Genomic DNA, 57,390 nt, shown 5'->3' with positions numbered 1-57,390 from the left:
CAACATGCGCGACATGCTCCATCGCATGGCCATGACGGAGCAGGATGTCAGGACGTTTCGCGGGGCGTTGCGCGCCTTGACAAGGATCAAGGCGAAAGAGTGATTATTGTTAGCGGCGTAGCCGGTTCTTAACGCCTGCGCGACGATTGCATGAGAGTGTCATGCACCATGTGGAAGCATCGTCTCAGTGCCATTGGCGGCGAATTCGTCTCGGTCGAGCGGGAAGCGGCGTTCCAGGCGGAGCGCTTCACCGAGACCCTGCGCCATGCCCGACTGGTCTTCCTCTGCGGCATTCTCCTCAACACGCTTTTTCTGCTGAGTGACTGGCGCTTCGCGGGACAAATCCATTTCTGGGTCGCCGTACCGGCCCGTAGCGGCGTCATCCTGATCTCCCTCGTCTGTTTGCTGGCAACCCGGAACGTCGCCCGCTTCGGCAGGCTCCAGGCCGTCATGGTGACGTGGGAGATCATGGTTGCCGGTTGCGTCGCGGTCCTATGCTCGTCACGGTCCGACATCGCTCTCTTCGTCATGCTCCTGCTGCCTGCGATCTACATGATCGTCGTGCCGACGCGCTTCTTCTGGAGCGTGACGAGCAGCGCGATCGCGTCGGTCGCGCTGACGACAGGCTATCTCCTGCCCGCGCCCCTGCCATCCACGGCATTGGGAATCTGCCTCGCGGTGCTGATGTCCAACATCGCGATGCTGCTGTTCGTGGTGCGCTCGAACCGCCTCAGGCGTCTGGAATGGACGGCGACCCAGGCCGAGCGTCGTGCCAACACGGAACTGGCGGAAAGCCGCCGCCTGTTCGAGACGATGTTCAAGGCGGTGCCGATCCCGATCGTAGTGTCCCGCCGGGACGACGGCCGGATCGTCGATGCCAACGATGCCGCGAACCGCTTCTACGGGCTGGGCGACGGTGAAACCCTGACGCAATACAGGACGCGCGATCTCCTGGACGGGCATGCCCGCCGCCTGATCCAAGCGGAGCTCGACAGGGCAGGGACCGCCAGCGAAATCGAGATCAGCACGGGTGCCCAGGGGCGGGTGCGACGGGACGCCCTGCTGTCGGCGGTCACCGTCGAGATGGAGGGGTCGAACTGCATCATCTCGAGCCTCGTCGATATGACGAGCCGCAAGGCGGTGGAGGAGCGTATCCGCCTCGCCGCCCAGCGGGACGTCCTCACCGGCCTGCCGAACCGCGCCCTGTTCCAGACGACCTTGGACGCCGCGCTGTGTCGGGCGGAGTTGTCCGGAGAGCGCGTCGGCCTCATCCTCATCGATCTCGACGCGTTCAAGGAAGTGAACGACACGCTCGGTCACGAGGCGGGCGATGCGGTGCTCAAGGAAGTCGCCCGGCGCCTCGGCACGGCCATCGGCGCACACGATCTCGTCGCCCGCCTCGGGGGCGACGAGTTCGTCGTCATCGCGTCTTGCGAGAAAGACCATCACCAGCCGAGCCGGCGCATCCACGCCCTGTCACGGGCGATCCTCGATGTCCTGAAACCGGCGATGGCGGTATCAGGGCGTGTGGTCTTGCCCCGCGCCAGTCTCGGCCTCGCCCTGTTCCCGGAACACGCCGCCAATCCGACGGACCTCTTCACCAACGCCGATCTCGCCCTCTACGCGGCCAAGGCGGCCGGGCGGAACCGCGCGACGGTCTTCGTTCCGGCGCTCCGGGCGGATATCGAACATCGCGTCGCCGTCGCCCGCGAGATGAGGTCGACGCTCGAAGTCGGCGGTCTGATCCCCTATTACCAACCCAAGATCAGCCTCTCCACTGGTCGGATCGTCGGCTTCGAAGCGCTGGCGCGGTGGCAGCATCCGAGTCGCGGCCTCCTGTCACCGGCGAGCTTCTCGACGGTCTTCGACGATGCGGAGATCGGGATCGCTGTCGGCCAAGTCCTCGCGCGCCAGATCTTCGCCGACATCGCGGGATGGATCGCGCGAGGGTTCGATCCCGGCCGGGTGTTCCTGAACCTGTCGTCGGCTCAGTTCGCTCAGGAAAACCTCGCCGAATGCCTGATCGCCGATCTCACCGCCGCTGGGCTCGCCCATGACCGCATCGGCGTCGAGGTGACGGAGACGGTGCTCCTCGGCGGCCATGGAGACCGCGTTTCGGCCATCCTCTCGGACTTGCACCGCGCCGGCGTCCGCGTCGCGCTGGACGATTTCGGAACCGGTTACGCCTCCCTCACCCACCTGAAGCAATTTCCGGTCGACGAGATCAAGGTCGACCGTAGCTTCGTGCGCGACCTAGAACGGGACCCCAACGACGCCGCAATCGTCACTGCGGTGGTGCAGCTCGGCCAGAACCTCGGCCTCGACGTCACCGCGGAGGGCGTCGAGACCGAAGCGCAGGCGGAGTTTCTGCACGAGCAGGGCTGCGCCTATGCCCAGGGCTACCTGTACAGCAAGCCCATGCCGCAGAGCCGGGTCCCGTGGTTCCTCAACAAGCATGGCGGCAAGGCCGCATCCGAGGGGGCGGCGACCTCGACCGAGCTGAAGTTCGCCTGATCAGGCGGCGGCCTGATCGAGGGCCTGCGCGATATCGGCGATCAGGTCCTCGGCATTCTCCAGGCCGATGGAGAGCCGGACGGTCTCGGGGCCCACCAGGGCCGCTGCCTTGTCGGCATCGCTCAGTTGTCGATGCGTCGTGGTGGCGGGGTGGATCGCCAGGGATTTGATCTCGCCGATATTCACCAGGTGCGAGACGAGCTCCAAGGCCATGATGAACCTCACCGCCGCCGCTTCTCCGCCCTTCAGGGCAAAGGTGAAGATCGAGCCGGGCCCCTCCGGCACGTAGCGGGCGGCCAGCTCCTCGCCCGTCTGGCCGGGCAGGGCGGGATAGCTCACCCATTCCACCGCCGGATGGTCCTTGAGGAAGGCAGCCACCGCCTTGGCGTTCGAGCAATGCCGCTTCATGCGCAGGGGCAGCGTCTCAATGCCGGTGAGCGTCAGGAACGCGTTCATCGGCGACAGGCCGGGGCCGAGATCGCGCAGGCCGAAGAGTCGACACGCCACCGCGAAGCTGAAATCGGGGAAGCGGTCCGAGACGACGAGGCCGTCGTAATCGGCCCAGGGCTCGGTGATGAGGTTGTAGCGCCCCGCCGCCGCCGGCCAGTCGAACGTGCCCGCGTCGCAGATGATGCCGCCGATGGTCTGGCCGGAGCCGCCGAGGAACTTCGAGGTGGAGTGGAAGACGATGTCGGCGCCGTGCTCGATCGGCCGGATTAGGGCCGGGGAGGCGAGGGTGTTGTCCACCACCAGCGGCAGGTTGTGGCGCTTGGCGACCTCGGCGATGCCGGCGATGTCCATCACCGTGGCGCAGGGGTTGACGATAGACTCGCAGACGATGGCCTTCGTCTCAGGGGTGATCGCCGCCTCGAAATCGGCCGGCGTCAGGCCCTTGGCGAAGAGCGGCTTGAGATCGTAGCGCGCATCGAGGCGGTTCATCAGCCCCAGCGAGCCGCCGAACAGGCGCGGCGAGGCGACATAGGCGTCGCCGCTCTTCATCAGCGTCATCAGCACGAGGAGGAGGGCGGACTGGCCGGACGAGACGGCCACGGCGGCCTTCGCGCCTTCCAGGGCGGCGACCCGGCGCTCCAGTGCGGCCACGGTGGGGTTGGAACCGCGCGAGTAGGAGAAGCCGGTCCGCCGCATGGCGAAGATGTCGGCCGCCTGCTCGGTGGATTCGAACACGAAGCCGTTGGTGAAGTAGATCGGCTGGACCCGCGCGCCCGTGGCGGGGTCGGGTGCCGCGCCGGCATGGACGGCCTGGGTGGCGAAGCGGAGCGGGCGGGTCTCGGTGGCCATGATGGGCGTTACGATCTTCAAGAAGAGAGGTCGAGGTCAGGCAGCGCGCCTGGCGAAGGCCCGCAAGGTCCGGACCAGGGTGGTGGGCGCGTAGGGTTTGGGGATGAACCGCGCCCCGTCGGGCATGTCGTGCGGCCCGGGCGTGCCCATGCCGGAGACGACGAGGACGGGGATCGTCGGCCAGCGATGGGCGACGAGGCGGGCGAGCGCGAACCCGTCCATGGAGCCCTGCGGCATGTCCACGTCGGTCATCAGCAGGTCGATCTCCTCGTTCCGCTCCAGGATCGTCAGGGCCTTGTCGGCCTGCGGCGCCTCGAGGACACGGAAGCCCGCATCGACCAGGGTATCGGCGGCTTCCATCAGGAGAAGGCCGTCGTCTTCCACCAGAAGGATGACCGGGGACTCGGCGGAGGGATCGAAAGGTTCATGCGTCATGCGAAGCGAACGATCTCGATGGGGGATTGGTTCGCGGGGTAGTCCCGACGCCGCCGAGGGTCAAGCCGAGGGCGCCGGGCCCGATGCGCGCGCGGGCCTGCCAGCAAAATCAAGCGCTTAACGCCGCGTCGAGATCCTCGATCAGGTCCGCCGGGTCCTCGATGCCGATGGAGAGGCGCACCACTTCCGGCCCGGCGCCGGCGGCGGATTTCTGCGCGTCGGTGAGCTGGCGATGGGTGGTGGAGGCCGGGTGGATCACCAGCGAGCGGGTGTCGCCGATATTCGCCACATGCGAGAACAACTGCAGGTTGGCCACGAGCTTCACCCCGGCCTCGTAGCCGCCCTTGAGGCCGATGGTGAAGACGGCGCCGGAGCCCAGCGGCGTGTAGCGCCGGGCGAGCTGGTGATACTTGTCGGTCTCCAGGCCCGGATAGCTCACCCAGTCCACCGCCGGATGGGCGTTGAGATGGGTGGCGACCTCGAGGGCGTTGTCGCAATGGCGCTGCATCCGCAGGGGCAGGGTCTCGATGCCGTTGAGGATGAGGAAGGCGTTGAACGGCGACAGCGCCGGGCCGAGATCGCGCAGTCCCAGCACCCGGATGGCGATGGCGAAGCCGAAATTGCCGAAGGTCTCGGACAGCACCATGCCCGAATATTCCGGCCGCGGCTGCGACAGCATCGGGTAGCGGTCGTCGCCGGCCCAGGGGAAGGTGCCGCCGTCGACCACGAGGCCGCCGATGGAATTGCCGTGGCCGCCCAGAAACTTCGTCGCCGAATGCACGACGATGTCGGCGCCGTGCTCGAACGGCCGGATCAGGTACGGCGTCGCCATGGTGTTGTCGACGATGAGCGGGATGTTGTGGCGCTTTGCGATTACCGACAAGGCGGCGATGTCCGTGATGACCCCGCCCGGATTGGCGATGGACTCACAAAAAATCGCCTTGGTGCGCGGCGTGATCGCGCGCTCGAACGAATCCGGGTCGTCCGTATCGGCCCAGACCACGTTCCAGCCGAAGCTCTTGTAGGAATGGTTGAACTGGTTGATCGAGCCGCCATAGAGCTTGTTGGCCGCCACGAACTCGTCGCCTGGCTGCATCAGCGCGTGCATGGTGAGGAATTCGGCGGCGTGGCCCGAGGCCACCGCCACGGCGGCGGTACCGCCTTCGAGCGCCGCGATGCGCTCTTCCAGCACCGCGTTGGTGGGGTTGGTGATGCGCGAATAGATGTTGCCGAAGGCCTGCAGCCCGAACAGCGAGGCGGCATGGTCCACGTCGTCGAAGACGAAGGACGTGGTCTGGTAGATCGGGGTCGCGCGGGCACCCGTGGTGGCGTCGGGAGCGGCGCCGGCATGGATCGCCAGCGTGTTGAAGCCTGGGATACGGTCGGTCATCACTTCCTCCGGGGGCCGGCGGGCACGCACTGGACGTCGTTCTAGCGCCTGTGCCGGGCCAGACGGAAGAGGAGGCACGCCCTCGTTCCGCTTAAACGAACAGAAGTTCTTTATGGCGGACGACGCGCGCGGGTCAAGGGTGGGCGGTGTCGCGAGGGTGGATGACGCCTCTCCCCGCCGGGCGGGGAGAGGGGGACGATCCCTCCGGCACGATCCTGCACGAATTCGCATGGCACTGGTCCGCGCCTGCGGCTATAGCGCCGCACATGCTCCAGCCCGCTCCGCCCCCGCCCGTCTCCGCCGCCAAGATCCTCATCGCCAGCTTCGTCGGCACGGCGATCGAGTTCTACGATTTCTACGTCTACGCCACGGCCGCCGCCCTGGTGATCGGGCCGATCTTCTTCTCGGCCGACGATCCCTCGGTGCAGACCCTGGCGGCCTTCGCCACCTTCTCCATCGCCTTCATCGCGCGGCCCCTCGGGGCGGCGTTCTTCGGGCATTTCGGCGACAGGGTCGGGCGCAAGGCGACGCTGGTGGCCTCCCTGATGATCATGGGTGTCTCCACCGTGCTCATCGGCTGCCTGCCGACCTATGCCACCGCCGGATGGTGGGCGCCTTTCGCCCTCTGCGTCCTGCGCTTTGGCCAGGGCATCGGGTTCGGCGGCGAATGGGGCGGCGCGGCGCTGCTGGCGGTGGAGAACGCCCCGCCGGGGCGGCGCGCCCTCTACGGCATCTTCCCGCAGCTCGGCGCGCCGGTGGGCTTCATCACCGCCAATCTCGGCTTCCTCGGCCTCGCGCTCGCCCTGACCCCGGCCGATTTCCAGGCCTGGGGCTGGCGCATCCCGTTCCTCGCCTCCGCATTGCTCGTGGGCGTCGGGCTCTATGTCCGGCTGAAACTCACCGAGACGCCGGTGTTCAAGGCGGCGATGGAGAAGGCTGCGCCGGAACGCGTGCCGCTCGCCGTCATCTTCACCAAGTACATCAAGGCGACCCTGCTCGGCACCTTCGCCATGGTGGCCTGCTACGCGGTGTTCTACCTCTCCACCGTCTTCGCCCTGAGCTACGGCGTCTCGAAACTCGGCTTCGACCGGCCGACCTTCCTGCTGTTCGAATGCGTCGCCGTGCTGTTCATGGCCCTCGGAATCCCGCTCTCGGGCTGGGCCGCCGACCGCTACGGCCGCCGCCCCGTCCTCCTCACCGGCCTCGCCTTCACCGCGTCGCTCGGCCTGCTCCTCGGCCCGATGCTGGGAAGCGGGCAGGGCGGCCTGGTGCTCGGCTTCCTCTGCCTCGGCCTTTTCGCCATGGGCTGGCTCTTCGGGCCCATGGGCGCGCTCCTGCCCGAGCTCTTCCCCACCCGCGTCCGCTACACCGGCGCCTCGGTGACCTACAACCTCGCCGGCATTCTGGGCGCCTCCGCCGCGCCGTATCTGGCGCAGCGGCTGAGTGAGTGGGGTGGGATCGGTTGGGTTGGGTTGTATCTGGCTGTGGCGGCTGGGGTTAGTTTTGGGGCTGTCGCTTTGATGAAGGAGACGAAAGACTCCACAATAGCGAATACCTAAAAATCAAACTTAAAATTCTGCGCCTTCTCTCTTTTGTTGACGCAATTTGATTTACGAGGATAATACATGAATGATTGCGGGGGCGTAAAATTAAAAATTGATACAGAAGGATCAATTGGAATCTCATACCTCTTCACGTTTCCTACCACCAAAGCAAAGGCAGTTTTTCTTCCTTTGAAATATTCCGAATAATACAAGTAATCAATTCCAGCGCTATGATGAGTTTTCTCCCACAGTGCTTCTGGCGGCCCAAAAATGACTTCGTTTATATCAAATTCGCCGACAATTCGCTTCACTGGACTTGTCGAATAAATAAGAGCAACCTTTACATCCATATCGGCATAAATAGATCTTCTAAACTCGAATCTCTTCTCTCCACTCAAAATTTTCTCTGCAAACACAGGTTTAATCGATAATAATACGCTCATTTAAAACACCAAGCTCTGCAAGATGGCGGGTTTGCTTATTGGTCAGCTCACGCAAATCCCAACGAGGCTGCTCGCTGATACCGACCTCATCTAGAAGCTTATCACGAATAACGCGCTTAGTAAAAGCAGCATTGTATGTCATACGAGCAACATACATCCGATCAAATTCCGCGTACATCTTCCGAAGTTCTTGGACTGAAAATACACTATGTGGAACAGAAAATCTCAAAAATTCATTTACACTACTAAAATCTTTTTTAGAGCGTACTTCTTCGACTACACAAACAGAAGTGATAACGGATCGAAAACGCGCCTGCCCAGCACGATCTGTTGTCCGGTACATAACCACAACATCTCCGCGCGACATACGTGTGAGCGAAAGTTTCGCGATATAAACTTTATGTATAGTATTTGTATAGCTTACATCTTGTACTATATCTGAGTCTTCGTTGTGAAGAATTGAGTCTGGAAAAAGTTTTGTATGATACTCGGGATATATCGCCAGCATGAAGTATCTTTTATTTTTTAATGAAATTAATGGATAGTCTTTTATTATATCACCGGAGAAACTTGTCATATCTCTGACAAAGACATGTTCGCTATTTTTTGTTCCGTGATGTTTAAACCCATATCGCTCGAATAATTGAATAAGAGCTGCATGCTTAGGAAGTATCGTGACATAAATTTCCGAAGCGTTCTCGGCAATAGCCGTATCAAATGCCTTCTTTAGAACGCGCTCTCCGAGCTTTGTTCCGTGCGCAATTATCTTTAATGTCCCGATCTTTAGCCTTTTTGCCTTCGGCATTTTTGGATAAACGTCACTAACAACTCCATTCTCTACTTTGAGATACAAGAACCCTCGGATTCCTTGTTTGGTGATGTTGTCAACGACATAAACAGGCTCTTTAGCCTTGCCGGAAAACCACTTTTCAAACCCGGGATAGTCTTGCTTTAGGCTGTCAAAAAATTCATCCTCAAGATCGACATTCTCAAACTTTGTAAGACGAAGATTATTCAACATTCGCAACATCCCGCCATGACGATGCGTACGTGACATCGCCTATCCTCCCCAGAGAATAAAACAAGAACAAAAATTTTCAACCGAAATCTTATAGGACTACTTAGAATTGCGGGTACCGGACGTCACCCCCGCTCAATCGTCAACCGCTGAACCCCCTTACCCCCCAAAACCGGCCGCTTCGAACTCAAGATCCGAGAGTTCACCCCGGTCCAGCCGATCTCACCGGAGATCCGCCCGTACTCGATCTTGGGGCAGCGGTTCATGATCACCTGGATGCCAGCCGCCTCGGCGCGGGCGGCGGCGGCGTCATCGCGGACGCCGAGCTGCATCCAGACGATCTTCGGCAGCACCGGCAAGGCGAGGGCCTCGTCCACGAGGCCGCCGGCGGCGGCGGAATTGCGAAAGATCTCGACCATGTCGACGGGGCCGGGGAGGTCGGCGAGGCGGGCGGCGACGGGCTTGCCCAGCAGCATCTGCCCGGCGAGGCCGGGATTGACCGGGATCACGTCGTAGCCGCGCGAGAGCAGGTATTTCAGCACGATCCAGCTCGGCCGGGCCGGGTTCGCGGACGCGCCCACGAGGGCGATGGTCTTCGTCTCCGTGAGGAGCCGGCGGATCAGCGCATCGGGATAGCGGTCGTGACGGGCGGCGACGGGGTCGGTCATCGGGACTCTTGCGTGACGGGCAGGTTCTTGCGGGACAGGATCGCAGACTTGTCCGCCATCGCGCCCCGTGCTGCAAGGCGAGCCATGACGACGACCATGAGCCTCACTGAAACCATCGCCTTCCTGGAGCGGGACTTTCCGCAGATGAACCATGACGGGCGCTTCTTCCATCTGGAGGCGGTGGGGCCGCTCTCCGCGCGGATGCGCCTCGACCATCACGAGCGCTTCCTCCGCCCCGGCGGCACGGTCTCCGGCCCGGCCATGATGGCGCTGGCCGATTACGCCCTCTACGCGGCGATCCTCGCCAGCATCGGCCCGGTGGGCCTCGCCGTGACGACGAACCTCTCCTTCAACTTCCTGAGAAAGCCCGGCCCCACCGGGCTCGTCGCCGAGGCCCGCCTCCTGAAGCTCGGCAAGCGCCTCGCGGTGGGGGAGGCCCTCCTCACCGCGCCGGGCTCCGACGATCTCGTCTGCCACGCCACGGGGACGTACTCGATCCCGCCGGTGCGGTGAGCTTCGCTGCGTGACCTCGCGATGGGCGCAGGTCGCCACTCCTCATGCACCAATCTTGTCGTGCAGGCAGACCGCGTCCCTCTCCCCCTTGTGGGGAGAGGTTAGGAGTGGGGGTGGTTGGGCGACCCTCGGGCGACTGAGGCTGGCGGGGCCACCCCCACCTCCAAATCCTCCCCACAAGGGGGAGGAGAGCCGCGCATACGGCGAACTCTGTGAATGCCTTGGCCGCGCGCGGGGAGGGAGGAGACGAGGTGTGCCCGGATTCCGGCCTTCGCTGCGCGGCCCCGGCTTGACGGCCTGCTCCACATCCAGGCTCATCAGATGCGGTATCCTGATACCTCAGCACCGAAATGCTTCGTTTCCTTGAGGTTTTTGCCAATTCCCCTCACCGGAAATGCCTTGACGACTCAGCCGTCGCCCCGTATTGCAGCCTCCAACGCCGCTGCGTGTCTCACGTGGCGGCGCATCGTTTTGCAAGACATCATACGGAACGCCACGGGATGAAGACCTTTTCTCTGAAGCCCGCCGACGTCGACAAGAAGTGGATCATCGTCGATGCGGAGGGTCTGGTCGTCGGCCGGCTCGCCACCATCATCGCGATGCGCCTGCGTGGAAAGCACAAGCCTTCCTACACGCCCCACGTCGATTGCGGCGACAACGTCATCGTCATCAACGCCGAGAAGGTGAAGTTCACCGGCCGCAAGCGCGAGCAGAAGGTGTACTACCACCACACCGGCTACCCGGGCGGCATCAAGGAGCGGACCGCGAAGTTCATCCTCGACGGCCGGTTCCCCGAGCGCGTGGTCGAGAAGGCCGTGGAGCGCATGCTCCCCCGTGGACCGCTGTTCCGCCAGATCATGGGCAACCTCCGGGTCTACAAGGGCACCGAGCATCCCCACACCGCCCAGCAGCCGCAGGCGCTCGACGTCGGCAGCCTCAACCGCAAGAACGTGAGCGCTTGATCATGGCGACCCTCCAGTCCCTCTCCGACCTGAACCGCGCCAACGTCGAAGATCCCGAGAACGCGGCCCCCGTCCACGTTCAGAAGCTCGACGCCCAGGGCCGCGCCTATGCCACCGGCAAGCGCAAGGACGCGGTCGCCCGCGTCTGGATCAAGCCCGGCAACGGCACCGTCGTGGTCAACGGCCGCGCGGTCGAGACCTACTTCGCCCGTCCCGTGCTGCGCATGATCCTGCGTCAGCCCCTCACCATCGCCAACCGCGTCGACCAGTACGACATCACGGTCACGGTGCATGGCGGCGGTCTCTCCGGTCAGGCCGGCGCCGTCCGCCACGGCCTGTCGAAGGCGCTCACCTACTACGAGCCGGAGCTGCGCGCGCCCCTGAAGCGCGAAGGCTTCCTGACCCGCGACAGCCGCGTGGTCGAGCGCAAGAAGTACGGCCGCAAGAAGGCTCGCCGCAGCTTCCAGTTCTCGAAGCGCTGAGCGTTTCGGTTCTCTCAGGTTTTGGAAAGGGCGGCCTCGTGCCGCCCTTTTCGTTTGTCGCGACACAGTCCGAGGTCCCTCGATGCCCAACGTCTTCCGGCGCGTTCACGCCCCCGTCGTCACCGCGGTCACGCTCTGCCTGTCGAAGGCCGGCGACGAGGTGAAGGGCGAGGTCAAGCTCGCCGACGGACGCCAGTTCAGCACCACCGGCGTGATGCCCATCGCCCAGGCCTTCGGCATCGCCGTCCACGTGGCCAACGAGGGCGGCATGGAAATCGTGGTGATCGATCCGCAAAGCGCCTGGAAGCCGAGCTGGGGAACGCTCGAGGGTTAGAGGTCCGCGCGAAAACCCGTCGCGTACCGCTCGAAAGGGGGGTCCGATTCCGCTCGGAAGTCGTCGCCATTCCGGTGGAATCATCCTAGTTTCGGGGCATGATCCAGCCGACGCCCCCCTCCTTTGATCCCCGCCCCACCCGCGCCGAGCCGGATGACGACCCCCATCTCTGGCTCGAAGAGGTGGAGGGCGCGGAGGCCATCGCCTGGGTCGAGGCGCGCAATGCCGAGACGCTGGCGCGCTTCACCGACCCTGTCATGGAGCGCGACCGCGGGGCGGTGAAGGCCATCCTCGACCGGCCTGACAAAATCCCCCTCGTGTCACGGCGCGGCCGGCTCCTCTACAACATCTGGCGCGATGCCGAGCATCCCCTGGGCCTGTGGCGCCGCACGGACGAAGTCTCCTACCGCGCCGGCACACCCACCTGGGAGATCCTCCTCGACATCGACGCCTTGGCCAAAGCGGAAGGGGTCGACTGGGTCTGGAGCGGCGCGACGCTCATCCCCGGCAGCCACGACCGTGCCCTGGTGAAGCTGAGCCGGGGAGGGGGCGACGCCACCATCCTGCGCGAGTTCGACCTGCCGACGCTGAGCTTCGTCGCCGACGGGTTCACCCTCCCCGAGGCGAAGGGCGGGGCGGATTGGCTCGACCGCGACACCCTGATCCTGTCGAGCGCGCTCGGCGAGGGCATGGCCACCCGGTCCGGCTATTCCCGCACCGTGCGGCTCTGGACGCGCGGCACCGACCCGCTCGCGGCGACCATCCTGTTCGAGACCGCGCCCGAGAATATGGGCCTCTGGGGCGGGGTCGACCACGACGCGCCAACGGAGCGCGTGGTGTTCATGGAGCGCACCGGCTTCTTCGACGGCACCGTGCATATCGGCGACCGGACGGGGCCGACCCATCGCCTCGACGCCCCCACCGACGCCGAGATTTCTCTCCACGGTGACCATCTCGTCATCCGCACGCGCTCCGTTTGGGAGGTGGGCGGCAGCCTTCACGCCGCCGATACGGTGCTCGCCATCGCCCTGCCGGCCTTCCTCCACGGCGACCGTGCCTTCACCGTGCTGTGGGAGCCTTCGGAGCGACGAGCGCTGCAGAACGTCTCCTGGGCCGGCCCGCGCCTCATCGTCGATGCCCTCGACGACCTCCGTCCCGCCTACAGCGTGTTCGAACCAGGGGAGGGCGGCTGGAACCGCCTGAGCCTACCAGGCCTGCCGGACATCGGCTCGGTCTCGGTCTGGCCCTTCGATTCCGAGCCGAGCGAGTCGGACGGTTCGCTCCTCGCGATGGTTCAGGATCCGCTGACACCGCCGACGCTGCTGTCGATCCCCGGCGACCTCTCGGCTCCCACCATCCTGCGCACGACGCCACCGGCCTTCGACACGGACGGCCTCGCGGTCACCCGCCACGAGGCCGTCTCGGTGGACGGGGAGCGCATTCCCTATGTCCAGGTCGGCCCCGCCGGGGTCACCGGCGACGCGCCCGTTCACCTCTCCGCCTATGGCGGGTTCCAGATCTCCCTGCTGCCGACCTATCAGGCCGTGCTCGGCAAGCTCTGGCTGGAGAAGGGCGGCACGGGCGTCGTCGCCAACATCCGCGGCGGCGGCGAGTTCGGCACGCGCTGGCACCAGGCCGGGCGGCGCGAGGGCAAGGCGCTGGCGCATGACGATTTCGCCGCGGTGGCGGCGGACCTCGTGGCGCGCGGCGTCACGAGGCCCCGGCGCATCGCCGCGCAGGGCGGCTCGAACGGCGGGCTCCTCATCGCCAACATGCTGACCCGCTATCCCGAGTGCTTCGGCGCCCTGTTCTGCACGATCCCCCTCATCGACATGCGGCGCTATTCGAAGCTCCTGGCGGGTGCGAGCTGGGTCGCCGAATACGGCGACCCCGATGTGGAGGCGGATTGGAGCTTCCTCGGCGCCATCTCGGCCTACCACATGGCGGAAGCGGGCAAGCCCTATCCGCCGATCCTCATCGCCACCACACGACGGGACGACCGCGTCCATCCGGGACATGCCCGCAAGATGGCGGAGAAACTGCGCCATCTCGGTTACGATCCGGCCTTCTTCGAACCGGCGGCCGGTGGCCATGGCTACGGCAAGGACAATTCGGAGACGGCCGCTTTCCTCGCCCTCGGCATGGGATTCCTGCGGCAATCCATCGGCTGGATTCCGGAGGAGGGATGACCGGTCAGGCGTCGCGCCGGCGCGTCCCGTCGCGGATGACGTAGGCGCCACCGGCCGCCGCCATGACGGCGAGCGCATACCAAGTCAGCGCATAAACAAGGTGGTTATCGCTGAAGGCGACGACAGTGAGCCCGCCCACGGGATACCCGCCGGGATTGGGCTCCGCGTCGGCGTCGATGAAGTATGGCGCGGTTGGGCCAAGGCCGTGTGCTACGGCGATGGCCGCCACATCGCGCGAGTACCAACGATCGGCAGCGGGGTCGTTGTGGCGCAGGAAGCCGCCACCGGGCTCTGACATGCGCAGCAGGCCGGTGACGCGGGTCTCGCCCACGCCTCGATGGATTTCACGGGTCGCGAGGTCGCGCTTCTGCGCCGGAACGAAGCCGCGATTGACGAGGATGGTGGCTCCGTCCGCGCCGACCAGCGGCGTCATCACCCAGTATCCGCCGCCGAGCTCGGTGACCGCCTGGACCAGGGTCTCCTGGTCATCCGCGAAGGTCCCGGTGGCGAAGACGCGCCTGTAGGCATCGGCCCCGGCATCGAGCGCGGGCCAATCCGCTCGCCCCGGCGCAGGAACCGCATCGGCATGGATCCGCGCATCGACGCGGGCGATCAGGTCATGCTTCCACGCCCGGCGCTGGACCTGCCATGTCCCGAGCGCCGCGAAGGTCACCACGGCCAGGAGTGTCAGGACACTGATCGTGGCGATTATCGCGGACGCGCGCCGCGAAAGTCTTTTTGTACTCATTGAGGAGGGACGGCACCAACGCCATAGACCCGTCCCGAATTTCGCATCCGGTGTGGGTCCATGGGCGTCCGGTGTCGCATCGTGTGTCCCGCTAACAGAGTAGCGTTCCGGGGCGATACGCTAATGGTGCTGATGGAGGCTGGTCGGCGTCATCGGCATCATGTTGGTGTTGAGGTGATACATGACCCAGACGGAACCGGTAAGCGTGATGACCACGAGCGTCAGGGTGAAGATCAGCGCCAGGATCGTCCAGCCGCCCTCGGACTTGGTGTTCATATGCAGGAAGTAGATCATGTGAACCACGATCTGCACCACGCCGAAGCCCATGATGACAAGGCCGGTGAGACGGGGGTTACCGAGCACGTCACCCATCACCAGCCAAAACGGAATGGCGGTGAGGATGACGGAGAGCACGAAGCCGGTGACATAACCCTTTAAGGAGCCGTGACCGCTTTGGTCGCCGTGGCCCTTCACGTCCTCTTCATGGTCCGCGGCATGGGCGGACTGGCTGGCGGCGCTCATTGCAGCACTCCCATGAGATAGACGAAGGTGAAGACGCCGATCCAGATGACGTCGAGGAAGTGCCAGAACATCGACAGGCATTGCAGGCGACGCTGGTTCTCGGGAATCAGCCCCTTTTTCTCGGTCTGAACCATCAGGACGATGAGCCAGACGAGACCGAGGGTGACGTGCAGGCCGTGGGTGCCCACCAGGGTGAAGAAGGACGACAGGAAGGCACTGCGCTGCGGTCCGGCGCCCTCATGGATGAGGTGTGCGAACTCGTAGAGTTCGAGCCCGATGAAGGCGAGGCCGAACAGGCCGGTCACGCCGAGCCAGAGCTGCATCCGCCGTTGCTCGCCCTTGGCCATCTCCAGCATGGCGAAGCCATAGGTAATGGACGAGAACAGCAGCATCGAGGTGTTCAGTGCCACCAGCGGCAGGTCGAACAGGTCCTTCGGGGAAGGACCTGCCGCATAGTTGCGACCGAGAACGGCGTAGGTGGCGAAGAGGGCCGCGAAGATGAGGCAATCGCTCATCAGGTAGATCCAGAAGCCGAGCATGGTGCCGCCTTCGGGATGGTGATCCTCCTCCATGTAGAAGGAGGGTGCCTCGCCGTCCTTGGCGAGGGTGGGGGAGTGCGACGCCATGGTTCTCAGACCCGACCTTCGAGCAGCCGCGTCCGTTCGGTCTCGGTACCGATGACGGCATCGGCCGAGATGTAGAAGTCGCGGTTGTAGTTGAACGTGTGACCGATGGCGACGACGGCCATGGCGATGAAGGTCAACGCCGCGAGCCACCAGATGTACCAGATCATGCCGAACGAGAAGCCGATGCTGAGGATACCCAGGATCATGCCCGTGCCGGTGTTCTTCGGCATGTGGATCGGACGGAAGCCCTTGAGCGGCCGCGCATAGCCGCGACGCTTCATGTCCGACCACGCATCGTGGTCGTGGATCACCGGCGTGAAGGCGAAGTTGTAATCCGGCGGAGGCGAGGAGGTCGACCATTCGAGGGTCCGCCCACCCCACGGATCGCCGGTGTGGTCGCGCAGAGCTTCGCGCCGCATGAAGCTCACCACGAGTTGGATGATGAACGAGAGGATTCCGAGCGCGATCAGACCAGCGCCGAAGGCGGCGATGATGAACCAGATCTGCAGCGACGGGTCGTCGAAATGCTGCACGCGGCGGGTCACACCCATCAGGCCAAGGACGTAGAGCGGCATAAAGGCGAAGTAGAAGCCCGTGAGCCAGAACCAGAATGACATCTTCCCCCAGAACGGGTCGAGCCGGAAACCGAATGCCTTCGGGAACCAGTAGGTGATGCCGGCCAGCATGCCGAACAGGACGCCGCCGATGATGACGTTGTGGAAGTGAGCGATGAGGAACAGGCTGTTGTGCAGCACGAAATCGGCCGGGGGCACGGCGAGCAGCACGCCGGTCATGCCACCGATGGTGAAGGTCACCATGAAGCCGATGGCCCAGAGCATCGGCTCCTCGAAGCGGATGCGGCCCTTGTACATGGTGAAGAGCCAGTTGAAGAGCTTCGCTCCCGTCGGGATCGAGATGATCATCGTCGTGATGCCGAAGAACGAGTTTACGGAGGCACCCGAGCCCATCGTGAAGAAGTGGTGCAGCCAGACGAGGTAGGACAGGATCGTGATGACCACGGTGGCATAAACCATGGACGCGTAGCCGAAGAGCCGCTTGCCGGAGAAGGTCGAAACGATCTCCGAGAAGACGCCGAAGGCCGGCAGGATCAGGATGTAGACCTCCGGGTGACCCCAGATCCAGATGAGGTTCACGTACATCATCGGGTTGCCGCCGAGGTCGTTCGAGAAGAAATGCGTTCCCACGTAGCGGTCGAGGGAGAGCAACGCGAGAACGGCCGTGAGGATCGGGAAGGCCGCGACGATGAGGATGTTCGTGCAGAGGGCGGTCCAGGTGAAGATCGGCATCTTCATCATGGTCATGCCGGGGGCACGCATCTTCACGATGGTCGCGATGAGGTTGATGCCCGAAAGCAGGGTGCCGATGCCGGCGATCTGGAGACCCCAGATGTAATAGTCGACACCCACACCCGGGCTGCCGGCGGGGCCGGAGAGTGGCGGATAGGCGAGCCATCCGGTGCGGGCGAACTCGCCGACGAACAGCGAAGCCATGATCGTGGCGGCACCACTGACGGTCATCCAGAAGCTGAAATTGTTGAGGAACGGGAACGACACGTCGCGCGCGCCGATCTGCAGCGGCACAACGAAGTTCATCAGGCCGGTGACCAGGGGCATCGCCACGAAGAAAATCATGATCACGCCATGGGCGGTGAAGATCTGGTCGTAATGGTGCGGCGGCAGATAGCCCTCGTTGGCACCGAAGGCCATGGCCTGTTGCGAGCGCATGAGCAGCGCGTCGGAGAAGCCGCGCAGCAACATCACTAATGCAAGCACCACATACATGATGCCGATCTTCTTGTGGTCGACGGAGGTGAACCAGTCACGCCACAACGGCCCCCACCAGCGCATGTAGGTGATGAGGCCCAGCAGCCCGACGCCACCGATGGCGACGCCGATGAAGGTCACGAGCAGGATGGGCTCGTGATACGGGATGGCTTCGAGAGTCAGCCGCCCGAAGACGAGCTTCTGAAGATCGAGATTGGCAAACATGGGATCGCTTCGTTCCCGGTTGTCGGCGAGGGGACGTACCGATCGATTCGGTACCCGTCTCTCATCGGTTCAATCTAATGGTGCCGTCGCCGTGACGCGCCTGTCCCGAAGGCCGCGCGTCATCGCGTCGACCTAGCGGTTCAGTTGCACCGGGGCAGGGTCGCTTTGCTTCGTGTCCGGCCCGGAATGGTCGTGGTGATGGTCATGCCCCTTGGCGGGGTCGACCTCCTGGGTGCGTGGCTTCTTCTCGGAGGCGGGGAACGTGGCCCCCTGTGCCTCCTCGCCGCGAACCGCATGGCGGTTGTCATATCTGAGCCGCTCCTGGTTGGCGTGGCTCTCCTTGCCGGCGCCGCCCTTGGAATCGATGCTCATCATCTCGCCCATGCACATCTTGCCCTCGATGACGCACATGTTGAGGATGGTGCTGTAGAGGCCGGGCGCCACGGAGGAGTAGTAGGTCACCGGCTCACGCTCGCTCGGCTTCTCCAGCGCGACATAGGCATCACGAGTAAGTTCCTTGCCTTCCGCCTTCGCCTTGGCAACCCACTGGTCGAAGCCCTCCTGGGTCACGCCATGGAACTTGAAGTTCATCCGCGAGAAGCCCTCGCCGCTGTAATTCGCCGAGAAGCCCTCGTAGACGCCCGCCTTATTGATCACGGCGTGCAGCTTCGTCTCCATGCCGGCCATGGCGTAGATCTGTCCCGCCAGAGCCGGGATGAAGAACGAGTTCATCATCGAGGCCGAGGTGATCTTGAAGTTGATCGGCACATCCACCGGCGCCGCCAGTTCGTTCACCGTGGCGATGCCGAGATCGGGATAAAAGAACAGCCATTTCCAATCGAGGGCGACGACCTCGACGGTCAACGGCTTCACATCCGCGGGAAGCGGCCGCGAGGCGTCGATGCGGCTGAGGGGCCGGTAGGGATCGAGCGTATGCGTGCTGATCCAGGTCAGCGCCCCGAGGGCGATGATGATCACGAGCGGGGCGGACCAGATCAGCACCTCGAGCTGCGTCGAGTGGTGCCAGTCCGGATCGTACTCGGCTTCGGTGTTCGACTGGCGATAGCGCCAAGCGAAGAGGAGCGTGAATGCGATCACGGGTAAGATGATCAGCAGCATCAGCCCCGTAGAGGCAACGATCAGGTCACGCTGCCGCGTGGCGATGTCGCCCGCGGGTTGCATGACGACCATGTTGCAGCCCGACAGAAGGGCCACGAGAGGCAGGCTAGCGAGAGCGCGCAAGGATCTGGATGACATCCGACCGGCTGCAGTGAGACGTCCGCGGACGGAACGTCGGGAGGAAACATCTGGTTTACGAGAAGCGGCGGTTCGGACCGGACCGCTTCCCGCGAGACCGGTTCGATACGGGCTTCTCCTGCGCAGTGCAAAGGCGCCCTGGCAAGTGCCTGCGGCTTCAATCAGCCGGGCGTTTAGAGCATAGCTGATTTATCTCGTGAGAGGCAGTAAGAAGGGGAGCATCATCCGCGGACAATATGCCATAGCGAACCGCGAATCGTGCCGTTGCATCGCTTTGCCGCAGTGCAACAAGCCTCCATAATCGGAACACAGGGGCGCGCCAAGTGCGGCGTGTCCTCCCACCCTTCAAGCAGCGAATGGCCGTCCATGAGCCAAGATTACGCGTTGCAGACCCCGCCGCATCTCAGTGCAGGTGCTCGGGCCGGCGCCACTGAACCCGAGGTCGCCCCCGGCGACATCGCCGTCGGCGTCCTCATCGGCCGGACGTCGGAATTCTTCGACTTCTTCGTCTTCGGCATCGCCTCTGTATTGATCTTCCCGAAGGTCTTCTTCCCGTTCGTGCCGCCGCTGGACGGGACGCTCTACGCGTTCGCCCTCTTCGCCCTCGCCTTCGTCGCGCGGCCGATCGGTTCGGTGATCTTCATGGAGATCGATCGCCGTCACGGGCGGGGCGTGAAGCTGACGATCGCCCTGTTCCTGCTCGGCGGCTCAACGGTGTCGATCGCCTTCCTGCCGACCTATCACAGCATCGGGATGGTATCGATCTGGCTGCTCGCGGCCTTCCGGATCGGGCAGGGGCTCGCCCTCGGGGGAGCCTGGGACGGTCTAGCTTCGCTCCTGTCGATCAAGGCCCCCAACGACCGCAAGGGCTGGTATGCGATGATCCCGCAGCTCGGAGCGCCCATTGGGTTCGGGCTCGCGAGTGCCCTGTTCTCGTTCTTCCTCGCCAATCTGACCATGGACGACTTCCTGGATTGGGGCTGGCGGTATCCGTTCTACGTCGCCTTCGCGGTGAACGTGGTCGCTCTCTTCGCCCGACTTCGCCTCGTCGCAACCGAGGAGTTCACGCAGCTCCTCGAGACCCGCGAACTCGCCCCGACACCAGTCTGGGAGATGATTCGCGCACAGGGACGGACCGTCCTCATCGGTGCCTTCGTGCCACTGGCGAGTTTCGCCCTGTTCCACCTCGTGAGCATCTTTCCGATCAGCTGGATCACCCTGTTCACGAAACGCTCGGCCGGCGAGTTCCTGCTGGTGCAGTTCGTCGGCTCTATCGTCTTTGCTGGCGCAATCGTGATCTCAGGAATCGTTGCGGATCAGGTGGGCCGGCGCCGTCTGGTGGGCATCGCGGCAAGCCTCATCGGCCTATTCAGTCTCGCCAGCATCCTCGCGCCACTCCTGTTCGGCGATAGCGAGACCGGCCAGACGATCTACGTCCTCGTCGGCTTCGGTCTGCTCGGCCTCTCCTACGGCCAAACCTCCGGCTCCGTGACCGAGAATCTCGGAACGCGCTACCGCTATACCGGCGCTGCGCTCACCTCGGACCTCGCCTGGCTGATCGGAGCCGGCTTCGCGCCGCTCGTGGCGCTCAGCCTGTCGAGCCGCTTCGGCCTGGCCTGGGTCGGCGTGTACCTCCTGTCCGGCGCGGTCGCCACCCTGAGCGCGCTCGCCATCAACCGGAAGGTCGCCGCTTACTGACGCTGAAGTCAGACGCTCCACGAAGAAAGGCCCGCATGCTTGCCATGCGGGCCTTTCTCGTTCCGGCTCGTCTGTTCAGCGGACGGTGGTGCAGACGATAGCGGACGGACCGAGGGCGAGATCTCCCTGTCGCGGAGCGTTGAGGGCAAATGCTTCGGCATCCTCCCGCGGGAAGAAGCTAGGACCAAGCTCACGCTCGAAGAAGCCATTACCGACCTCGTAGAAGCAACGGTCCTTCACGGCCGTTACCGCGAAGCTTCGCTGAAGGACTGGTTGTCCGAGGGGCACGCCACCACGCAGCACTCCGCCGCAATAGCCCGAGACATCCACAGGCGCCGGCCCGTCGAGCCTGATCGCCCGGGAGGTGCCGGGACGAACCGTTACGGCCGGAGCGCCTTCCTGCCCCACCACCAGGGTCAATGTGGACCGGTTGGTAACCTGTCGCAGGCAGGACGCTTCGGCGGTACTTATGCCAGCCGCCAGAACTGTGAAAGATGCGAGACCTGCGAAGACGAACGTCGGACGGACAGGCATGTCGAAGCCTTTCGAGTTTGCGGATTGGGGTGCGACGAGACGGATGTCCCGGTCGGGTCAGCGGTTGATCCCGCCGGGACCGCCCGAGGTCCCACCGGTGCCGGGCAGGGCACCGGTGCCGGGCGGACCGCCGACGCCGGTGCCGACGCCCGCTGCGGACGACGTGCCCGATGCCGCTCCCGCGCCACCGACGGGAGCCTTGCTGGCAGGAGAGTCTTTCACCGACCCCTCGACTCGAGTCGCCCCGCTCGACGGCACCTGGCTACGGACACCCTCCGATGCCGCCGCCTCACTGCGGCTCGACGGAACGGTACCGACACCAGCCGGCGCTTCGATGATCTGCGCGACGACGGCACCCGTCGGTGACAAGGCGAGGCATAAGCTGAGAACGAAGGGTCTGGCGATCATCGAAGCAAAATCCTGAACGGCGGGTGATGTCTGGGGCAGAACTCCGCTTGGATCAGTTCCGTTCAAATCGGATACGGAAGAAGAGCTTGAGCATCCGCTTAGCCATGCGGTCACGTGGCATGGAGCGCCTTTTCGAGTTCATCTTTCGACATGGTGGAGCGGCCGCGAATGTTAGCGGACTTGGCCTTCCGCATCAGCTCCGCCTTCGTAGGGCCGCCGGACGCCTTCCCCTGCTTGGCCCCGGCCTTCCTGGCGGACGCGGATTTCTCGGCCACATCCTTCGGCTGACTCGAGAACTGCTTGCCGTCCTTGGTGTCCGCACGCTTCTTCCTAGTGGAGCGTTCATACTCGTCCTTAGACAAGGATGAGCGGGCCTTCTTTGGAAGATAGCGCTCCCCCGTCTCACCGCTCGGCTTGCCAGATTTCGTATCCCATTCCTCGTTCGACCATTGCGTCAGGCTGTTCTTGTCGGACTTCTGGCCCTTGTAGCCGCCACCGGCCTCCTTGTAGGCCTTCGTCGCAGCCTGTGCCTTGCGGGCAGACCATTGACCGGGCTTGCCACCCTTGTCGGAAGCGGTCACCTCCGACTTGATCCTGTCCCACAGTTTAGGGTCGGTCTTTTCTGCGCTGGCCGCCATCGTTCGAGCCTATGCTTGTTTCCGTGCGATCAACCTGCACCGCGGTGGCCAGTTCCCGGTGGACGGCGTGTCATCAATTCGTGAGAAAGCAGCGCGATACAGGCGACACGGCCAGAAACGTCGTAAAACCGCGATGTTGACTTGAGAGGCCATAGCCTCCACCTCGCGAACGCGCAGGGCGGCTCCCATCCCAGGCGAGACGAACGGGACTTTTGGAATGAGTGAGAGCGGAGTGGCGAAGCCCACGGTATTCATCGACGGGGAGGCCGGCACCACCGGCCTCGGCATTCGCGAACGCCTGGAGCTCGAAGGCCGCGTTTCCTTGAAGAGCATCCCGTACGAGAGCCGCAAAGACATTGCGGTCAAACGCGCACTTCTCGCGGATGTGGATCTCGTCGTGCTCTGCCTGCCCGACGATGCGGCGAAGGAAACGGTGGCCTTGGCCGATGGCCTGCCCAATGGTGGACCCCGCATTCTAGACGCCAGCACTGCCCATCGCGTCAGCTCCGGCTGGGCCTACGGCTTTGCCGAATTGAATGACGGTCAGGCACAGGTGATCCGCGAGGCGCGGCGCGTCGCCAATCCCGGCTGCTATCCGACGGGTGCCATCGCCCTCCTGCGACCTTTGGTCGATGCCGGATTACTGCCGCCAGACGCACCGATCAGCGTCAACGCGGTCAGCGGCTATAGCGGCGGCGGCAAGAACATGATTGAGGCCTATGAGGCCGGAGATGCACCGGCCTTTCAGCTCTACGGTCTTGGTTTTGCTCACAAGCACCTGCCGGAACTGCAGACCTATGGCGGCCTGACCCGCCGGCCGATCTTCATCCCGTCCGTGGGAAACTTTCGCCAGGGCATGCTGGTGAGTATCCCGCTCCACCTCGATACCCTGCTGGGACATCCGCACGCGGCAGCTCTAGAAGCGGCCCTCGTCGCCCATTATGCCGGAAGCACGATGGTGACGGTGGTTCAGACCAGCCCGGACGACAAGCCGGACGCAGAGGCCTTGAACGACACCGATCACCTTGAATTGAGGGTCTATGGCACGCCGGACCATGCTCAAGCGCTGCTCGTGGCCCGGCTCGACAATCTCGGCAAGGGCGCTTCGGGCGCCGCCGTGCAAAACATTGGCCTGATGCTCGGTCTGGATTAGAAGCTCGGCGCGGATTGGGGCACAAGGCCGATTCGGCCATGTCCTCGCTATCTAACATGCCTCAATCCTCCAGTTCATTAAGTCCCCACGCCGCTCCAAGACTGCGCGTCGCGATGCCGCAGGCTCGGGTCATGAGCTCCATGAGCTGGTTCAGCGCCATGTATCAGGTTCAATCTGTGCTTTAATTTTAGAAGGGCGAGCGGTTCTGCAATAAAGCAGGTGAGGGCGATCCACCGATTGGTCAAAGCCATGCACGGGCAGCGCCACTTTTACCAAGAGGGTGACTTCAGCCGAAAGCGCGAGTGAGCCACCTCCAAGCGCCCGATTTGCATTTGCCCGAACCTGGCGAAGCAATGTCATCGCTCGTCGGTCACCTCGCGGCTCGGCGGCTTAAGGTCGCTCTTAAATTGCAGTCTGGTTTCCCAATGCCGTGAGGCCAGAATCGGGCAAAATATTCTGCAAATTTCTTAAATCGTAGGCAGCAAGTCCGACCGACTTTATTGTCCAAACTGCGATTTTTAAATGTTCGCCCTTGGAACTGTTCATCGTTGAGTAAGTTAGGGGTCGGTGCTTGAAGATTGCGTGATGACGCCCGTTCGCTCTCATTTAGCGGAAGCGGTAACGTCCATAGGCGAGTCTCTCACCTTTGCTCCTTGGCCATGGTCGGCTCCAGAGGAGGGGATGATCGTTTCGGCGAGGGCGATCTGTGGCGATAGAGATGCTCGGCAGGCATACCGGCACCATCGGATGGTTCAGATCAAAGTATGGCGGGTGTGCAGAGATACGGCTTTATGAGAGTATACTTTCTAGGAGACCACGTGCAATCTGCCGGTCCAGTCGATCAGATCGCGATTCGGTGGATAAACGGGCGTTGCATGTCGCCCTATCCCGGCATCAATCGGCGGATGTTGCAATGGGAGCATTCTGTTGAACACTTGAAGGGAAACGCCAACGGATAGGTTGCAACCGCTACTGTTTGCAACGAGGTGATTTTCGCAAGCCGGGCTTGATCGTCCGTGTGCCCTGATAGCGACCGGCCATCATGAATAACACGCTCGGCCGATCGAGTTTCCGAGGCTAGCGAACTTGCAATGGTCGGTTGAGACACCTTTTACCGACACCCCGTGCCAGTGGCAAAGTTCTTTACGACCTGCTTCGCATGACCCTACGTTGAGCGGGCTTCCGTGACGCTCTAGTGCGGCAGAACGAACGACAAACCGTGCTTGGTCCACCGCCCAAACGTTCGGGCAACGGACGATGTGGGGTCTGCAAACGGCCAACACGCGAAACATTTGAACGAATGATCGCTAAATCAGTGAATTTCTTCCAATAACATCTTGCTAGATGCGCAAACAGTGCTTAGGCTTGCGTACAGTTTCAACATAATGAACCGATGGCGTGAATATCATGAGTGAATCAGACACCGACTCAGCCCGTCTCATCACCTTAGCGGCGGACATCGTCTCGGCGTATGTCAGCAACAATCACGTGCAGAGCGCAGAACTGCCTAAGCTCCTCAGTGATGTGCACGAGGCCATTCGCTCGGTAAGCACGAGCAGCGCACCGGCCGCGGAAACCGGCCCGCCTAAGGCGACGCCGCAGGAAATCCGCCGCTCGGTGACCCCCGACTATTTGGTCAGCTTCGAGGACGGCAAGCAGTACAAGACGCTTCGTCGGCACCTCACACTGCGCGGCCTGACCCCCGAACAGTACCGAGCCAAATGGGGACTGCAGCCGGATTACCCGATGACGTCGGCCGCCTATTCCGAGCAGCGTTCGGAACTGGCGCGCGCCCTTGGTCTCGGCCAGCAACGCCGCAAGACCGTGTCCCCGGTATCCAAGGCAGTGCCCGAGGAAGTCGTCAGCGAGCCGGAGGAAGAAGCCGTCGTGGCTCCGCCGGAGAAGAAGCGTCGTGGCCCCCGCAAGAAGCAGGCGGCCTGAACCCCGCTCGACAGCGCGTGTTTGCGCGCTGTCCTGTCTATACGATCAATGCCAAGAATGCCCATTCCCGGCGCATCGCCGGGAATGGGTTCTGTTGCGACTATGTGAAGTCCCGCTAAGTGACTTCACGGCCACCGCACTGGCCTGCCCCCATGCGGTGGCCCAAGTTCGAAGTTAGTGCATCGTCGGTCGCGTGACGATGCCGGGGTGAGCGAGCGGCGCTGAGCCACTTGGTTCCGTTGGCCAGATAACGACCTCCTGTGCAGGTGGCTGGTAGCCCAGCGACGAGTGCGGTCGGATAGTTCCGTAGTCTTTCCGCCACTGCTCGATGACGACACTGGCTTCCTTGAGGGTGTAGAACACTTCGCCGTTGAGGAGTTCGTCGCGGAGCTTCGCGTTGAAGCTCTCGCAGTACCCGTTCTCCCATGGACTGCCCGGCTCAATGTAGGCGGCCACTGATCCAACCGCCGCGATCCAGTCCTGAACAGCCTTGGCGATGAATTCCGGCCCGTTGTCCGAGCGGATGTGACCGGGCACCCCGCGAAGACTGAACAGGTCTGAGAGCACGTCGATCACGTCCAGCGCCTTGAGCTTACGATCGACCCGGATTGCCAAGCACTCGCGGGTGAACTCGTCGATTACATTCAGCATTCGGTACTTGCGCCCGTTGTGCGTGCTGTGCTCGACAAAGTCGTAGGACCAGACGTGGTCGGGGTGCTCGGGCCGTAGTCGCAGGCAGGAACCGTCGTTGAGCCAGAGACGCGCTCGCTTCGGTTGCCGAGCCGGGACATTGAGCCCCTCTCGTCGCCAGATCCGTTCGACCCGCTTCACGTTTACCGTCCAGCCGTCACGCCGTCACGCAGAAGCAAAGCCGTGATCCGACGGTAGCCGTAGCGCCCATACTGCAGAGCCAGGGCGATGATGGCGGCTGTCAGAGTGGCCTCGTCCTCGACCATCACAGCACACTTGCGCTGGGTCGAACGATGCTGTCCCAGGACACGGCAGGCAAAGCGTTGCGATACGCCATGCTCAGCAACGACGTAGTCGACACAAGCCCGGCGGCGAGCCGGGCTCAGAAGTTTTGCTGGCGCTGCCCTTCGGGTCCCGATGCGGCCTCCTTGAGGAGGAGCTTCTCCAAGGTCAGGTCGGAGATCGCCCGACGAAGCCGTTGGTTCTCCGTCTCCAGGGACTTCAGCCGCTTGACCTGGTCACCCTTCAGGCCGCCGTACTCAGAGCACCAACGGCAATACGTGACCTCGGCTACCTCGATGGACCGGATTGCTTCGGCAAACTTGCGACCCTGCGAGACCAGAACATCAACTTGGCGCAGCTTGGCAACAATCTCTTCAGCCGTATGCTTCTTCCGTCCCATGATGACATCCTCCACATGGCTCAAAGCCATACCTTAGGGAGGACCACTTTTCAGGGGGCAGGCCAGCTCGCCGCTCCGTCCCAAGATGGCGCATCTGGAGACTCCAGTCATGACGAAGAACACCCCCCCAAGGTGCGCGCCCCCGTGCGCCCGCTAGCGACCCGTTCGCCCCCGATCATCCCCCGTCCGTTGATTGGATCGACCAGGGCCTGGATTTCCTGGACTGCGGCCCGCTCGTGGATGCGATCCACTGGTCGACGGGGATCCTTCTCGACCTGCCGGACCTGCCCCCCGTGCGTGCCGCGCTTGAGAAGCTGTCGTCATGCCGGGTGTCGCTCTCGTCGCTCTCGCATACGGAGAGCGGGTGTGAGGAGGTCTCGGAGGACCTCAAGCTCGGTCAGGACCAGCGCGGCACGTACGGCGATTGGGCGACCCGGTGCGTCTACTACCAGGCGTTCCTAGGTGACCATGTCTGCGCATTGCGGTGTGCCGTCCGCGTCTGGCAGATCGCGACGGCGGGCGGGCATACCGACCTCCGGCTCTCGAACTTGCTGACCACCCATGCCGAGATGATGTCCATCGCCGCGTACTGCGACGAAGGGCAGTGGGCACCCAAGCGCGAGGAACGGTCGTACCGCCGCCAGGGGGACAGTTTGACCGCCTTGCAGATCATTGCCCGGTCGGTCGTGAAGGTGGAGTGGCCCAACAACGTCAAGCGCGGCCCCGTCCGGGACGACACCGGCTTCGATCCCCGCGATCAAGACGAGGACGATCTGCCCGAGCCGGGGGAGGCGGGACACCTGGTCGTGCGGTCGACGTCGCACCTGAACTCGGCGGCACAGAAGGAATGGAAGTCCGTCACCGGCATACGTCTACCGCTCACACCCGTTCCCGATCTCGCGGAGGCCGCGACCACCCTGTTACGTAAGTTCCCGCATCTCAGGAGCGAGATCGACGGGATCCTGCGGACCCAGGTCGGGCGGCCGTATGCGCGCCTCCCCTTCACGATTCTGGTCGGTGAACCCGGAGCCGGAAAGACGCGCCCGGCCCTCCGGCTGTGCGAAATCCTCGGCCTGCCGGTCACGGTCTACAGTGCGGCAGGGTCGGCGGACGGGACGATCATTGGGACGTCGCGACAGTGGAACTCGTCCCGCGCCTGCGTCCCCCTGCAGGCCATCCAGCACGACCTCCGGGCGACCGTTGCCATCGTGGTTGACGAGCTCGACAGGGCAGGGTCGCGCTCGGACAACGGCCGCATCGTCGACGGGCTACTCACCCTGATCGAGCCGGAGAACGCATCGCGGTACCACGACCCGTCGCTCGAATGCCCCGTGGACATCTCGCCGGTCTCGTGGATCGCCACGGCGAATTCCCTGTCCGGCATCCTGCAAGCGCTGCTCGACCGCGCTCCGATTGTCCACATGCCGAGCCCGACCAAGGCCGACCTCCCGGCCCTTGCCCGGTCAATCGCGGCGGACGTCCGGGCAGAGCGGGGCGTCGATCTCGCCTGGATGCCGGACCTCGACGACGACAAGATCGAGCTCGCAGCGAGGGCATGGACGAAGCCCTCGCTGCGGCAGCTACGAAGGATCGTGGAGACGATCCTTGCCGGGCGCGATGCGCGAGCGCGTCAGGGTCGCTTGGTCGACCCGGCGGTCATGCGGCCTCATCGCCCTTGCGGTAGGCGTCCGGATCGATCGGATCATCGAGATGGAGGCGGCCGGTCGGGTCACCTCGCATGATGCGATCAGGATGGCCGCGGCGGTGGTCCTATGTCTGCCGCCCCTGCCGTTGCAGTGACGGACGTCTATCGGAATCGAACGAGGCGATGCTGGTCAATCCGTGAACGCGGCCGCGTCGTCGCGCACGCCCAAACCGTAACCCTGGCCGCCGCCGTCATGATCGTCCGGCCAGGGTCGCGGGCCCGGGTTATGCGGACCGGACACCGTGAGGTTCACGCGTGGATTAGGGGCACGCTCGTCGCGCATGCAGGGGTCCCCGCGAAGGCCGCCAGTTTCCACTACCGCCCGTTCGAGGCCGGGCATTTCATCGACGAAAGCGACCGGGCCATCGAGGCTGCCGCGCGGGTATTTCTCGATCAGGAGGGCTGGGCATGGCACAGCGGAACCGGTACCCAGGCAGTTGCTTCGATCTGACGGAGCTCGGCGAGCGGCCCATATTCCACGACTGGATCATCGAGCCGGATGACCAGTCGGCGGACGGGACGGTACTCACGGGCACGGTCGACAGGCATGACAGGTTCTCCGACGGAACGGGTCTGACGACGTCGACCGTGCAGGCCTTCGATGCGACCGCGGGATGGGCGTATTCATATTCGTCCGGTCTTGTCCGGTTGGGCCGGTGCCGAGACCCGGAGGCCTGCGAAAACGTGGACCTCGTGTGAGCGGCAGTCCGCAAATGGGCTATTCGCGATACCCATGGGAAAGGCACAATGGTTAACGTGCATCCAGGTGGCGAATTCCGGAGGGCTGCAAAACGCCTGGGCGGGCGGCAAAACGTCCATTTCGATCGTCGAAGGTGGCAGAACATCTGGGCGCCCCTGGTCCATCGGCCCGTTTGGGTCATCCTCATACAGGCCCCCCGCGCCGCCGAGTTAACGCTAGGCCTGTATCCCGTACGGGAACTTTTCAGGCCAGGAATGGCGCATTCAACTCGGGAAGTTCCCGTACGGGATACAAGTGATCTTGGATCATCCGAAGTCCTACAGACCGTCCTCCAGGCAATCGTCGAACATCTCATACCAATCGGTAATGAGGGGGACTCACGGGGTTTGTTCGGCGGGGGCGTTATGATTCGATAAGGCGGACCGGGAGGGTTTGCCATGTCGGCTTGCGTATCGCTGCGTAAGGACTTCAGCGCCGATGATTTGCGTCAGCTGGCTCGGGGGAGCCGGGATGCCGGTCAGAGCCGTCGGCTGTTGGCGCTGGCAACGATCTATGACGGCGCCAGCCGCATGGACGCCGCGCGGACCGGGGCCGTGAGCCTGCAACCGGTGCGGGATTGGGTGCTGGCGTTCAACGCCGTTGGTCCGGCCGGGCTGGTCGACGGCGAGGCACCCGGTCAAAGGCCGAAGCTGAATGCGGCCTAGCGACAGGCGCTGGCGCAGGTAACCGAGGAAGGGCCGGACCCGGACCGGCACGGCGTAGTGCGTTAGCGGCTGAAGGATCTAGCCGCCTGGATCTACGCCAGCTTCGGCGTCAGCCTCGATGAGAGCACGGTGGGGCGCACGGTCGAGGCGCTTGGCTTTGCCAAGCTGTCGGTGCGCCCGCGCCATCACGAGCAGGATCCGGCCGCCTTGACGGCCTTCAAAAAAGCCTGCCCGCTGCCGTGAACGCGATCTGCGCGGGCCTGCCGCCCGGAACAGCCACCGAGCTGTGGTGGCAGGATGAAGCCCGGGTCGGCAAGAAGAACACCCGGCTCGGCGTATCGACGGCCTGCTGCCATGAAAAGAGACACAGTTTCAGCCCCAGCAGATCGCTGGTTAACACGTTGCCTCGAAGTCAACCGCGGCCTTCAACGACGGCGAACGTTAGCTGTCGGCGAACTCCACGCCGAGTCCGACGCGCTGCGTCACGAGTTTGCCGTTCATCGTCAGTGCCTCCGGCTAGCGAGGACCTTGTCGATGCGCCGTCCGTCCATGTCGACCACCTCGAAGCGCCATCCTCCTGCATCGACGGCATCGCCAACGCCAGGGATCCGTCCGAGCTGGAAGATGACGTAGCCGGCCAAGGTGGTGAAGTCGTCGCTGTCAGGCGTCTCGGAGAATGCGAGACGCTCGAACGCCTGCCGAGCAGGCATCATGCCGTCGATGAGGAGCGATCCGTCTGCGCGTTCGACAACGTCGGGCTCTTCACCGACCTCTGGGATGTCGCCCGCAATCGCCTCCAAGAGGTCCGTCTGCGTGACGATGCCTTCCAGCGTTCCGTATTCGTCCACCACCACGGCCATGCGCATGGGCTGGCTCTGGAAGGTCTCAAGGACGGCCAGAATCGTCATGCTTTCATGCACCACGATGGGCGGCTGCGTGGCCCCGGCGAGGTCAATGTCTTTGCCGTCGAGGATCTGGTCGAGCAGGTCTTGCTTGCGCACGATCCCGACGAGTTCGTTGATTTCTCCGCGGCTGATGACGACCTGGGCGTGGTCGCATTCGCGGATCGCCTTCAGAACCACGTCTCTCGGGTCATCCAGATCGACCCAGAACACCTCGTGGCGTAGGGTCATGATATCCCGCACCTTTCGCTCCCCAATGGCGAAAATGCGCTCGACGGCCTCCTGCTGAACCTCGCGGATGAGGCCCGCCTCCTGGCTCGCCTGGATCAGCAGGTTGAGTTCGGCTGTCGAGTGAAGGGATCCCTCGCCGTGGCCCGGGTGGAGACCGCAGAGGCGCAGCACCCCATTGCCGAGGGCATTGAGAAAAAGGATCGCAGGGCGGAAGACGAGGAGGAAAAGGCTGAGGGGGCGGACAACGGCTAGCGCCGTGCGCTCGCTACGCTGCAGAGCGAGGCTCTTTGGGGCGAGTTCGCCGAGCACGATGTGCAGGGACGTGATGATGGAAAAAGCGACGACGACCGCGACGGTATGGGACGCGACCGAACTGAGCCCGATCGGCAGCCACGCCAGCGCAGGCTCGACGAGGTGAGCAAGGGCCGGTTCGCCGACCCACCCCAACGCAAGGGACGACAGCGTGATGCCGAACTGGGTCGCGGCGAGATAGGCATCGAGCCGGTCAGTCGCCCGTTGCAGGGCGTTCGCATGCGCGCGACCTTCCGTGACGAGTTCCGCAACCCGAGAGCGGCGCACGGAGACGAGAGCAAATTCGGCTGCAACGAAGAACCCGTTGGCGAATACCAGCACCAGGACTGCGGCCAGCCCAAGCACGGTCGACCATGCATCTTCGGAAATTGCCGTGCCCCTTCTCGAAAAAACGTCTTTACCTACCTCCGCTACGCTTCAAGATCCATGGCGCGTTCAAAGGCGGCGGCTTTCATTTCCTGACCTCTCGGATCGGCCACATAGATGTCTTTGAAGCCCCGACCGGCAAGCTCCCAGGTTTTCTCCAGAGCCTGATCAGCGGTGCCGCAAGCAAAAATGAGCGCGCGTCCCGCGTGATCGTTTGCCTTAACTTTGTACACGATTGATCTCCAGGCTGTCCGCGCGTGGTGTAAGCCAGTCATGAGGATTGCGCGAGGGAGCCGAGCAAAGTGCGGAGGCCCGACCTTTCCGACCAGCTTTTCAAGGCAGACACGAAATCGGGAATTGAGCAGGCGGGGTGCGTGCTTTTTCCACGTGTCAACGATCGAGGGCTAGTCGGACAGGCTGGAACTCCTCCTTGATGTAGCGAACCGGGATCGAACGGTCATCCCTGGGTTTCGCCGAGACGTCGACCTTATCACCCATCTCGAGCTGCTGAGGACGCTGACGATCTCCGGGAAGAGGAGATGAGTTGGGGTCGCCGCCTTCATCGGTTACCATTCGGCGAGCTTGCCCATCATGCTCTTCGGCAATTGAGGACCGAAGGTGATTGCCGTGGGCCTTTCCGCGGCCGGCAGGGCTGCATCGATCCATGCATCGAGCTCTCTGCGCAAGACCGTCAGGTCAGCCCCTAGCTCGGGTACGACAAAAGCCTTCAAGCGAGCCCCCTCTTCCGGCCGCATGAGCCGCACAGATGCTTCTCGAACACCCTGCCTATCTCGGAGGGACGCCGCTATGCGATCCGGGAACACGTTGACCCCGCCGACCTGTACGGCACCGTCGTTCCGGCCCGCCAAGTGGAAACGGTGCCCGTCCTGTAGTCGGATGCGATCCGGCAATGGGACGTTGCGGCCAGATCGATCGACGATGTCCGGTGCATCTTCACGGATGGGTTCGGCGAAGCGCCAATGCGACATGAGCTGGTAGGTGGTGTGCGGCCACCGGCGCACTGCCACGCCCATCGTCTCCGACGACCCGTAGACCTCCGTCATCGCCGAGAGGCCGCGCTCGCAGAGAGATGTGATCAGGGCTGGCGGGCACGGTGCCGTCGAGACCACTCCCTCGACGTCCCGGGGCCAGACCGGCAGGGATCTCTCCAACCACCGCCAGCGATCGGGAAAGGTGACGACGAGATCGCCCGGCGCGAGACTCTGGGCCAGTTCTGCGGCGCTGAAGCGCGTCGCGTCGAGGTGTTCGACACGGAGCATATCTGGAAGGAGCGCGGCAAATAGGAAACCGTAGGCGTGGTGCGCCGGCACCAAGGAGATGACCCGCCGCCTGTCACCAAAGAGCTCAGCCAGAAACGAGGCTTCCGTCAGCAGGGCTTCGGCAGAATGAGCGCATCGCTTCGGTGTCCCGGTCGTTCCCGACGTCGTGAAGGTGATCGCGGCCACTCCGGACCTCCACGCCGCCTCGATGCATTCAACCCAACTTCCGAACGTTGCGTCCGTCAGCAGTCCCTCCTCGCTGGCCGCCTCGTGCAGGTGGAACATCTCGTTGACCGCAGAGGCGAGCCACATCGCCTCGAGGGAGTCACATCCGAGCCCCACCTTCGTGTTGTCAGTGATCTGCAGGGCCAGTGGCCATTCGGACGGAAGGTCGATGGGCTGCCGTGCGCCGGGGTTGCCACGACCGCGCGCGACAAGAAGCTCTGCGCCGAGGAGGCTTTGGAGGACGGCCACGAGCGCGCGTCGCGACAGCATCGCTGGAGAGCCGGTGCTCAGGCTGCCACCTGGTCCGCTTCCGACACGGCGACCCGATTTCGGCCTGCTCGTTTGGCTTGGTATAAGGCGGTATCGGCGGCTGCGAGCAGTCCAGCGAGGGACGCAGTCGTTCCCGCATCGAGAGCACTACAGCCAAAGCTTGCCGTGATACGCAGCCCAATCACCCCAATATCGAACACATCGCCCGCGAGCGCGAGGCGCAAGCGCTCGGCCGCAACCGCCGCAGCCCTCAATGTCGCTCCTGGCAGAAGGACGACGAACTCTTCGCCGCCCAGTCGGGCGAAGACATCCTCGGGACGGAGCTCGCCCTCGCAACGGCGTGACACTTCGCAGAGCACCGTGTCACCAGCTGCGTGCCCGTGCTCGTCGTTCACCTGCTTGAAATGATCGACATCGAGAACGATCAGCGCCAGGGATCTGCCATCTCGAAGGCACCGAGCGAAGTGGCGCTCGGCCGCCTCAAAGAAATGAGCGCGATTGCTCACGCCGGTAAGGTGATCGCGCGTGAGCATCCGCCGCAGATCCGCTGCGTCCCGTCCCTGCCGTGTCACCGCTCGCAATACGAGCGTAAAGCCTGCCGTGGTTCCATCCGAGTTATCGCGTACGGCAACCAGCCGTTGACACCAGTATCGGCTCCCGTCGGCACGGGCATGCCAGCCCTCGTGCAAGTGCCAGCCGTCACTCCGGGCAACGGCAATCGCCTCACCGGGGAGCGGCATTGCCGAAGCACGATCGGGGCGGGCGAAGGATTCGAATGGCCGACCGAGCAAATCGGCTTCCGTGAAACCGGTCTGCCGAACCACCGACGATGTCACTCCATCGATGCAACCGTTGACGTCCAACGAGAGGACGGCAACGTCATCAATGCTGTCCAGTAGCGAGGCGAACCAAACCTCCGCCTGCTTCAGCCGCTTCTCGCGAGCAACCTGCTCGGTCACGTCCGACAGCGTCGCGATGTAACGGTCCTCGGTCAGCTTCACGACGCTGCATGCAAGGACAGCCGATTGCCCTCCGCGCCCGGTTACCATGCGGTGGCCATCGCAGACCGTACCGTGAGACGGTGCGAACTGCTGGATCATGTTCATCAATTCTGGCGCGCAACCGTCCATCACCTCGAAGAGATTGGTGACGAAGGGACGCCCGGCAATCGGAAGCAAGAGACCCATCGCAACCGGATTGACCAAACCGATATCGCCAGCAGCCGAGAACTCGATGAGGCCGGCAGGACACGCGTAGAGGAATTGAAGGAGGGTCGTGTTTTCGGCTTCGAGCTCGGTTGTCACGGGACCTCTCTCAACGCTGAATGAGGATGAAGCGGCGATCCATTCCGGATGCTTTCAAGAGCCGAAGACGAACCGGCGTAGGGCGCATGCGCAGGGTAAGGACGTAGTCGATAATGGCGTCGATCTCAGTTTCATCCTCAAAGCGCTGCGCAACCATGAAGTTGTTCATGCACTGCGCCGTAGTCGAGAAGTAATGTGTGCCAAGCACACTCTTGCGCGGCAGACCGGCCAGCCGCTCTTCTGTCGCGTTGTAGATTTCGACAATGCCATCCGGCGAGAAGCCAACGACCCCAAACGGCAGCGCATCCAACTCTTCAACGTCATGGCTGCCGAGATCACGCAGCGAGATTGTTTCGAATGAGAGCATGATTACGCCTTGGAGGTTTGATCTATGATGCTCAGGCTGCATGCGCATCCATCGTGTCGCCGGTAGGCAATCTGGTGGTCTTCGCTCTGACATCCCCCTGCGGAATCCAGACCGTTGGCAGAGAGGCGACGGCTGGCTTCGCGAAGAGATAGCCCTGGACCAGCTGAATTCCAGCCGCTTGGAGGGTCACGAGTTCGGCTTCCGTCTCGATCCCCTCCGCGATCACCGCCACGCCCAGCTGCCGTGCCATCGCGACCACTGCGGCGACGATGGTCTGGCGCTGCCGCGATGTATCGATCCCGCGGATGAGCTCCATGTCGAGCTTGATGAAATCGGGTTGGAAGCTTGCCAGGAGATTGAGGCCTGCATAGCCGGCCCCAAAGTCGTCAATCGCCGTTGCAAAACCCTGCTTGCGATACTCTGCGACAATACGCTGAACGTGGGCGACATCCGTCATGCGCTCGTTCTCGGTAAACTCGAACATGATCCGCTGGCGCGCAAACCCAACCCGATGGGCGGCGTCCAGCGTTGCACGAATGCAAGCGGCTGGTTCGTAGACAGCGTTGGGCATGAAGTTAATGGACAGGCGGGTTTCGGCGTCCGGGAACAGCGCGCCGGCAAGTTCGATCGCCTTCACACGGCAAGCCTGGTCGAACTTGTATCGGTTCGCATCGTCGACCATGGCGAGGATCTGCCCGGCACCTTGGCCTTCCGTGCCCCGGACCAGAGCCTCGTAGCCCCAGACGGTGGTTTGAAGGAGGTCAAGAATGGGGTGAAACGCCATCGTGAACTCGAAGGGCAGGGGCTGGCCATTCTGGCAGCCCTGGCATCCGCGTGTCATAGATAAACTTTCCAAGTCGTATTCCGCGCCATACAACCCTGCCCTCGTAAACATTGAGGCAACGTAAATGAAAGCACGGGGCTGGATTGACAACAAAAATGGAACTTCAAATGTTCCATTTTGGGGCGGGCTGCGAAACCGCTTTTAGGATGCGGCTGTTTCCAGAAAATTTGGACGAATATAAACCCAAACTAATCTGGCGCTGCTGTAATTTGCAGTAACGATTTACAATTATTAGCAACATATTAGAATGACGCGATTATTGATTGAGATTAGCGACTTTTTTCCGTCCTGTCGTGCCAATCTGGAGCGAAACCGTGGTATGCCTGGGGTATGCGCGATCGAAGATCTATCGGTCTGCAAGCTAATTGGCCAAAGCTTCCCTTGCGCCAAGGTCAAACCGGGCCGCAAACATGTCTGCTGGCATCGGTTTGCCGAACAGATAGCCCTGTCCCTCCTGACAACCCTTGGCACGCAGTCGTGCGTGTTCTGCCGCTGTCTCAATACCCTCAGCAATCACGTCCAAGCCGAATCCATGCCCAAGCTGTAGAATCGCACGTACGATCGTTTCATCCTTGCTTGACCCCATCATGCCCGTCACAAATGAGCGGTCAATCTTCAGGCGGGTCAACGGAAATCGCTTGAGAAGGCTTAGAGAAGCATAGCCAGTTCCATAATCATCAAATGCGATGCCAACGCCGCTCTCACGTACGGCGTGTAACGTTTCCGCCAAGCCAGCTTCTTGTCGAAGCACAATATTTTCAGTAATCTCTAGCTCTAAGTTGGCAGCGGGAAGGCCTGTGCTCATCAAGATTCCGCGGACCGTCTCGGCAAGATTGCCGTTCCGAAATTGAGCGCTGCACAGGTTCACCCCCATGCGGAAGTCTTTGGCCCCTAACCTGCGCCATTCTGCGGCCTGCGCACACGCAGTTCTCATGACCCAGTTGCCAACTTCGGTGGCATGAGGACTGCTGTCCAGAACGTCGACGAATGATGCAGGCGTCAGTAATCCGTGTTTTGGATGCTGCCAACGGATCAGGGCTTCGGCTCCTACGAGGGCACCATCTTTGAGCCGCACTTGCGGCTGATAATGTAATTTAAACTCATCTAATTCAACTGCGCGACCTATATCTTCTCGACAGGAGCGAGTACGCCTTATTTTATCTCGCAAAACCTGTGTAAACACTCGATAACAATTCCGCCCTTCGCTTTTAGCTTGATAGAGCGCGAGGTCGGCGCACGAGAGCAAATATTCTGCCCCTTCCTTACTGTTTGACGATAAGGCGATGCCTATGCTCCCACGTAGTTTCAGTGCCTGGCCCTCATGATCGAATGGTATCGCAACAGCGGCTATGATGGCATTGGCGACTTCGGTCGCGCGAAGTGGATCGTCACTATCCGTTAGGAGAAGGACGAATTCGTCGCCGCCCAGGCGAGACACGGTATCAGTCGGTCGTACGCAGGAGAGCAAACGGGCGGCGATTGTTCTGAGAAGCGCATCACCGGTCGCATGGCCATAGTTGTCGTTGACCTCCTTGAAACCATCGAGGTCAAGCATCAGGACCGATACAGGCCGCGTCGCTCTCGTAATCTCAATGAGACGCTCGCGAAGAACTGAACGATTCGGCAGCTCTGTCAGAGGGTCGAGATGGGCCAGACGGAAAAGACGCTCCTCGTTCGCGCGCCGTCCACGGATATCGCGTACGATCGAGCCGAAGGCAGCTCGCCCATCCTCCTGCCATTGCGACAATGACAGCTCGATAGGAAATTCATCGCCCGTCTTGTGTCGAGCCTGCAACTCGATGGTCTTGCCAATCAAGCGGGGATCACCTCCGGTGGCGACTCGCTGGAGACCGTTACTATGCCCGCCGCGCATACGCTCGGGGGCGATCACGTCGATCGACTGGCCGATTGCTTCAGCTCCGCTGTAACCGAACATGCGCTCCGCAGCGGCATTCCACACAGTGATACGGCCGTCCGCGTCGGCGCATACGATTCCATCAGGTGATGTCGAGGTAATGTGTTCGAAACGACTTTGGCTCACGCGCTGCGCTATTTCGAGCCTACCCAGCTCCATGCGATCGATCGCGATGTTAGCCAACTGCCGAAGCGAGTGTACGTCCGCATCAGAGAAGACGTCGCGTGGCTTTGTATCCGCGAGGCAAAGTGCACCAACAGCATGGCCGGAAGGTGTGCGCAGCGGGACGCCAACATAGAAGCGGATGTGCGGCGCTCCGACGACGTAGGTACTGTCCTCGAAACGTGGATCAAGAGCGGCATCCAGGATGACGAAGGCGTCTTTTTGCAACAATGCATGTGAGCAGAATGCGGCCTCGCGGCTGATTTCATACACGCTCGAACTCATATGCGCCTGGAACACTTGGCGCTCTTGATCGAGCAGGGAAACGAAAGCCGCTTCGACATCAAACATGCGAGTGGCTAAGGCTACGATGTCAGTGAAAGCGGCTGCAGGAGCTACATCTGTCAATTCGTGATCGGCTAAGCCATCGTCGCTTGCGGCTTCGCTAGATAAGATATGGGGCAGTTGCACGGCGAGGGCCATCGGTTGTGTCCGAGGGTGATCCTGTGCGTGAGCTGTTAACGGAATTGGTACGACATCGGACAAAATTCGGCACGGCACTATCGCAAAGGCAACTATAAACACTCACATATGATAATTTTTACCTTGCGAAAAGATGCCTTATCTATAATTGACCCTTCTGTCCCTGCGTTGATGTGACCCTGGCCCTGACCTCGCACCTGCGCCACCAACCGCGGGTAGGCCGAGGACCTTCCTCATGAGCCTTCTCAAGCTTTCGACGGTCTGTCGGGTCGTACGAAAAAGAGAAAGGCAGAGTGTGCTTCCCAGCAGCACTCGCGACGGACGAAAGGGGCTTGTTAATCCCGAAGCGCCTGCGGTGTCGGGGTGAGATCGCACAACACGTCGACCGAATGGCGTTACGGCGGGCAACGTTCCTTCTCCGATGGGTGTTGCCGCAGCATAATCCGTAACACGTGGAGGATGAATGTCTGTTTCGCGACGCCGTGAAGCCCGCCTGCTGGATGCACGTGAAAACGATCTCGTCGGCCGCTCCCACCGGCCAGGACTGGATGCGGTGGACGATGCCGGGTTGTCCGACCTGATACGGCTGCTGCGGGAACGACGGGACCGGGCGCGCGATGTGTCTCGCCGACAACGCCGTGAGGTGCGCGGAAAATCGGCCCCGTCCATTGCTCATCCCGCGACGGACAATTCCGGCACACGCGAGAAGGCCGCACTCCTTGCCGCGGCGGTCAAACGCGCCAGCAAGGAGAGCGAGCGCCGCCGAAACGCTCGCGCCCGCAGCAAGACGGTATCGGGCGCTCGCCGTGCCCTCGCTTTGAAGCAAGCCGCCAACGACCCGCATGAGAACAGGCCTTCGTCGCGGACGGCCAACAACGGTATGATGCCGGTCCCGAACGAGACGATAGCACCCTCGGGCGCCCTGAATCAGGAAGGCCAGGAAATCGCGATGCGTCGTGGCGGTGGCCCCCGATAGGGGGGTCCTCTCAGTCGATCCATCAGAGCGGCCGCATAACGTCCATTCATCCCCTCGAGACATCATTGCTCTGATCGACAGGCAATCCCGCTTCGTGCTCATCGAGGGCGATGCCCCGGTTCCGGCAGCGAAGGGTGTGGGGCGGTCATCGAATCGCGCAACGTTCGCGCGCAGGCGGGTCTCACCGGACCAGGAGGCGGACCGAGACGACGGCGACCGCACCGTGCACGGGGCCGAGCGGCCAGACCGTCCCATCATGAGCCGGTCAAGCTCCCACGCAAAGGCCTGACCTCCGCGACCCGCGCCACCGATAAGGAACGAGCATGGACTCCATCACGATCCTCGACTCACACCGCTGCCATCTCGGCGAGGGCCCCTGCTACGATCCGCGTACCGGCACGGCGTGGTGGGTCGACATCCTGGAGCGGCACCTGTTCGAGATGCCACTCCACGACGGCACGTCCCGCCGGCACAGCCTGCCCTTCATGGCGAGCGCCGTCGCGGCGGTGGACGAAACCTGTCACCTCCTCGCCGCCGAGGATGGGCTTTACTTGCGCAAGCTGGCGGATGGAAAGCTCGAGCTGTTCTGTCCGCTGGAGCCAGAGGATGCAGGCACCCGCTCCAACGACGGCCGTGTGCATCCCTGCGGCGCTCTCTGGATCAGCACCATGGGCCGCGAGGCCGAGCCGGGACGCGGCGCGATCTTCCATGTCGCCGGCACCCGGGTGACGCGGCTCTACGGATCGTTCACCATCCCGAACGCCATCTGCTTCTCGCCCGATGGCGCGACCGGCTACTTCGCCGACACCGATGCGGGTCTGCTCAAGCGCGTCAGCCTCGATCCCCGCACCGGCCTGCCGACGGGCGAACCGGCGACGCTCTACGATCATCGCGGTGGGGAGGGCGGTCTCGACGGCGCCGCGGTCGATGCCGAGGGCCGTATCTGGTGCACCCGCTGGGGCGCGTCCTGCATCGATGCCTACAGTCCGGAGGGCGAGCGTGTGCGCACGGTTCCCCTGCCTGTAACCCGCCCCTCGTGCCCGACCTTCGCGGGGCCCGATCTCGATCGCCTGCTGATCACAAGCGCCTATGAGGGCATGAGCCGGGACGAGCGCGACGCCGATCCCGAGCACGGGCGCACCCTCCTGGTGACCGCCGGAGCGCGTGGCCTGCTCGAGCCCGCCTTCCGGCTCGCGCCGTAAGACCGTCCTTCCGGAACTCTGGACGACGATAACCCCGCTCGCCGCCGTGAGACGGGGACGGGCATACCGGCGCCACGCATCGGCGCGCTGAAGGAGACCATCACCGTCATGACGACGCCCGACGCGCGCGACTACCAGCGGATCGAGGATTATGCCCTCCTGGGCAATTGCCATGGCTCTGCCCTGGTGGCGCGGGACGGTTCCATCGACTGGGCCTGCCTGGAGCGCTTCGATGCCGAGCCGGTTTTCTCGCGGCTTCTCGACCGGACCCGCGGCGGCTTCTTCGTCGTGCAGCCCGATGAGCCCTTCGAGACCCAGCGGATGTATCTCGCCCGCACCAACATCCTGGAGACGGCCTTCACCACGGCGTCAGGCGTCTTGACGCTTCACGACTTCATGGTCGCGCCGGAACCGGGGGAGGCTCATCCGAGCCTGATCCGCCTCGTCGCCGGAGTCTCGGGTGCCGTGCCGGTTCGGGCCGAGTACCGGCCGCTGGCGGGCTTCGCGGAAACCTTCGCCGACCTCGCCATCGCGGACGGCCTCATCACGGGGGAGGGCCTGCCCAGCCTCGTGTCGGAAACGGGATTTGCCGCCGAGGATGGGCGGGCCGTCGCGCGCTTCACCGTGAAAGGCGACGAGGCGCGCAGCTTCGCCCTCTACACGTCCGGCACCTGGCACGACGGTGTGAGAGCAGACGGTGTTCCAGCGGCGCGCGAGCTGATGGAGCGGGCCCGCCGGGCCTGGGCCGGCTGGGCGGCGGGCGCCCTCTATGACGGCCCCTTCGCCGACGAGCTCACCCGCAGCGCCCTGACCCTGAAGGCGCTCACCTACGCGCCGAGCGGCGCCATCGTGGCGGCCGCCACCACCTCCCTGCCCGAGGAAATCGGCGGAATCCGCAACTGGGATTACCGTTTCTGCTGGATCCGGGATGCCTGCCTCTCGTTCTACGTCCTGAAGAAGTTCGGCATGGTGGCGGAGGCCGAGGCGTTCTTCGGCTTTGTCAGCACCCTGTCCGAGCGTGAGGGCGGCGGTCTCCGGCCGCTCTATGCGGTTGCCGGCGAGGCCGACCTGATGGAGCGCGAGATCGGGCATTTCGAGGGCTGGCGCGGCAGCCGCCCGGTCAATCACGGCAACCTGGCGTCGGAACAGCACCAAAGCGACGCCTACGGTCAGGTCCTCGACCTGCTCTACCTCTACGAGCGTCTCGGCGGCACCATTTCGGACGCGGCGCAGGACCAGGCGATCCGCCTCGCGGACTTCTCCGCCGCCCACTGGCACGAGAAGGATGCCGGGCTCTGGGAGCCGCGCAAGCCCGAGGAGCACTACCTTCATGCCGCCATCATGAACTGGGTGGCGCTGGACCGGGCCATCCGCCTCTTCGGCGAGCGGCCGGATTGGTGCGCCGAGCGGGACCGGATCGTCGAGCGCGTCAACGGCAAGGGCATCCACGCAGAGGGCTACTATCCGCAATTCATCGGCAGCGACGACGTGGACGCCGCTCTGCTGATCGCCCCCATGGTGGGCTTCCCCGTCGACGAGGCGGCCTTCGCCCGCACCGTGGACACCATCATCGCCCGTCTGGGCCACGGTCCGCTGGTCTATCGCTACCGCAGCGACGACGGCCTGCCGGGGCACGAGGGCACGTTCCTGATCTGCGCGTTCTGGCTGGTGGACGCCCTGGCCTGGCTCGGCCGGGGGGATGAGGCACAGACGCGTTTCGCGGCCTTGCGGGCTTTGCAGAACGATGTCGGCCTCTATGCCGAAGAGGTGGCGGAGGACCAGAGCTTCCTCGGCAACTTCCCCCAGGCCTTCAGCCACCTGGCCTTCATCCACTCCGCCCTGGTGCTCGAACTCTACGCCCATGGCGGCCGGGCCGCGGTGCACGGCACCTACGCCGACCGTTCGCTCCGCGAGACCGAGGCGCGCACCGCCCCGGTGATCCGCCGTGTGAGCTGACTTCAGTTCTCCGTGCTCAACCATGACGAGCGTGTGGTTGAACGGACCCGCGAACTCGCGGAGAGAACCAAGGCGCATGCCTGCAGGGGGGAACGCAAGCGCGTCGGGACCTCTCTGCGCCAGGCTCAACGGCATGAGGCCCTCGGACTTTCGACCAACGGCGGCGCGCCCGACTTCACCCCCCTGACCGTCAATTCGGGAAGCCGGGTGCTCGTCATTCGCGAGGGGGCAATGCGGCCTGCGGCAGGTTCGCCGGCAGCGGAACGGCGCAGACGGCCACGGGTTCGCGTCCAGGGGAGCGGCTCCCCGGAGCATGGTTCCCTTGCAGGTATCGACGCCACGGTTGCGCTTCCTCGTTGCGGAGAGCGAACCACCGGACGCCCGCGAAAAGCGCCGGGACAGCGTGGGGCGCTCGTCGGGCGAGACCTACCTCGAGATCCTGGGGCGCCTTGCACCGGGGGCCGTCTGCCACCGGATCATGCCGGCGGACGCGGACTGTGCCCTTCCGCACGGAGAGACCCTGGGCGGATACGACGCGGTCTTCCTGTCGGGGTCGCCGCTATCCCTTTACGAGGAGACGCCGGAGGTGAGGCGCTCGCTGGTCTTCATGGGCGCACTGTTCGGATCGGGGACACCGTCTTTCGGATCCTGCGCCGGCCTGCAGGTAGCCACGGTCGCAGCAGGTGGCACCGTCAGGCAGAACCGGAACGGCCCCGAGGCAGGTTTCGCGCGACGGATCGTCCCGACCGAGGCCGGGCGGTCGCATCCGTTGCTTAAGGGGCGGCCCACCGCCTACGACGCGCCAAGCATCCATACGGACGAGGTCGAGACGCTTCCGGACGGAGCGACCTTGCTGGCGCTGAATCGGTCCACCATCGTGCAGGCTGCGGAGATCCGACATGACGGCGGTACGTTCTGGGGCGTGCAGTACCATCCGGAGATCGGCCTCGACGAGGTCACCGGGGCCTTGCGCCGCCAGGCGGAGGATCTCGTCGAGAGCGGGTTGGCGCGCACCCGGCGCGAGGTCGAGGACCAGGCCGACCTCGTCGAAGCGCTTCACCGTGAGCCCACCCGGCGCGACCTCGCATGGCGGCTTGGGCTGGACGATCAGGTCACGGACGAGAGCAACAGGCAGGTCGAGATTGCCAACTTCATCGAGGCGCTGGCTATCCCGATGCGGAACGGGCGCCGGTGACGCGCCTGTCACCCGCTGAAGCGACCGTTGTCCCGCCGGTGCGCTTAGGCAGCCGTTTTACGGAGCTTTGCGACCTTGTCCTCCAGTTCTTTCGCGGCCTGTCCGAACAATTCGGAACGCCTGCAAAGGACGTCCTGCTTTCCCTTCTCGCCGGCGGCCTGCGCCTTATCATCGGCCTCATGGGACTTGGCCCGAGAGGCAAGCGCTCATCGGTAGCCCGCATCCGAACAGAACGGGCTCGCGGCTGATTCATGAGTGCGACTCATCAGGGCATGCCGATTTCGACCCCTGATTAAGGTCGAATCGAGCGCTAGCTTAGATTGGATCCAGACAGCCACGTCCGCCCTGGGGCGGCGCAGGGCGTCTACCGTCGGATAGCCGTGCCGCATACGCCGTCGGCTGGGAGAACACATGACAGGTTCTGGAGACTTCGACTTGAACCGACGCGAACTGGTGGCCGGCGGGAGTGCCGCCGCCGCCCTGACCTCGCTCCCGCGCGGAGCCCACGCGGAGACTACCCCCATGGACCGACCGACACGCATGAAGGTCAGCCTGACGGTGAACGGCCAGCACCGGGACCTGGAGCTCGACACCCGCACCAGCCTGCTCGACGCGGCGCGCGAGCACCTGCACCTCACCGGCTCGAAGAAGGGCTGCGACCACGGCCAGTGCGGGGCCTGCACGATGATCGTCGATGGACGGCGCATCAATGCCTGCCTGACGCTGGCGGTGATGCACCAGGGCGCAGAGATCACCACCATCGAGGGGCTCGGCCAGCCGGACACTCTGCACCCGATGCAGGCGGCCTTCGTCAAGCACGATGGCTACCAGTGCGGGTACTGCACGCCTGGCCAGATCTGCTCCGGTGTGGCGGTCCTGGCCGAGATCAAGGCCGGCATCCCGAGCCACGTGACCGCCGACCTCAACGCCGCTTCTCAGGTGACCGAGGCCGAGATCCGCGAGCGCATGAGCGGCAACATCTGCCGCTGCGGCGCCTATTCCAACATCGTCGAGGCGATCACCGAAGTCGCCGGGAGGCCCGCATGAAGTCCTTCACCTACGAGCGTCCGAGCTCGCCTGCGGAAGCCGCTGCCGCGGTCGCCCGCACCCCGAACGCCAAGTTCATCGCCGGGGGCACCAACCTGCTCGACCTAATGAAGCTGCAGATCGAGACCCCGGCCCACCTCGTCGACGTCAACGCGCTCGGCTTGGACACCATCGAGCCGACGCCGGAGGGCGGCCTGCGGGTCGGTGCCCTGGTGCGCAACACCGATCTTGCCGCCGATGCGCGGGTGCGGAAGGATTACGGCGTGCTGAGCAGGGCGCTGCTCGCCGGCGCTTCGGGCCAGTTGCGCAACAAGGCGACCACCGCCGGCAACCTGCTCCAGCGCACCCGCTGCCCGTATTTCTACGACACCGCCCAGGCCTGCAACAAACGCCAGCCCGGCTCGGGCTGCTCGGCCCTGGACGGTATCAGCCGCCAATTGGCGGTGATCGGCGCAAGTGAAGCATGCATCGCCACGCATCCGGGCGACATGGCGGTGGCCATGCGGGTCCTGGACGCCACCGTCGAGACCGTCGATGCCAAGGGCGGTACGCGAAAGATCGCCATCGCCGACTTCCACCGCCTACCGGGGGATACCCCGCAGATCGAGACGGCCTTGAAGCCGGGTGACCTCATCACCGCGGTCACCCTGCCGAAGCCGCTCGGCGGGACGCACATCTACCGCAAGGTCCGCGACCGCGCCTCCTACGCCTACGCCCTGGTCTCGGTGGCGGCGGTGGTGCAGCCCGACGGGTCCGGCCGGGTCGCCTTCGGCGGCGTCGCCCCCAAGCCCTGGCGGGTCGAGGCGGCGGAAACCGACATGGCCCGGGGCGCCAAGGCGGTGACCGACAAGGCTTTCGCCGGCGCCAAGCCGACGCACGAGAACGCCTACAAGCTGAAGCTGGCCGAGCGCACGCTGATGGCTGCGATCACCGAAGCAAGGGCCTGAGCCATGAAGTTCGATACCCCCGCCACCCAGAACCCCATCGACCAGCTCAAGGTCGTCGGCAAGCCGACCGACCGGATCGACGGCAAGTACAAGACCACCGGCACGGCGCCCTTCGCCTACGAGCGCCACGACGTGGCGGCGAACCAGGCCTACGGCTACGTGATCGGCGCCGGCATCGCCAAGGGCCGCATCCGCGCGATGCAGGTCGACGAAGCCAAGCGCGCGCCAGGCGTCCTTGCCATCGTCACGACCCTCGACACGCCCCGCCTCGAACGCGGCACGATGAATACCGCCTACCTGTTCGGCGGCGACCAGGTGCAGCACTACCACCAGGCCATCGCGGTGGTGGTGGCCGAGACCTTCGAGGAGGCCCGTGCGGCCAGCTTCCTCGTGGGGGTCGACTACGCCCCCGAGGCGGGCAAGTTCGATCTCGCCGCCGAGGCAAGGGGAGCAAAGCCGGTTCCCGGCGACAGCGGCGAGGGCAGCGGCGGAAACGGCGAGGAGCGCGTCGGCGATTTCGAGGGGGCCTTCGCCAAGGCGCCCGTGACCGTCGACGCGACCTACACGACCGCCGACGAGAGCCACGCCATGATGGAGCCGCACGCGACCGTCGCGGCCTGGGACGGCGACAAGGTCACCCTCTGGACCTCGAACCAGATGATCGCCTGGGGCCATGGCAGCGTTGCCAAGATCCTCGGCATCCCGAAGGAGAACGTCCGGATCGATTCCCCCTTCGTCGGCGGCGGATTCGGCGGCAAGCTGTTCGTGCGCGCTGATGCGGTCCTCGCGGCGCTCGGTGCCAAAGCAGCGGGACGTCCGGTGAAGGTCGCGCTGACCCGCCCCCTCATCGCCAACAACACCACCCACCGCCCCGCCACCATCCAGCGGGTGCGCATCGGTGCCACCAAAGATGGCACGATCACGGCCATCGCCCACGAGAGCACCTCAGGCAACCTGCCCGACGGCGATCCCGAGACGGCGGTGAGCCAGACGAAGCTCCTCTACGCGGGCGCCAACCGGCTCGCGGCGATGAAGCTTGCACTTCTCGACCTGCCCGAGGGCAACGCGATGCGCGCGCCTGGCGAGGCTCCGGGTCTGATGGTCCTGGAGGCGGCCATGGACGAGATGGCTGAGAAGCTCGGCCTCGACCCCGTCGAGTTCCGCGTCCGCAACGACACCCAGGTCGACCCCCACGCCCCGGATCGCCGCTTCTCGCATCGCGACCTCGTCGGGTGCCTCAAGCTGGGAGCGGAGAAGTTCGGCTGGGCTAAGCGCAGCGCCAAGCCCGGCACGGTCCGGGACGGGCAGTGGCTCGTCGGCGTCGGGGTTGCTTCCGCCTTCCGCAACAACATGGTGATGAAGTCCGGTGCGCGCGTTCGCCTGGACGAACAGGGGACGGTCACGGTCGAGACCGACATGACCGACATCGGAACGGGCACCTACACCATCATCGCCCAAACGGCCGCCGAGATGATGGGCGTGCCGCTGGAGAAGGTCGTGGTGCGGCTGGGGGACTCCAGCTTCCCGGCCTCGGCGGGCTCGGGTGGCCAGTGGGGCGCGAACTCGTCGACGTCCGGTGTCTACGCGGCCTGCATGAAGCTGCGCGAGGCCGTGGCCCAACGCCTCGGCATCAACTCGGCCGATGCGGTCTTCGAGGACGGCCATGTCCGCTCCGGCAACCGCGCCGTACCGCTCGGCGATGCGGCCCAGGGCGGCCTGACGGTCGAGGACACCATCGAGTTCGGCGACCTTTCCAAGACCTACCAGCAATCGACGTTCGGAGCGCATTTCGTCGAGGTGGGGGTCGACGTCCATACCGCGGAGATCCGTGTCCGGCGCATGCTCGCGGTCTGCGCCGCCGGTCGCATCCTCAATCCGAAATCGGCCCGCAGCCAGGTCATTGGCGGCATGACCATGGGCACCGGTGCCGCGCTGATGGAGGAACTCGTCGTCGATACGGAGCGCGGCTTCTTCGCCAACCACGATCTGGCCGGCTACGAGGTGCCGGTGCACGCCGACATCCCGCACCAGGAGGTGATCTTCCTCGACGAGGTCGATCCGATCTCGTCGCCGATGAAGGCCAAGGGTGTCGGCGAGCTCGGCATTTGCGGCGTCGGCGCGGCGGTGGCCAACGCCGTCTACAACGCCACCGGCATCCGGGTGCGCGACTATCCCATCACCCTCGACAAGCTTCTCGACCACATGCCGGAGGCGGCATGAGCGCGCCTTGGGGATCGGCAGTACGAGGTGGTGGACGGTCGCCTCGACGGCGAGGGCCGGATCGTCGGTCGCACGACCAGGGCGGAGATCGCCGAGGGTAAGGCCCGGTCCCCAGACACGATCGACGGAACCTTCCTCAAGGCCGGACTGATCGACGAGATCAGCCTGCTGATGAGCCCCCCCATCGACGGCCTCGCCGGGGTGCCGAGCCCCTTCGACCACCATGGCGAGCCCAGCGAGAAAAGCCCGCCACCGGCCGGTGGCTCCGGCACCTCCACACAGAGAGACCCGTGAGGGCGGCACGGTCTGGCTCCGGCACCGGGTCGAGGACGCCCCGGCGGCCTGAGCAACTCCACGAACCTGACGATGAGGACCAACCATGCCCAGGCTCACCACGACCGTCGACTACGCCGAACGCGACGCCGCCATCGCGATCAACACCTATACGACGGTGCTGCGACGCCCCCGGGTGCCGCATGAGCTCTTCGCGACCTACTGGCGGGACGTGCACGGGCCCCTGTGTGCGCGCATTCCCGGGCTCGGGTGGTACGTGCAACGGCATCTTGATCGTGCGCAGGATGCGCATCTATGGCCACGGGTCGAGGGGATCGGGCCGTTTGCGGACTACGAGTTGGACGGGGGCGTCGAGATCGGGTTCCGCTCCGCCTCGGACCAGGCGGCCTTCACCGAGGCATGCCCGATCCTGTTTGCGGACGAGCAGAACATGTTCGCCGCCACGGTCGCGTATGCGCTCCCGCACGGCTCGACGACCTTGGTGGACCGCGTGGCCGAGCCGTCCCCGAACGGGGACGACGGCCTCGATAGGATCGAGATCCATTTCGGCGCCTCGCACGGTGACGCGGCGGCGTTCGGCGAGCGCATCACCGGGCTGGCCCGCTCCCTCGCCGCCGAGGCCGCGGTCCTGAAGGTGCGGTTTCACCTTCCTGAGCCCTACGACAACGCGAAGCCCGCTCCGCCGGCGCCGAACGTGGATCACGCGGTGCCGAGCGAACGCCGGCTGATCGCAGTCCTGGAACTGGCGTTCGGCTCGCCCCTGGAGCGGCGTACCGTCTACGCGTCCGATGCCTTCGCGGTCGCGACCGCGGGGCTGAACGAGCATGTCGCCCATGCCTCGGCGTTCGCGGTCAGCGGTGTCTACACCTATGTCCGCGACGGGACGCTAACGCTGGCGGGCCTGCGCGGCAGCCGCCCCGCCCAACTCATCGAGCGGATCGGCGCGGTCAACCAGGTCGGCGAGGATGTGCGGCATCTGCTTCATACCGGAGAATTGCCCCGTCGCTAGGGATCGCCGGCGTCCGCGCTTGGATGAAGCGCGCAGCCCGTCTTCGGGCCGACGGGGCCTGCTACGACGACGATGACGTCGGTGTCGTACGGTGCCAGGGCGGGGGCGGATGATGTCGTCATCAGAGCCGCCTCGCGGGTGTCGGTCCGAAAGCGGAAGTTTGCCGCGCAGCTCCATCGGCTTGAGTCGGTCCCATCGCCGACATCCAAAGTCCTCTCCTGGCCCACTGCGACGGGTTTGCGACGGGAGCGCGGACGGGTACCCGGGGAACGTAGGACCGGATTACTCCACCAGCACCCGCGCCGCCGCCACTCCGAGCGCGCGCGCGCCGAAGGCCAAGTCCGCATCGCTGGTATCCTCCGCCCAGTGATGGCTGATGCCGCCGATCGACGGGACGAACAGCATGGCGGCCGGCAGGATGCGGGCGACGTTCTGGGCGTCGTGGCCGGCGCCCGAGGGCATCACCTGCCAACGGCCGGGGCAGACCTGCTCGGCCGCCTCCGAGAGGGCCCGCATCAGGGTCGGGTCGCAAGGGGCGGGGATCGCTTTCGACAGGGCGGTGAGCGTGGCGGTGCAGCGCTCCCGCCGGTTCGACTCGCGCACCAGCGCGTCGAGGCAAGCCTCCATCCGCTCCAGCACCGGGATCGACACGTCGCGGAACTGGAAGGCCACCTCGGCGCGGCCCGGGATGATGCTGTAACCGCCGGGATCCAGGGTGATCCGTCCCGTCGTCCAGGTGCTGTGTGGGCCACACACCTTGGGGAACTCCCGGTCGATGGCCGCGAGCAGGCGCACCGCCGAGAGCCCCGCATCCCTGCGCTCGGCCATGGTTGTGCCGCCGGCATGATCCTGGTTGCCTTCGAACACGATCTGAAACTGCCAGATCGCCACGATGCCACTGACCACGCCGAGATGCAGGCCGGCGGATTCGAGCTGCGTGCCCTGCTCGATATGCAGTTCGAGAAAGCCCCGGTAGCGGGCGGGATCGAGCCGCATGCGGGGTAGATGGGCGAGACCGCTGGATTCGAGCGCCACGCGCAGGGGCGTGCCGTCGGTGCGGTTGCGGGCGGCGTCGATCTCGGCCTCGGTCAGGTCACCGATCGCCGAGCGGCTTCCCAGGAAACCGCCTGAAAAGTGACCCTCCTCGTCCGCGAAGGCGACGACGTCGACGGGAAGCCCGGCCCGGGCCAGCGCCAATCCGGCGACGACGCCGAGCGCCCCGTCGAGCCAGCCGGCCTCGTTCTGGGTCTCGATATGGCTGCCCACCAGGAGGTGGGGCCCTGGGCCGCGATGACGCCCGAGCACGTTGCCGATGCCGTCGATCGACGCCTCGAGACCGCAGGCCTCGAGCCGATCCATCAGCCAGCGCCGCGCCTGCATATCCTCAGGCGAGAAGGTTGGCCGGTGGACGCCGGTGCGGAACCGTCCGATCTCGCGCAAGGCGTACAGGTCGGCCAGGAAGGTGTCGGTCTCGATCTCGGTCATGGTGGGTCCAGGCGGTTGATCGCGTTCGGTGGTCACCTCACCACCCTCTCTCAGAGATCGAGGATCACGCTGCCCTGAGCGCGCGAGACGCACGGCGTCATCCGGTCCCGGCGTTTCCCGACCGATAGCACGGCATCGCGATGAATCACCGTGCCGTCGCGGTAGCCGCACTCGCAGGCGCCACAGACTCCGAGTTCGCACGAGGCGGGCTGAGAGACGCCGTGCTCCCGCAGGACGTCGAGGAGCGAACGATCTGCAGGCACCTGAAGCAGGGCGCCGGTGGATGCGATGCGCGCCTCGAACGGCTCGGGCTGGAAGGTTTCGTCCGAGAGGGGGGCGAAGTGCTCGACATGGACCTGCTCCGGCGGCCAGCCCTGCGCGTCGAGGGCAGACTGGACGGCGTCGGTGAGACGCCTTGGACCACAGGCATAGACGTGCGTGTCCACAGTGAAGTCGCCGAGACGCGTGGGATCGAGGCGTCGACCGTCATCGGCGAACCAAATCTGAAGTCGGTCACCGCAGATCGCGCGGACATCCGCGAGAAGAGGCGCATCGGCGGCGGAGCGCGCACAGACATGCAGCGCGAACTCCGCCCTGTCCGTCGCAAGCGTACGCGCCATGGCGAGGAGCGGCGTCACGCCGATGCCGCCCGCCACGAGAATGTGGCGCCTTGCAGCGGGTGCGAGGGGGAAGTTGTTGCGGGGCGCCGAGACGTCGGCGACCGAGCCAATGCCGAGGTTGCCGTGCACCCAGGCCGAACCCCCGCGTCCCGCGTCCTCGCGCTTGATTGCGATCTCGTATCGACCGCGATCGGCAGGGTCGCCGCAGAGCGAGTACTGGCGCACGCGTCCATGCGGCAGCCGAAGATCGACATGGGCGCCGGCTGTCCAGGCCGGCAGTTCCGGCCGTCGCGGATGGACCAGGGTGAGATGCAGCACGTCGGGCGTCGTCGCTACAGCCGCCGCGACCTGCAGCTTCATGACCAGGCGCGCGCTCACGGGCTAGTCCACCATCTCGATCGTATCGCCGACCCGGATGATGCCGCCGCGCTCGATTCCGCAATTGAGGCCCGAGCGGTTGTAGAGAGGCAGGTAGATCGGCTGACCCAGGAGTTCCTCGAGGTATTTGCAGGGGAAGTTCAGCCGTCCGCCGCGCAGGATCACCTCGCCCACACGGAAACGACGTCCCACAAGATGGTTGAGCGGCACGCCGCGCACCGTGAGGTTGCGGCGATGGTCGATGGGCGCGATGTGCAGGGGGCCGCTCTGGAGCGGCGGGTCGTTGCGGTTGATCGCATCGAGGGCCTCCTGCTCGATCAGGGTCACCTCACGGGTGTCGGGCTTGGGCGAATAGGTGCCGGAACCGAGATAGTAGCGGTCGCCCTCGATGCCGCGTCCGGCGACGCACCGAGCCTCGGCGCGCTCCTCCATCTCGTAGCTCGCCGCCGAAGCGGTATGGATGTTGAGCAGGCTGCCCCGCCATCCCACGGCTCCACCAGGCACGCCGACAGCGATCGAACCGGCCGGGTGCGCGAATGCCTCGACCATGCGGGGGGCTGATGCGTCCGTCATCGCGTGGTCTCCGGCCGTGTCGCGAGGGCGATGGCTTCGATCTCGACCATGGCGTCGCGGGGCAGCCGGGCGACCTCGATCGTCGAGCGCGCCGGGGCATCGCCGGGGAAGTGCTCCGCATAGACCGCGTTCATGGCGGCGAAGTCGTTCATGTCCTTCAGGAACACCGTCGTCTTGGCCACCGTCGCCAGGCTCGCGCCACCCGCCCCCAGAACCGCCGCGAGATTGGCCAGCGAGGCCCTGGTCTGCGCCGCGATGCCGTCGGGAAACCCGCCCGTCTCCGGGTCGATCGGGAGTTGCCCCGAGGCGAAGACGAGATCGCCGACACGGGTCGCCTGAGCATAGGGTCCGGCGGCCGGAGCGGCCTTGTCCGTCTCGATGATGGTTCGGTTCATTCGTTTTCCTCGGGGTGAACGGAGCTGCTAGGGTGCATCTACGATACTAGAAAAATATCCACTGTGAAGGAGGGGCGGCGCCGAAGTTCTCAGTCGTGCGCCGAGCTTGGTCGGTCCAACGGCTCAGTCGATCTGCCGTCGCGCGGTTTCGGGCGACAGGAACGCGGCGACCAGCGTCACGCAGGCCAGCACGATCAGATAGACCGAGATCGGCCAGGTCGCGCCGCTGCTCCAGGTCAGCAGGGCGGCGGCGATGAGCGGCGTGAAACCACCACTGAGGGCGGCCCCGACCTGGAAGCCGAGGGAGGCGCCGCTGTAGCGCAGACGCGCATCGAACAGCTCCGACATCCAGGCCGCCCCCGTCCCGAACATGATGCCCTGGCCGAAGCTCAGGGCCACCGCGACGGTCAGCGTGATGATGGTCGGATCGCGGGTATCGAGAAGCTGGAACAGCGGGAAGGCGAAGACGATGGAAAACAGGCACGCGACGACGAACAGGGTGCGGCGGCCGTAGCGGTCCGACAGCCATCCGAAGATTGGGATCGTGAAGAGCTCGATGATCGCCGCGACCAGGATGCCGTTGAGGATGACGCTGCGCGGCAGGCCGAGTTTCCCCGTCACGTAGGAGATCGAGAACACCGTGACGATGCTGACATAGGCGATCTCCGACACCTTCAGGCCGACAGCCTTCAGGAAGGTGCGGGGATGTTCGGTGAGGATCTCGACGACAGGAATCTTGGCCACGGCGGCGCGCTCTTTCACACGCTGGAACGAGGGTGTCTCGTGCAGGCGAAGCCGGATGAAGAGTCCGACCCCGACGAGGAGGGCGCTCGCCAGGAACGGCAGGCGCCAGCCCCAGGACAAGAACTCGGCCTCGGGCATCAGCCCCGCCAGGGCGAAGGCGCCGATGGAGAGGATGACGCCTAAGGGATAGCCAAGCTGGACGATGCTCCCGAAGAAGCCCCGCCGATGGGCCGGTACGCTCTCGACCACCATCAGGACCGCGCCGCCCCACTCACCGCCGATGCCGATGCCCTGAACCAGCCGCAGGGTGACGAGCAGGATCGGCGCCCAGACGCCGATCTGCGCATAGGTCGGCAAGCAGCCGATCAGGAAGGTGCCGAGGCCCATGATCATGATGGTGAGGGACAGCATGGCCTTGCGGCCGATCTTGTCGCCGAAATGGCCGAAGACGATGCCGCCCAGAGGGCGTGCGAGGAAGCCGACCGCGTAGGAGCCGAAGGCGGCGATCGTCCCGACGACGGGGTCGATGCTCGGAAAGAAGAGCTTGTTGAACACCAGGGCACTGGCCGTGCCGTAGATCAGAAAGTCGTACCATTCGACCGTCGTGCCGATCACGCTCGACCAGACGATCTGCCGTCGGTCCGCAAGGGACACCTCGTTCCGGTCGAGGCCGATATCGGCCTCCATCGCGATCGCCGCACTGGCCATAATGATCTGCCCTCCACGAACTTGGAGAAATTTCCACTGATGTGGAGGCAATCGTCGTGCCACATGCGGCAGCGATCGTCTGACGAGGTCAGGGAGCACACCTGCGCGCGCGGCTGCATCGGGGTGCGCAGGGAGGGCCGGGACGTCGCGCGATGGGGCGCGTGCAAACGTCGTGACGATCCACTATTCAGGGGTAAAGCTGACCCGCACGGCCATACTGCCGATCTACCGGGAGGATGGGAGTGGATGACGGCATGTCGGTGAGGGAGATGGTTGCCCCGGCGCAAACCGCGGCGGAAACAAGTTCCCAGATCTATGTGTCGGAGGAAATCCGTCGCCGCCGCAGGGAGCTCCACCTGTCCCTGGAGGCGCTTGCGACGCGATCCGGCGTGAGCCGCTCGATGATCTCGAAGATCGAGAGGGCCGAGGCGGTGCCATCGACCGCAGTGCTCTCCCGCCTGGCGGAGGCCCTCGGCGTGACCTTCTCGCGCTTGATGGCCCCGGCGACCGAACTCGAGGTTCTGCTGATCCCGGCGCGCCGCCAACCCGTCCTTCGGGACGAAGAATCGGGCTTCCTGCGTCGCTGCCTGTCGCCGGTCCTGCCGGGCCGAGGCATCGATCTGGTGCTGAACACCCTGCCGCCCGGTGGCAGCACGGGCGAGTTCACGGCGCATCGCCCCGGCGTCTCGGAATACATCTACATCCTGCGCGGCCGCCTGCGCGCCGTGATCGGCGACCGGATCGTCGTCGCAGAGACGGGGGACAGCTTGTACTTCGAAGCCGATGCCGGGCACGCTTTCACGAATCTCGGCACGGAACCTTGCGAGTATATCCTCGTGATCGATCCGTCCCGCGCTCGGTAGCGATCCCTGTCAGGACCTCAGGTCTTCGCTTGGGTTGCATAGATCCGGCGCACACCACCTCCACGGCGGACACCCCAATCACCTGCCGGTTCAGCGGTCGAGCGCTCCAAAGTGCCGATCCATCGGTGCATGGCCCCTGGCATGCGGCCCAGCGCATTGCCTCGCAAGCCATTTGCTTTCACGCGAAACACAGAACGTTTTGAGTGCGGATCGGAGCGCATCCTGCGATGGAAGACCGTTTTGACATCGCCGTCGTCGGCCTTGGCGCCATGGGCAGCGCGGCCCTCTATCAACTGGGGCTGCAGGGCGCGAAAGCGGTCGGCCTCGATCGCTTCGCCCCGCCGCATGCTCTGGGGTCGAGCCACGGTGAGAGCCGCATCACCCGGCAGGCCGTCGGCGAGGGCCGCGACTACGTCCCCCTCGTCCTGGCTTCGCACCGGATCTGGCGCGCTCTGGAGGCGGAGACCGGGGAGACGCTGCTGACCGCCTGCGGCGCCCTGGTGATGGGGCCGGGCAGCGGTGTCACCTCGCACCACGGCAAGCCGGATTTCGTCGGGCGCTCGATCGATGCCGCGCGGGCCTTCGCGATCCCGCACGAAATTCTCGATGGGCGCGAGGTCGCGCGCCGCTTCCCACAATTCCTGAATCTCAGCGGCGACGAGAAGGCCTATTACGAGCCGGGCGGCGGCTATGTGCGCCCCGAGCGCTGCATCGCCGCGCAGCTGCGCAGGGCGGGCGAGCTCGGCGCCACGATCCGCACCGGGACGACGGTGCTGTCGATCCTCCAGGAGCCGGGCGGAGTCCGGATCGAGACCGACCGCGGCGTCGTCCTGGCCGATCAGGTGGTGGTCTCGGCAGGAGCCTGGACCGCGCCCCTCCTGGGCGCGCCTTTCACGGATCTGCTCGCGGTCAACCGCCAGCTGCTGCATTGGTACGCCCTCGACGACGCCTCGGCCTACGGCCCCGAGTCACCGGTCTTCATATGGATGCACGGTTCCGGCGAAACGGACTACCTCTACGGCTTCCCGCCCCTGCCGGGCGAGACCCAGATCAAGGTCGCCACCGAACAGTATGAGACCTCCACGCGGGCCGAGGCCCTGGACCGTGTCGTCAGTCCCGAGGAATCCGCCGCCATGCATCGGCACCATGTGGCGGGCCGGCTCGCCGGCGCGACAGCGCAGGTGACCCAGGCCGCCGCCTGCCTCTACACCGTGACCCCCGACCGCGGATTCATCATCGACCGCCACCCGCGGATGGACCGGGTCCTCGTCGTCTCCGCCTGCTCAGGGCACGGCTTCAAGCACTCGGCCGGGATCGGCGAGGTCGTGGCCGACGAGATGGTTCGGGCCAGCGGGCGGATCGACCTCGAACCGTATTCGCTCGCACGGTTCGGCTGATCCCCACAGGATGGCCTGCCGATTGCTTGACCCGGGCGAACCGGACAAGGCATTCTCTCTGAAGAGCGATCGTCGCGCCCGGGTCTCGTATCCGGTCGACCCGGATGTCCCAAGCACAGGTGTCGTTTCATGCGCAAGCCGACAATGGCGTTCCTCGGCTCCGGTCTGCTCGCAGCGGCAACATTGCTTTCAGCCTCCTTGGCAACGGCTGCGGATGGGATCGAGGCGATCAAGCAGCGCGGGACGCTCATCGTCGGCGTGAAGGCGGATTACCGTCCCTTCGGCTTCCGCGATCCGAGCGGCGCGATCATCGGGCTGGAACCGGATCTCGCCGCCGACGTCGCCAAGCGCCTCGGCGTGAAGCTCGAACTCGTGCCGGTGGTCTCCTCCAACCGGATCGAGTTCCTGCAGCAGGGCAAGGTCGACCTCCTCATCGCCACGCTCTCGGACAAGCCGGAGCGCCGCCGCGTGGTGCAGGCCATCGACCCGCAATACTATTCCGACTTCGTCAACGTGATGCTGCCGAAGAAGGCCGGCATCACCGACTGGGCGCAGCTGAAGGGTAAGCCCCTCTGCGCCACCTCCGGCGCTTGGTACAATAAGGACGTGGCCCGTACCTACGGCGCGGAGATCGTCGCCTTCGACGGCTCCGAGAAGCCGCTCTTCGCAATGAAGCAGGGCAATTGCCTCGGCTACGTCTACGATCAGAGCATGCTGCAGGGGAAGCTCCTCGACGCCGACTGGAAGGCGGATTACGCCCTGCCGCTGAAGGGCATCCTCGACGCCCCCTGGATGATGGCGGTGGCGCCCGGCAACGGCTCGCTGCAGACGATGATGGAGGCCACGACCAAGGACTGGATGAAATCCGGTTTCATCATTGAAGGCGAGAAGAAGTGGGGCATCGAGCCGACGGA

52 protein-coding genes and 2 pseudogenes (2 of these 54 running past the window's edge) are annotated in these 57,390 nt (G+C 64.4%); 26 read left to right on the top strand and 28 right to left on the bottom strand.

The window, feature by feature from the left end:
* Together K368_RS0121820 and K368_RS25310 are read left to right on the top strand one after the other, a co-directional pair.
* Positions 1-103, top strand: partial view of an RNA methyltransferase gene (locus K368_RS0121820; RefSeq protein ID WP_027174201.1) — the 3' end only. The gene continues 620 nt to the left of window position 1, outside the view; the window shows 103 of its 723 coding nt (coding positions 621-723); the start codon falls outside the window, past its left edge; the stop codon is at positions 101-103.
* 65 nt (positions 104-168) lie between these two features.
* Positions 169-2,514, top strand: a complete 2,346-nt coding sequence (locus tag K368_RS25310; protein ID WP_051439961.1) for a bifunctional diguanylate cyclase/phosphodiesterase — start codon at positions 169-171, stop codon at positions 2,512-2,514.
* Here K368_RS25310 and K368_RS0121810 read toward each other — a convergent pair whose 3' ends face one another.
* From K368_RS0121810 to K368_RS0121800, 3 genes are all read right to left on the bottom strand, one after another.
* On the bottom strand, positions 2,515-3,813 hold the full coding sequence (locus K368_RS0121810) for an aminotransferase class I/II-fold pyridoxal phosphate-dependent enzyme (RefSeq protein ID WP_027174200.1): 1,299 nt from the start codon (positions 3,811-3,813) through the stop codon (positions 2,515-2,517). It lies immediately after the preceding gene.
* 36 nt (positions 3,814-3,849) lie between these two features.
* Positions 3,850-4,248 carry a response regulator gene (locus K368_RS0121805; RefSeq protein ID WP_027174199.1) on the bottom strand — a complete coding sequence of 133 codons (399 nt, stop codon included), beginning with the start codon at positions 4,246-4,248 and terminating at the stop codon, positions 3,850-3,852.
* Positions 4,249-4,357: 109 nt separating this feature from the next.
* A complete protein-coding gene (locus tag K368_RS0121800; RefSeq protein ID WP_027174198.1) occupies positions 4,358-5,638 on the bottom strand; it encodes an O-acetylhomoserine aminocarboxypropyltransferase in 1,281 nt (426 codons plus the stop codon).
* 266 nt (positions 5,639-5,904) lie between these two features.
* On the opposite strand from K368_RS0121800, the gene K368_RS0121795 reads away from it, so the two are divergent.
* Positions 5,905-7,197: an MFS transporter gene (locus tag K368_RS0121795; RefSeq protein ID WP_027174197.1), complete on the top strand. Its 1,293-nt coding sequence runs from the start codon at positions 5,905-5,907 to the stop codon at positions 7,195-7,197.
* On the opposite strand, the gene K368_RS26340 is transcribed toward K368_RS0121795, so the two are convergent.
* From K368_RS26340 to K368_RS0121790, 3 genes are all read right to left on the bottom strand, one after another.
* The gene (locus K368_RS26340; protein WP_197031049.1) at positions 7,194-7,598 is read right to left on the bottom strand and encodes a hypothetical protein; all 405 of its coding nucleotides are present in this window, start codon (positions 7,596-7,598) and stop codon (positions 7,194-7,196) included. The two genes, K368_RS0121795 and K368_RS26340, sit on opposite strands and share 4 nt — an antisense overlap.
* Before the next feature lie 4 nt (positions 7,599-7,602).
* Positions 7,603-8,682, bottom strand: coding sequence for an N-acetyltransferase (locus K368_RS26335; protein WP_245259642.1), 1,080 nt, complete (start codon positions 8,680-8,682; stop codon positions 7,603-7,605).
* 86 nt (positions 8,683-8,768) lie between these two features.
* Positions 8,769-9,311 (bottom strand): CoA-binding protein, encoded by a 543-nt coding sequence (locus tag K368_RS0121790; protein ID WP_027174196.1) that lies wholly within the window; start codon positions 9,309-9,311, stop codon positions 8,769-8,771.
* Between the two features lie 84 nt (positions 9,312-9,395).
* On the opposite strand from K368_RS0121790, the gene K368_RS0121785 reads away from it, so the two are divergent.
* From K368_RS0121785 to K368_RS0121765, 5 genes are all read left to right on the top strand, one after another.
* The gene (locus K368_RS0121785) at positions 9,396-9,824 is read left to right on the top strand and encodes a PaaI family thioesterase (protein ID WP_027174195.1); all 429 of its coding nucleotides are present in this window, start codon (positions 9,396-9,398) and stop codon (positions 9,822-9,824) included.
* Between the two features lie 500 nt (positions 9,825-10,324).
* Positions 10,325-10,786, top strand: a complete 462-nt coding sequence (rplM, locus tag K368_RS0121780) for a 50S ribosomal protein L13 (RefSeq protein ID WP_018042797.1) — start codon at positions 10,325-10,327, stop codon at positions 10,784-10,786.
* A 2-nt stretch (positions 10,787-10,788) separates the two neighbouring features.
* Positions 10,789-11,268, top strand: coding sequence for a 30S ribosomal protein S9 (rpsI, locus tag K368_RS0121775; protein ID WP_027174194.1), 480 nt, complete (start codon positions 10,789-10,791; stop codon positions 11,266-11,268).
* Positions 11,269-11,350: 82 nt separating this feature from the next.
* Positions 11,351-11,602: a hypothetical protein gene (locus K368_RS0121770; protein ID WP_027174193.1), complete on the top strand. Its 252-nt coding sequence runs from the start codon at positions 11,351-11,353 to the stop codon at positions 11,600-11,602.
* Between the two features lie 98 nt (positions 11,603-11,700).
* A complete protein-coding gene (locus tag K368_RS0121765; RefSeq protein WP_027174192.1) occupies positions 11,701-13,791 on the top strand; it encodes a prolyl oligopeptidase family serine peptidase in 2,091 nt (696 codons plus the stop codon).
* Between the two features lie 4 nt (positions 13,792-13,795).
* On the opposite strand, the gene K368_RS0121760 is transcribed toward K368_RS0121765, so the two are convergent.
* The 5 genes from K368_RS0121760 to cyoA form a co-directional block, all read right to left on the bottom strand.
* On the bottom strand, positions 13,796-14,539 hold the full coding sequence (locus tag K368_RS0121760; protein WP_027174191.1) for an SURF1 family protein: 744 nt from the start codon (positions 14,537-14,539) through the stop codon (positions 13,796-13,798).
* A 120-nt stretch (positions 14,540-14,659) separates the two neighbouring features.
* A complete protein-coding gene (cyoD, locus tag K368_RS0121755) occupies positions 14,660-15,061 on the bottom strand; it encodes a cytochrome o ubiquinol oxidase subunit IV (RefSeq protein ID WP_027174190.1) in 402 nt (133 codons plus the stop codon).
* On the bottom strand, positions 15,058-15,687 hold the full coding sequence (gene cyoC / locus K368_RS0121750) for a cytochrome o ubiquinol oxidase subunit III (protein WP_027174189.1): 630 nt from the start codon (positions 15,685-15,687) through the stop codon (positions 15,058-15,060). The genes cyoD and cyoC overlap by 4 nt, the downstream gene beginning before the upstream one ends.
* A gap of 5 nt (positions 15,688-15,692) precedes the next feature.
* Positions 15,693-17,696 (bottom strand): cytochrome o ubiquinol oxidase subunit I, encoded by a 2,004-nt coding sequence (gene cyoB, locus K368_RS0121745; protein ID WP_027174188.1) that lies wholly within the window; start codon positions 17,694-17,696, stop codon positions 15,693-15,695.
* A 132-nt stretch (positions 17,697-17,828) separates the two neighbouring features.
* Entirely contained in the window at positions 17,829-18,953 is a 1,125-nt protein-coding gene (gene cyoA / locus K368_RS0121740; RefSeq protein WP_027174187.1) for a ubiquinol oxidase subunit II, read from the bottom strand.
* A gap of 366 nt (positions 18,954-19,319) precedes the next feature.
* On the opposite strand from cyoA, the gene K368_RS0121735 reads away from it, so the two are divergent.
* Positions 19,320-20,651: an MFS transporter gene (locus tag K368_RS0121735; RefSeq protein ID WP_027174186.1), complete on the top strand. Its 1,332-nt coding sequence runs from the start codon at positions 19,320-19,322 to the stop codon at positions 20,649-20,651.
* A gap of 75 nt (positions 20,652-20,726) precedes the next feature.
* Here K368_RS0121735 and K368_RS0121730 read toward each other — a convergent pair whose 3' ends face one another.
* From K368_RS0121730 to K368_RS0121725, 3 genes are all read right to left on the bottom strand, one after another.
* A complete protein-coding gene (locus K368_RS0121730) occupies positions 20,727-21,185 on the bottom strand; it encodes a hypothetical protein (RefSeq protein WP_027174185.1) in 459 nt (152 codons plus the stop codon).
* Positions 21,186-21,242: 57 nt separating this feature from the next.
* The gene (locus tag K368_RS26910) at positions 21,243-21,593 is read right to left on the bottom strand and encodes a hypothetical protein (RefSeq protein WP_155935278.1); all 351 of its coding nucleotides are present in this window, start codon (positions 21,591-21,593) and stop codon (positions 21,243-21,245) included.
* 110 nt (positions 21,594-21,703) lie between these two features.
* The gene (locus K368_RS0121725; RefSeq protein ID WP_027174184.1) at positions 21,704-22,231 is read right to left on the bottom strand and encodes a hypothetical protein; all 528 of its coding nucleotides are present in this window, start codon (positions 22,229-22,231) and stop codon (positions 21,704-21,706) included.
* Positions 22,232-22,448: 217 nt separating this feature from the next.
* On the opposite strand from K368_RS0121725, the gene argC reads away from it, so the two are divergent.
* The gene (gene argC / locus K368_RS0121720) at positions 22,449-23,384 is read left to right on the top strand and encodes an N-acetyl-gamma-glutamyl-phosphate reductase (RefSeq protein ID WP_027174183.1); all 936 of its coding nucleotides are present in this window, start codon (positions 22,449-22,451) and stop codon (positions 23,382-23,384) included.
* Positions 23,385-24,791: 1,407 nt separating this feature from the next.
* Positions 24,792-25,325: a MucR family transcriptional regulator gene (locus tag K368_RS0121715; protein ID WP_027174182.1), complete on the top strand. Its 534-nt coding sequence runs from the start codon at positions 24,792-24,794 to the stop codon at positions 25,323-25,325.
* A 174-nt stretch (positions 25,326-25,499) separates the two neighbouring features.
* On the opposite strand, the pseudogene K368_RS26330 reads toward K368_RS0121715, so the two are convergent.
* A pseudogene (locus tag K368_RS26330) lies at positions 25,500-26,697 on the bottom strand (IS3 family transposase).
* Positions 26,698-26,933: 236 nt separating this feature from the next.
* Here K368_RS26330 and K368_RS25690 point away from each other — a divergent pair.
* The 3 genes and pseudogenes from K368_RS25690 to K368_RS26905 form a co-directional block, all read left to right on the top strand.
* Complete coding sequence (locus tag K368_RS25690; RefSeq protein WP_245259641.1) at positions 26,934-28,439, top strand: AAA family ATPase; 1,506 nt, start codon at positions 26,934-26,936, stop codon at positions 28,437-28,439.
* Positions 28,440-28,810: 371 nt separating this feature from the next.
* Positions 28,811-29,101, top strand: coding sequence for a hypothetical protein (locus K368_RS0121690; protein ID WP_027174180.1), 291 nt, complete (start codon positions 28,811-28,813; stop codon positions 29,099-29,101).
* Between the two features lie 438 nt (positions 29,102-29,539).
* Positions 29,540-30,190: pseudogene (locus K368_RS26905) on the top strand (winged helix-turn-helix domain-containing protein); the annotation flags it as partial.
* Between the two features lie 119 nt (positions 30,191-30,309).
* On the opposite strand, the gene K368_RS0121680 reads toward K368_RS26905, so the two are convergent.
* The 7 genes from K368_RS0121680 to K368_RS26315 form a co-directional block, all read right to left on the bottom strand.
* Positions 30,310-31,596, bottom strand: coding sequence for a hemolysin family protein (locus K368_RS0121680; RefSeq protein ID WP_027174179.1), 1,287 nt, complete (start codon positions 31,594-31,596; stop codon positions 30,310-30,312).
* A gap of 65 nt (positions 31,597-31,661) precedes the next feature.
* Positions 31,662-31,850, bottom strand: a complete 189-nt coding sequence (locus K368_RS0121675; protein ID WP_027174178.1) for a hypothetical protein — start codon at positions 31,848-31,850, stop codon at positions 31,662-31,664.
* A gap of 333 nt (positions 31,851-32,183) precedes the next feature.
* A complete protein-coding gene (locus K368_RS25290) occupies positions 32,184-33,392 on the bottom strand; it encodes an AMP-binding protein (RefSeq protein ID WP_051439960.1) in 1,209 nt (402 codons plus the stop codon).
* A gap of 17 nt (positions 33,393-33,409) precedes the next feature.
* Positions 33,410-34,696: a sensor domain-containing diguanylate cyclase gene (locus tag K368_RS0121665; RefSeq protein WP_027174177.1), complete on the bottom strand. Its 1,287-nt coding sequence runs from the start codon at positions 34,694-34,696 to the stop codon at positions 33,410-33,412.
* Positions 34,697-34,706: 10 nt separating this feature from the next.
* The gene (locus tag K368_RS0121660) at positions 34,707-35,063 is read right to left on the bottom strand and encodes a phosphonate transporter (RefSeq protein WP_027174176.1); all 357 of its coding nucleotides are present in this window, start codon (positions 35,061-35,063) and stop codon (positions 34,707-34,709) included.
* Between the two features lie 31 nt (positions 35,064-35,094).
* On the bottom strand, positions 35,095-35,904 hold the full coding sequence (locus K368_RS25285) for an EAL domain-containing protein (protein ID WP_081739639.1): 810 nt from the start codon (positions 35,902-35,904) through the stop codon (positions 35,095-35,097).
* 364 nt (positions 35,905-36,268) lie between these two features.
* Positions 36,269-38,467 carry an EAL domain-containing protein gene (locus K368_RS26315; RefSeq protein WP_081739638.1) on the bottom strand — a complete coding sequence of 733 codons (2,199 nt, stop codon included), beginning with the start codon at positions 38,465-38,467 and terminating at the stop codon, positions 36,269-36,271.
* A gap of 463 nt (positions 38,468-38,930) precedes the next feature.
* Here K368_RS26315 and K368_RS0121640 point away from each other — a divergent pair, with 463 nt between their 5' ends.
* The 9 genes from K368_RS0121640 to K368_RS0121600 all read left to right on the top strand — a co-directional run bounded on the left by K368_RS0121640 (position 38,931) and on the right by K368_RS0121600 (position 49,313).
* Positions 38,931-39,443 carry a hypothetical protein gene (locus tag K368_RS0121640; RefSeq protein ID WP_027174174.1) on the top strand — a complete coding sequence of 171 codons (513 nt, stop codon included), beginning with the start codon at positions 38,931-38,933 and terminating at the stop codon, positions 39,441-39,443.
* Positions 39,444-39,766: 323 nt separating this feature from the next.
* The gene (locus tag K368_RS0121635; RefSeq protein ID WP_027174173.1) at positions 39,767-40,645 is read left to right on the top strand and encodes an SMP-30/gluconolactonase/LRE family protein; all 879 of its coding nucleotides are present in this window, start codon (positions 39,767-39,769) and stop codon (positions 40,643-40,645) included.
* Between the two features lie 108 nt (positions 40,646-40,753).
* Entirely contained in the window at positions 40,754-42,601 is a 1,848-nt protein-coding gene (locus K368_RS0121630) for a glycoside hydrolase family 15 protein (protein ID WP_155935276.1), read from the top strand.
* Between the two features lie 313 nt (positions 42,602-42,914).
* The gene (locus tag K368_RS0121625) at positions 42,915-43,796 is read left to right on the top strand and encodes a type 1 glutamine amidotransferase (protein WP_036266585.1); all 882 of its coding nucleotides are present in this window, start codon (positions 42,915-42,917) and stop codon (positions 43,794-43,796) included.
* A 411-nt stretch (positions 43,797-44,207) separates the two neighbouring features.
* Entirely contained in the window at positions 44,208-44,843 is a 636-nt protein-coding gene (gene paoA / locus K368_RS0121620; protein ID WP_036266584.1) for an aldehyde dehydrogenase iron-sulfur subunit PaoA, read from the top strand.
* On the top strand, positions 44,840-45,790 hold the full coding sequence (locus K368_RS0121615) for a xanthine dehydrogenase family protein subunit M (protein ID WP_027174169.1): 951 nt from the start codon (positions 44,840-44,842) through the stop codon (positions 45,788-45,790). The genes paoA and K368_RS0121615 overlap by 4 nt, the downstream gene beginning before the upstream one ends.
* Before the next feature lie 3 nt (positions 45,791-45,793).
* Complete coding sequence (gene paoC, locus K368_RS0121610; protein ID WP_027174168.1) at positions 45,794-48,010, top strand: aldehyde oxidoreductase molybdenum-binding subunit PaoC; 2,217 nt, start codon at positions 45,794-45,796, stop codon at positions 48,008-48,010.
* 27 nt (positions 48,011-48,037) lie between these two features.
* Positions 48,038-48,304 (top strand): hypothetical protein, encoded by a 267-nt coding sequence (locus K368_RS0121605; protein ID WP_027174167.1) that lies wholly within the window; start codon positions 48,038-48,040, stop codon positions 48,302-48,304.
* Positions 48,305-48,389: 85 nt separating this feature from the next.
* Positions 48,390-49,313: a hypothetical protein gene (locus tag K368_RS0121600; protein ID WP_027174166.1), complete on the top strand. Its 924-nt coding sequence runs from the start codon at positions 48,390-48,392 to the stop codon at positions 49,311-49,313.
* Here K368_RS0121600 and K368_RS27635 read toward each other — a convergent pair.
* From K368_RS27635 to K368_RS0121570, 6 genes are all read right to left on the bottom strand, one after another.
* Entirely contained in the window at positions 49,310-49,435 is a 126-nt protein-coding gene (locus K368_RS27635; protein WP_280940245.1) for a hypothetical protein, read from the bottom strand. The two genes, K368_RS0121600 and K368_RS27635, sit on opposite strands and share 4 nt — an antisense overlap.
* 160 nt (positions 49,436-49,595) lie before the next feature.
* Complete coding sequence (locus K368_RS0121590; RefSeq protein WP_027174164.1) at positions 49,596-50,798, bottom strand: Zn-dependent hydrolase; 1,203 nt, start codon at positions 50,796-50,798, stop codon at positions 49,596-49,598.
* A gap of 50 nt (positions 50,799-50,848) precedes the next feature.
* Positions 50,849-51,796, bottom strand: a complete 948-nt coding sequence (locus K368_RS0121585; protein ID WP_027174163.1) for a PDR/VanB family oxidoreductase — start codon at positions 51,794-51,796, stop codon at positions 50,849-50,851.
* A gap of 3 nt (positions 51,797-51,799) precedes the next feature.
* Positions 51,800-52,369 carry an MOSC domain-containing protein gene (locus K368_RS0121580; protein WP_081739637.1) on the bottom strand — a complete coding sequence of 190 codons (570 nt, stop codon included), beginning with the start codon at positions 52,367-52,369 and terminating at the stop codon, positions 51,800-51,802.
* A complete protein-coding gene (locus tag K368_RS0121575; RefSeq protein WP_027174161.1) occupies positions 52,366-52,764 on the bottom strand; it encodes a Rid family detoxifying hydrolase in 399 nt (132 codons plus the stop codon). Before K368_RS0121575 ends, K368_RS0121580 begins: the two co-directional genes overlap by 4 nt.
* A gap of 123 nt (positions 52,765-52,887) precedes the next feature.
* Positions 52,888-54,195 carry an MFS transporter gene (locus K368_RS0121570; RefSeq protein ID WP_197031089.1) on the bottom strand — a complete coding sequence of 436 codons (1,308 nt, stop codon included), beginning with the start codon at positions 54,193-54,195 and terminating at the stop codon, positions 52,888-52,890.
* A gap of 338 nt (positions 54,196-54,533) precedes the next feature.
* Here K368_RS0121570 and K368_RS0121565 point away from each other — a divergent pair, with 338 nt between their 5' ends.
* From K368_RS0121565 to K368_RS0121555, 3 genes are all read left to right on the top strand, one after another.
* Complete coding sequence (locus tag K368_RS0121565; protein WP_245259640.1) at positions 54,534-55,079, top strand: XRE family transcriptional regulator; 546 nt, start codon at positions 54,534-54,536, stop codon at positions 55,077-55,079.
* 227 nt (positions 55,080-55,306) lie between these two features.
* Positions 55,307-56,476, top strand: coding sequence for an N-methyl-L-tryptophan oxidase (solA, locus tag K368_RS0121560; RefSeq protein ID WP_027174158.1), 1,170 nt, complete (start codon positions 55,307-55,309; stop codon positions 56,474-56,476).
* Between the two features lie 129 nt (positions 56,477-56,605).
* Positions 56,606-57,390: the 5' portion of a transporter substrate-binding domain-containing protein gene (locus tag K368_RS0121555; RefSeq protein WP_027174157.1), read on the top strand. It continues 46 nt past the right edge of the window; 785 of the gene's 831 nt are visible here — the first part of the coding sequence; the start codon lies at positions 56,606-56,608; its stop codon lies off the right edge, out of view.

This window comes from Methylobacterium sp. 10, from assembly GCF_000519085.1.
In the GTDB taxonomy this organism is placed as follows: domain Bacteria; phylum Pseudomonadota; class Alphaproteobacteria; order Rhizobiales; family Beijerinckiaceae; genus Methylobacterium.
This window is presented reverse-complemented; position numbering and strand designations above follow the sequence as displayed.

Bases quoted from the DNA above. Each gene is read 5' to 3' on its own strand.
- K368_RS25310 (WP_051439961.1), top strand. From the start codon at position 169: ATGTGGAAGCATCGTCTCAGTGCCATTGGCGGCGAATTCGTCTCGGTC.
- K368_RS0121810 (WP_027174200.1), bottom strand. From the start codon at position 3,813: ATGGCCACCGAGACCCGCCCGCTCCGCTTCGCCACCCAGGCCGTCCAT.
- K368_RS0121805 (WP_027174199.1), bottom strand. From the start codon at position 4,248: ATGACGCATGAACCTTTCGATCCCTCCGCCGAGTCCCCGGTCATCCTT.
- K368_RS0121800 (WP_027174198.1), bottom strand. From the start codon at position 5,638: ATGACCGACCGTATCCCAGGCTTCAACACGCTGGCGATCCATGCCGGC.
- K368_RS0121795 (WP_027174197.1), top strand. From the start codon at position 5,905: ATGCTCCAGCCCGCTCCGCCCCCGCCCGTCTCCGCCGCCAAGATCCTC.
- K368_RS26335 (WP_245259642.1), bottom strand. From the start codon at position 8,682: ATGTCACGTACGCATCGTCATGGCGGGATGTTGCGAATGTTGAATAAT.
- K368_RS0121790 (WP_027174196.1), bottom strand. From the start codon at position 9,311: ATGACCGACCCCGTCGCCGCCCGTCACGACCGCTATCCCGATGCGCTG.
- K368_RS0121785 (WP_027174195.1), top strand. From the start codon at position 9,396: ATGACGACGACCATGAGCCTCACTGAAACCATCGCCTTCCTGGAGCGG.
- rplM (WP_018042797.1), top strand. From the start codon at position 10,325: ATGAAGACCTTTTCTCTGAAGCCCGCCGACGTCGACAAGAAGTGGATC.
- rpsI (WP_027174194.1), top strand. From the start codon at position 10,789: ATGGCGACCCTCCAGTCCCTCTCCGACCTGAACCGCGCCAACGTCGAA.
- K368_RS0121770 (WP_027174193.1), top strand. From the start codon at position 11,351: ATGCCCAACGTCTTCCGGCGCGTTCACGCCCCCGTCGTCACCGCGGTC.
- K368_RS0121765 (WP_027174192.1), top strand. From the start codon at position 11,701: ATGATCCAGCCGACGCCCCCCTCCTTTGATCCCCGCCCCACCCGCGCC.
- K368_RS0121760 (WP_027174191.1), bottom strand. From the start codon at position 14,539: ATGAGTACAAAAAGACTTTCGCGGCGCGCGTCCGCGATAATCGCCACG.
- cyoD (WP_027174190.1), bottom strand. From the start codon at position 15,061: ATGAGCGCCGCCAGCCAGTCCGCCCATGCCGCGGACCATGAAGAGGAC.
- cyoC (WP_027174189.1), bottom strand. From the start codon at position 15,687: ATGGCGTCGCACTCCCCCACCCTCGCCAAGGACGGCGAGGCACCCTCC.
- cyoB (WP_027174188.1), bottom strand. From the start codon at position 17,696: ATGTTTGCCAATCTCGATCTTCAGAAGCTCGTCTTCGGGCGGCTGACT.
- cyoA (WP_027174187.1), bottom strand. From the start codon at position 18,953: ATGTCATCCAGATCCTTGCGCGCTCTCGCTAGCCTGCCTCTCGTGGCC.
- K368_RS0121735 (WP_027174186.1), top strand. From the start codon at position 19,320: ATGAGCCAAGATTACGCGTTGCAGACCCCGCCGCATCTCAGTGCAGGT.
- K368_RS0121730 (WP_027174185.1), bottom strand. From the start codon at position 21,185: ATGCCTGTCCGTCCGACGTTCGTCTTCGCAGGTCTCGCATCTTTCACA.
- K368_RS26910 (WP_155935278.1), bottom strand. From the start codon at position 21,593: ATGATCGCCAGACCCTTCGTTCTCAGCTTATGCCTCGCCTTGTCACCG.
- K368_RS0121725 (WP_027174184.1), bottom strand. From the start codon at position 22,231: ATGGCGGCCAGCGCAGAAAAGACCGACCCTAAACTGTGGGACAGGATC.
- argC (WP_027174183.1), top strand. From the start codon at position 22,449: ATGAGTGAGAGCGGAGTGGCGAAGCCCACGGTATTCATCGACGGGGAG.
- K368_RS0121715 (WP_027174182.1), top strand. From the start codon at position 24,792: ATGAGTGAATCAGACACCGACTCAGCCCGTCTCATCACCTTAGCGGCG.
- K368_RS0121690 (WP_027174180.1), top strand. From the start codon at position 28,811: ATGGCACAGCGGAACCGGTACCCAGGCAGTTGCTTCGATCTGACGGAG.
- K368_RS25290 (WP_051439960.1), bottom strand. From the start codon at position 33,392: ATGCTGTCGCGACGCGCGCTCGTGGCCGTCCTCCAAAGCCTCCTCGGC.
- K368_RS0121660 (WP_027174176.1), bottom strand. From the start codon at position 35,063: ATGCTCTCATTCGAAACAATCTCGCTGCGTGATCTCGGCAGCCATGAC.
- K368_RS25285 (WP_081739639.1), bottom strand. From the start codon at position 35,904: ATGACACGCGGATGCCAGGGCTGCCAGAATGGCCAGCCCCTGCCCTTC.
- K368_RS26315 (WP_081739638.1), bottom strand. From the start codon at position 38,467: ATGGCCCTCGCCGTGCAACTGCCCCATATCTTATCTAGCGAAGCCGCA.
- K368_RS0121640 (WP_027174174.1), top strand. From the start codon at position 38,931: ATGTCTGTTTCGCGACGCCGTGAAGCCCGCCTGCTGGATGCACGTGAA.
- K368_RS0121635 (WP_027174173.1), top strand. From the start codon at position 39,767: ATGGACTCCATCACGATCCTCGACTCACACCGCTGCCATCTCGGCGAG.
- K368_RS0121630 (WP_155935276.1), top strand. From the start codon at position 40,754: ATGACGACGCCCGACGCGCGCGACTACCAGCGGATCGAGGATTATGCC.
- K368_RS0121625 (WP_036266585.1), top strand. From the start codon at position 42,915: ATGGTTCCCTTGCAGGTATCGACGCCACGGTTGCGCTTCCTCGTTGCG.
- paoA (WP_036266584.1), top strand. From the start codon at position 44,208: ATGACAGGTTCTGGAGACTTCGACTTGAACCGACGCGAACTGGTGGCC.
- K368_RS0121615 (WP_027174169.1), top strand. From the start codon at position 44,840: ATGAAGTCCTTCACCTACGAGCGTCCGAGCTCGCCTGCGGAAGCCGCT.
- paoC (WP_027174168.1), top strand. From the start codon at position 45,794: ATGAAGTTCGATACCCCCGCCACCCAGAACCCCATCGACCAGCTCAAG.
- K368_RS0121600 (WP_027174166.1), top strand. From the start codon at position 48,390: ATGCCCAGGCTCACCACGACCGTCGACTACGCCGAACGCGACGCCGCC.
- K368_RS27635 (WP_280940245.1), bottom strand. From the start codon at position 49,435: ATGACGACATCATCCGCCCCCGCCCTGGCACCGTACGACACCGACGTC.
- K368_RS0121590 (WP_027174164.1), bottom strand. From the start codon at position 50,798: ATGACCGAGATCGAGACCGACACCTTCCTGGCCGACCTGTACGCCTTG.
- K368_RS0121580 (WP_081739637.1), bottom strand. From the start codon at position 52,369: ATGACGGACGCATCAGCCCCCCGCATGGTCGAGGCATTCGCGCACCCG.
- K368_RS0121575 (WP_027174161.1), bottom strand. From the start codon at position 52,764: ATGAACCGAACCATCATCGAGACGGACAAGGCCGCTCCGGCCGCCGGA.
- K368_RS0121570 (WP_197031089.1), bottom strand. From the start codon at position 54,195: ATGGAGGCCGATATCGGCCTCGACCGGAACGAGGTGTCCCTTGCGGAC.
- solA (WP_027174158.1), top strand. From the start codon at position 55,307: ATGGAAGACCGTTTTGACATCGCCGTCGTCGGCCTTGGCGCCATGGGC.